Below are 57,671 nucleotides of genomic sequence, written 5' to 3' on the forward strand. Positions count from 1 at the left end.
GATTCGTCATCATCAAGCTAGGTCGGCTATATTACTCTAAATTTCTTTAAAGTCAACAGGTAATTTAGATATTTTCAAAACTTATTCTCAAACCCAAAAATTTAACCCTTAAGCCAAATCCTTGTTTCTCAACAAGTTTTTATCTACATCACCGCCGATGGATGTGCATTCTACAGCATTTCAGACCAGACACAACCCCATTTTTCAAATAATCTTAAATTATTAAATCAAGCGATTATTTTTTGAACTGAACAGTTACTTTTAATGCCTTTTCTTTATGTTTAAGAACTTTTTTTAAACAATTAAGTCCAGTAGAATATGTCTCTTGCTTCACATTTTTTGGCACTTTTGATTGAAAATACGGTTTGGTCGTAAAAAAGCTCGTTCTTTATTACTTGCTGCATTATTTGCTGCGAGCCCGCTTTGCTATGCCATTTCAACGCATAACTTCTATGAGCTGGCTTTATCTATATTAAGTTATAGTAAATGGTCGAACACCAGTCGCCCGACAATTTGCGTGATCGATAATCAAGATGCGGCAAATCAGTTTCAGGCCAATATTCGTCAGCTTGCTTATGAGTATCAAGTTCAGGCTGTGACGGCTAAAGATTTTCCCAAAACAGAATGTCATGTGGCCTATTTCACAATAACACCGCCTCAACAACAGCAAAACTTAATTCAGGCGTATCCGTCTCGTTCATTATTGTCGTTAAGTACCAATAATCCAGCCTGTGAAGTCGGTAGTATTTTCTGTTTATACAATAAGAAGACATTTTCTACTTTTAAGGTGAATTTGGATGCGTTGAGCTATTCCAAAGTACATATTGATCCTCGTGTTTTACTCTTAGCAAAGAATGCGGGGTAGACATAGTGATTTCAAACTTATATCAATCCACATCCTTACACGCATTATTCCGTAAATCACAATTTGCGATCTTTGCCATTACCTTTGTCATCTGCTCTTTTACTTTTGCCACCATTTCTATGTTCACTATGGAAACGTATGCAAAACAAAATTTGCAGCTATTAAGTCAAACCGTATTGGAGCGTGTGCAACCTGCGGTCGTGTTTAGAGATAAAGGGGCAATTGATCAAATCCTTGATGATTATACAAGTGAACATGCGATACGCAGCATTCATGTTTATGATCCTCAACAGAAATTGTTAGCCGAAAGTACCAAAAAAATTGCGCATACCTCAGTGATGCAGGATTTAATGGATCGATGGTTTTTACATGACCCAGTTAAATTGATTGTGATTCATCATAAAAAGAAAGTTGGGGAATTAGTACTCTATGGTAGTTCAGAGAATATTTTACATTTTCTAAAAACCATTATTATTGGTCTTGCAATTTCGATGTTTTTCATCGTGATTGCTTTACTTTGGTCAGTAAACATTACTTATCGCCAGATTATGCAAGCGATCAAACCATTAACGCATATCGCGCAATTGGTCAGTGATCAAAAAGCCTATAATTTGCGTTTTCCAAACAACCACATTCATGAATTTCAGAATTTAAATACCGTATTTAACGAACTGTTAGAAGAAATCCAAATTTGGCATACACATCTGCAAAAAGAAAATCGACAACTTTCATTCCAAGCACATCATGACCAATTGACGAGCTTGCCAAATCGTCATTATTTTTACCAAGAATTATTTAATATTTTTGAAAACCCACAATATCGTCATAGCTCAGCTTTGTTATTTATCGACAATAATAAGTTCAAAGTCATTAATGACGAATATGGACATTTAGCTGGCGATGCCGTTTTAAAAGAAATGGCAACTCGTTTAAGACTTTCTGTCCGCTATGAAGATTTCATTGCGCGTTTAGGCGGTGATGAGTTTGCCATCATCTTGCATTCAATTCACCATACAGATCATTTAAGGACAATTGCTGAAGGCGTGCTCGCAAGTTGCGAACAACCTTTAGAGTTTAACGGACAAACGATTCATTTCGGTTTTAGCTTAGGGGTTGCTTTTTCTCAGTTTGCAGAGAATCCAGAGGATTTGATTATGCAAGCCGATCAAGCCATGTATAAAGCTAAGAGTTTAAATCCACATTGGTTTCTTTATAAACCAGAAATTTAGGACATGTTATGCGCACTCACACCATTAAAATTTCATTTATTGCGTTACTCTGCCTAACATTGGCTGGCTGCTTGAGTTTTGGCCCGTTGAAGTATCGTCAGGTCAAAATGCTTAAGAAAGAAGGCTTCGTTCTAACAGATGAGGGCTGGACACTTGGTCTGCCTGAACGTTTGTTATTTGACTTTAATACATCAGAGATCAAACCTGAACATCAAAAAGAAATTGTTCGTTTGGCAACTCAATTGAACAAATATGACCTAGAGAAATTAAAAATCGTAGGCCATACCGATGATATCGGCAATCCAGAGTACAACCAAAAACTCTCTGAGGAACGTGCTCAAAGTGTTTCAACCATCTTTATTGCTCAGGGTTTCAAGCAAAATAATTTAACTGTGGTTGGTCGTGGTTCACATCAGCCATTTGTTCCAAATACCTCTGATGAAAACCGCGCCAGCAACCGCCGCGTTAATGTCATCATTATCCCATAAGCACATCGCTTCAATAAAAAACCGACTCAATGCAGTCGGTTTTTTATTTAAATTAATTCAATAATATCGATTGTCGGTGGAACTCGAAAACGAAACGGTACCCCGACCATTCCAGTACCTACCGTAACAAAAACATCCGCGTGTTCGTGTGTGTAGAAACCTTTCTTGTGTCCCAAAATAGAAACCCGTTTCATAATATAACTGGTAATCCATGGTAGCTCGATTTGTCCGCCATGCGTATGCCCTGAAAGCATCAACGGACGCGTTGGTAATTCAGGGACCATATCAACAGTGTCAGGGTTATGGGACAAAATCAACCAAGGCTTATCTTGTGGTAAATCTGGCATAAAACGCATATTCGCCTTCCCTGCCCATAAATCTCCAATGCCGATCAAACGAAACTCATCAAAATCAACAATTTTCCCTTCGATATCGATGACATCGTTTTGTTCCAGTGCTTTACTCAATAATGCCTGAATTGGAGGACCTGGATATTGTTCATCATGATTGCCAGGTACCGAATAAACGGGTGCCTGAATTTGCTTTAAAACCTCGAGCTCTTGTACCAAGCGGTTTTCAGGTTCGTAAGTCCAATCACCTGCAACTACAACTAAATCTGGTTGCGCTTGATTGAGCTTCTTCACAATGCTTTTTAATTGTCGTTCATGTCCTGAAAACAATCCAACATGCATATCTGCAACTAAGGCAACTTTAATTGGCTGGGTAAACTCACGTTTAGGGTCTAAACGATATTGATGGTATTTAACATGAACTTGATGGGGTTCTATAAAACGCGCATAGATGAGTACACTACTGAGTAACCCAATGAATGCAGCTTGATGCAAACTATAATATCCAGCCCAACCCGCAAAAATGCTAAAGAACCAAAGTGGCACTAATAAATAAGACAGATAAAACGCGAGTAAATGCACAAAGGCTTTAAAAGGATGAATGGTTTCGGTACGTGCTTGATGAACCCAAGCTTGAATAAAAGCCCAAAACGCCATAACAGCAAAAATAAGGTAAAAACCAATGATCATCGTATCTGAATTCGACATTACAGCCCTCTTTAACTTCACTTTAGGGACATACATCTCATCTTATATTTATCTTTTTCGATGAAATGGTATACTCGAGCCCAACTTTTAATCAGTAACGATTATGACGCAATTTTCTCATTTAAATAGCAAACATACAAAGATAAGTACAACCGCTTACAATAAAAATATGCTTGCGATTTATATCACGATTGCGCTTACAGCGACTGGTTGCAGTACTTTACCCAAACATAAAATTGAGCCTGTCATACAAACCACCTCACAAATTGACACCTCACAGACATCATTAGCACAGGTTATCAAACCCTTACAGGAACAGCACCCAGACTTAACAGGCTATCATGTTTTATATGAGCCTTTAGAAGCTCTAGCAGCCCGTCTGCGCCTCATCGATAAAGCCGAAAAAACCTTAGATTTACAATACTATATTTGGGATAACGACAAAGTTGGTGCTCTAGCACTACATGCATTAATTCGCGCTGCAGATCGTGGCGTTCGGGTCAGATTACTGATTGATGATAATAATGCCAAACATACTGAAGGCATTTTCTTCGCTTTGGCCCAGCATCCAAATATTGAAGTGAAACTCTTTAACCCTTACCGCTTTCGTAAGTATCGTGCCATTGATATGGTATTGGACTTAAAGCGCATTAACCGTCGCATGCACAATAAGAGTTTTATTGCCGATCATCAGGTGGCTTTGATTGGTGGCCGCAATATGACTAACCAATATTACAATGTCAGTGATACCTATCAATTTTCTGACGTAGATGTGATGCTTTTTGGCACTGCTGTGAATGATATTTCCAAATCATTTGATGACTACTGGAATCATGAATATGCTTATGATGTCAAAGAAGTAGTCAAAGAAAAATCTCATCGTTTGAGTTATGAAAGCTTAAAACAGCAGCTCGATGAGCACTATAAACGGATTACCGTACAAAACTATTTAGATTTAACCAGTCGTTCTCAAGCTGTTGATTCACTCATGAATCGTGACATTTCACTGGACTGGGTTAAAGCCGAAGTTGTCAAAGACTCACCAGACAAAATTAAAGCTAAAGCTAAGAAAGAAGAGCATCTGAACTTCCAGCTGATTAATCATTTAGAACAGCCTGAAAAGAATATCGATTTAATTTCTGCTTATTTTGTTCCCGAAAAGAAAGGCACAAAAATTTTAAGTGATTTGGCACAAGATGGCATCGAAGTCAGAGTATTGACCAACTCTTTTAAGGCCAATGACGTGGCCGTCGTGCATGCTTTTTATGGTAAATACCGCCAAGAACTGCTTGAAAATGGCGTACAACTTTATGAGTTTCTACCCGCTTTAGATAAAAGTGATCTGGATAAACATACCGAAGATTTGGCAAAAAAAGCCAAGGTCAATATCAAGGGGTTAAGCCGTTCGAGTCTACATGCCAAGCTCATGGCCTTAGATGAAAAACAGGTTTTTATTGGTTCGTTTAACTTTGATCCACGCTCAGCTTATCTGAATACCGAAATTGGGGTACTACTCAATAGCCCATCATTAGCGCAAGCAGTACATACCACCATGGATCATAACCTACGGACTTATGCATATCGATTGGTATTGGATGCCAACAAGAACATTAATTGGCAGCGAGAAACACCACAAGGTCCTTTGATCTATACCAAAGAACCGAAAATGAAATGGTGGCAAAGAGCTGGAATGAAAATGATTTCATGGTTACCAATTGAAGGGTTTATGTAGTTTCCAAGCTTTCTGGTAGCACGGATAGTACTTTTCGCTGCAAGCGCTCTAGACCTGCTCGCATTTGACGGTCCACTTCCTTGGTGAGTGTTTCTACCGTATGCCCTTCGACTGGAATAGCAGGTAATGTCATTAAATGCGCAGTCACTTGTGGCATTTCTAAAACCCGTTGCACATGTTCTGCAAAAGTCATTTCCCCAATAAAGGGTGCGACCAAATCCAGTTCACCTTGTTGGTTGACATAGCAAATCACACAAATCTGTACAGGTCGTTGCGCTTCGATTGCAGCACCGAGTAACCGTCCATGTACTTTTTTGACTTTGCTACCATCCGTTGTGGTTGCTTCAGGGAAGAACAGAACAGGAATATCTTGTTTTAAAAATTCAGTAATTTGCTCACGAATGCGAATCGAATCACCTGAACCACGCTTAATAAATAAAGTGCCACCGCCTTTTGCCAAGTTCCCTAAAATAGGCCACTTCTCCACTTCTGCCTTGGCCAAGAAAAAGATCCGTGCACCCGAGCCCAACACAGCCACATCTAACCAAGAAATATGATTACTCACCCATAGGGCAGGTTCACGCGGTATCGTCCCATGGACTTGGACTTCAATATTAAATACTTCACATAAGCGACGACAGAAATACTGTACATAGCGTGTGTTTACAGGATTATTTGGATCTTTATATAAACCATGTCGGTAAATGAGATAAAAGCCCTCACCGATCGTCTCTAGACCAGAGGCTAATTTTTTGCTGTATAAACTGAATTTCGAAAACAAACTTAAAGGTGTGTTATTTACTGTTGTTGCTTGTTGAGTCATAAATTATTAAAACCGTACGCATGTATGCACGAATGCATTGAATTCACCAGTTATATCATGACCATATCAGCTTGTAGAAGTTTCCTTGATAACAAAAAACGAATGTGAGCATAATTTTTTTCAATTTTAAAAGATTTATCAGATCAAATATTATAAATAAATCGAATTAATAGATTAAAAGGTGATGTGATGAACCCTCAAACCACGACATCTGAATCCCAAACAACCATTCCATATGGTTATGCTTTAAGAATGTTTTTGGGATGGTCGATTTTATACATGGGAACCTTAGTTGGATTTATAGAACTTTTACGTCGTAATGTCATATAAGTCGAGTAAGTCTTTGCCCTTTGCTTGAAGTTTATTCTAGAATAAGACTTTAAGTATAAGGATTACATAACAGCGTGGAAAATTTTGAGCAGCGTCAAAGTGGTGAACGGGCAATATTAGTCAGTGTGTCTGTTCAACTCCTCGATGATCTTGATGCTGAAGAGTTTCGATTGCTCGCTCAATCTGCTGGTGCTGAAATCCTTGAACATATTTCTGTGCAACGTAACAGACCTGACCCTAAGTTTTTTATTGGTTCAGGTAAAGTCGATGAGATTGCCGAGTTAGTCGAGAGTCTCGAAGCAGAATTGGTCATTTTTGATCATTCGCTATCACCTGCTCAAGAGCGAAATTTAGAACGTATCCTTAAATGCCGCGTCATTGACCGTACAGGCTTGATTCTGGACATTTTTGCCTTACGTGCCCGAACCCATGAAGGTAAATTGCAAGTTGAATTGGCTCAACTCAAACATTTATCAACTCGCTTAATTCGTGGTTTTACTGGCAATCTAGAACAACAAAAAGGTGGTATTGGCTTACGTGGCCCAGGTGAGTCACAACTGGAAACAGACCGTCGACTAATTCGAGTCCGCATTACTCAACTCAAAGATAAACTGGTTAAAGTACAACAGACCCGTTTACAAGGGCGAGCTGCAAGACAAAAAGCTGCCATTCCAACGATCTCTTTAGTCGGCTATACCAATGCAGGAAAATCGACTTTATTTAATATCCTCGCCAAAAGTGATGTATATGCTGCCGATCAACTGTTTGCAACTCTTGATCCAACCTTACGTCGTTTAGACTGGGATGGTGTCGGTACGGTTGTACTCGCAGATACCGTAGGCTTTGTTCGAAATTTACAACATGATCTGGTTGAATCCTTCAAAGCAACCTTGGAAGAAACCCTAGAGGCAACTTTGCTGCTACACGTTATTGATAGCAGTAGTCCGAATATGCCTGAACAGATTGAAGCCGTAGAGTCTGTACTCAAAGAAATCGGAGCCGATGCTCCTATTCTGCATGTCTATAATAAAATTGATCTCAGTGGTGATGCAGCCAAAATCATTTATAAAACATCTGATTTACCTGATCGAGTCTATGTTTCTGCCCATGCTGAGCAAGGGCTTGACCTCCTTAGCCAAGCGGTACAGCAATGTCTGATGGGACAATTACAACAGTTTGACTTAGTGCTCAAACCCGCTTACGGTAAACTGCGTACACAGCTTTATACCCTGAATGTGATTCAATCTGAACATTATGATGAGCAAGGCGATCTACATTTATCGGTACGTATTGCTCCACATAAATTAGAGCAACTCATTAAACAGGCACATTTGCCATTAGACGAAATTCTTGGAAAAAAAGCTTCCCAATTTCAGCGACCTTTGGAAGAATTTGAGATCGATCACCCAATACCTTAATTACGATCAGGCATCGTTCGAATAAACGAGAGTAAAAAGAAAATGAAACATATTGATTGGACAGCTTGGTTTGGCACGATTTTATTAATCATCGTCTATCGTGAAGGGGCTGTCGCAATCACAAAAGCTTTGGGGCACCCTGAACTGGGCAATCTTGTCGGTCTGATTGGCTTATTAGCAACACTGTTGATCTGGAGACGCTTTAGAAAAATCTCCAATCGTCTGATTGATACCAATAACAAAATTTTAAAAGAAAGCGCATTTGCCTTTCTACCCATTTGTGCGGGTTCATTAATTATGCTGGTACATATGGGTAAAGAAATTCCTGCATTTTTATTTATCTTAACCTTCAGTACATTATTACCATTATGGATTTATGCCAAAATGGCGAAGCGTTGGTTATAAGGAGCGGATCTATGTCGATGGTTATCTATGGCTTCATCATTACCCTTATCAGCTACCTTATTGCCAAACCGCTAAATCAAAAAATGCCTCAGGTTCCACTGATTGTCTTCGGCATGTTTATTGTCATTGCTTTCTTGGCCATTTTCGGCATTCCTTATCAACAATACATGGATAATGTAAATGGGGTTTTTAACCATCTACTCGGCTATGTGACCGTTGCCCTGGCCATTCCTTTAGCCGCAATGCGCTATGATGACCTCCCACTAAAGTCAATGATTGGCATTCTTTGCTTTGCCAGTATCAGTGCGGTTGCTTTACCAATGGGACTGGCATATTTACTACACATGTCTGAGCCAACAATTATGGCTTTTGCCACCCGCGCTGTGACCACCCCGATCGCCTTAAATATTGCAACGCTATTACATGCACCATTAATGATGGTGACACTGATTGTGATTTTATCTGGCGTGATTGGTGCTGCATTCTCCCCTTGGATTTTGAAACATATCCATGATGAACGTGCTTCGGGCCTTGCTTTAGGTTTGGCCGCGCATGCGATTGGTACCGCTCAGGCTTGGCAACGTGGGCCTGTAACTGGCCGCTATGCAGCCTTCGGTATGGCAGTAAATGGTGTATTTACAGCCATTTGGCTCCCAACCTTTATTCTATCTTTATCTTAATATTTGCCTCAAATATCACATAAAGATTGAACTAGTTGTCAGATATCCTCCATAATGTAAGCTTAAACGTTAAAAGGATTTTTAATGATGAGCAAACAATTATTAGGTGCGTTATTTTTATCTGCGGTGAGCAGTTTTACTTTTGCAGAGGATATTACGGGGCTCTGGCAAAGTATTGATGACAAGACGGGGGCGCCTAAAGCATTGGTTGAAATTCGCAAAGAAGCAAATGGGACTTATGCAGGCAAAGTAGTTAAAATCACGCCACGTACAGGCTATACACCAAAAGAAACTTGTGTAGATTGTCCAGCGCCATATACCAATAAACCAATTATCGGTTTAGACGTGGTTACAGGTTTAAAATATAGCGAAGGCTTAAACTATACCAATGGTCGTATTTTAGATCCGAATACTGGAAAAATTTACAGTATGAAAGCTAAATTAAGTGCAAACGGCAAACGTTTACATTTACGTGGCTATTTAGGGGTATCTGCATTGGGTCGTAATCAAATTTGGATCCGTGCAGAGTAAAAACGAATTATGTGTCTCTAGTACGCACCTCTCTTTGATCAATTTGATCTCGGTTCTATCCAAAAGCCTCTTCATCCAGTGAAGAGGCTTTTTTAATTTCGATACAAAATTTATTGAATTTTCAAATATTAAAAAATGTACAACTATAAAATAATGATTGAATATATTGTTAGATAGACTACATAATAAAAGATCAAAAATTAAACGGACTTCTAATAATGAGTAAACAATTATTCAGTGCCCTACTCTTTTCGACGATAAGCAGTTTTACTTTTGCCGAGGATATTACAGGGCTCTGGCAGAGTATTGATGATAAAACTGGGGCGCCTAAAGGCTTGGTTGAGATTCGCAAAGAAGTAAATGGAACATATACAGGTAAGATTGTAAAAATTACGCCACGTGCAGGCTATACCCCAAAGGAAATCTGTGTGGATTGCCCTGCGCCCTATACTAACAAGCCAATCGTCGGTTTAGATGTCGTGACGGGTTTAAAACATAGTGAAGGTTTGAATTACACCAATGGCCGTATTCTCGATCCAAACTCTGGCAAAATTTATAGTATGAAAGCCAAATTAAGCTCAAATGGTAAACGCTTACATTTACGCGGCTACCTAGGTATCTCTGCATTGGGCCGTAATCAAATCTGGATTCGTACTCAATAAAACTTAATGCTTCACTACTCCCTATCTCCCGCTATTTTAATCATATCTTTAAGAATCAAGCTTCTTTCTCCTTATAAAAATTGAAGAAGCTTTTCTCCCATCGTTATAAAAATTTGTTGAATTTTCAAATATTAAAAATATACAACCGTAAAATAATGATTGAATCTCTGATTAGAAATCCGAAATAATAAGCCAATAATGATTGTGGCAAGGATGCTTGAGCATGTGGACCAAACTGATTTCTGTTTTATTCTTAATTACACTGAGCCATGTTGCTTTTGCCCAAGACATTAGTGGTATTTGGCAAAGTGTTGATGATGTCACTGGCGCACCGAAAGGACAAGTCGAGATTAGCCAAGAGTCCGATGGCTCCTACACAGGAAAAATCATAAAAATTACTCCGCGCACAGGTTATACACCTAAAGAACTCTGCACAGGTTGCCCTGCACCTTATACCAATAAGCCAATTTTGGGTTTAAATGTCATCACTAAACTGAAACATAAAAAAGACCTGACCTACACCGGCGGAAAAATCCTTGATCCGAACAGTGGTCGTGTTTATAGCTTAACTGCAAAACTCAGTACCAATGGGCAACGTTTACATTTACGTGGTTATGTCGGCGTCTCAGTACTTGGCCGTAGCCAAATCTGGATTCGTGTCAATTAAGTGTTGATACCAAAATAAAAAGCCCTGTTATACAGGGCTTTTTATTGATCGAAGGATGTGAGGCTTAACGACCTTGCAACTTCGAATAATCTAACAAGACATTTGCAGCTTCATTGATGAAGGTTTCTTCTTCAGGCAATGGTGGGCGCAAATGTGCTTTCATTTTGGCACGAGCTTCAACCAGTGCATCAATAGATGCCTGATAACTTTCCCAGTTTGCATACGGTGCCAAACCTGTTGCAATACGGCGCTGATTCTCTGCATTCAAAGTTTGTTTCTCAAGATCAATCAACTCGGCACGACGTTGATTAATATCGAGTACCACTTTCTTCTGGTCAGAGGTTTTCTTTGCAATTGCTTTACGTGCTTCTAAGTATTTAAATTGAGAATCTGCAGCAACACGTTGCTCAGATGATTGAGTCAATTTAGCAACATACGGTTGCACTGAACCTTCACGTTTAAATGGTGCTGTTGGAATGGTATCCCACTTCAAGGCATTTTTCGCTTTACGCTCACCAAACTCTTCATTGTAAATATCAACCAACTTGATATCTGGGATCACACCTTTGTTTTGGGTACTACCACCAGTAATGCGATAGAACTTACGTTGCGTTAAAGTCGCCTGACCATAAGCAAGTGAATCTAATTGAACCTGTGCTGTCCCTTTACCTGTCGTAGTACTACCAATGATAATACCGCGCTCATAATCCTGAATCGCAGCAGAATAAATTTCACTTGCAGATGCAGATGCTAGGTTAACCAATACTGCCATTGGACCTGCATAGATTTGCTCACCACCATCAGTATCTTCAAACACATTTACATTACCGTTACCATCACGGATTTGCACCACGGGACCAGACTTAATCACCTGACCGAGCATACGCGCAACTTCTTCGAGAGAGCCACCTGGGTCATTACGCAAATCAACCAAGATACCTTCTACTTTTTGTGCCTTAAGTGAATCTAATGCTTTAGCTGTATCTTCAGAGACTGAACGATATTCAGTACCTGCACGACGTGAACGATAGTCAAAGTAGAAAGACGGAATTTCAAGCACACCAAACAGATGCTTTTTACCATCACGGGTAATTTCAACTGTACGTGAACGCACACCTGCATCTTCTTCTTGAATGATGTCACGGGTTAACGTCACATTACGTGCTTGACTCATTGATGCACCTGCACCCAATAAACGCACCACAACTTTGGTACCGCGTTTACCACGAATCAATCCAACAATTTCCGAGCTCGGCCAACCAATCACATCCACCATTTTCTCGCCATCTTGCGCGACACCAATGATGCGATCACCTGATTTTACCTGACCAGATTTACTTGCTGGCCCACCTTCGACGATGGTTTCAATCTTGGTGTAATCTTCATTACCGCGTTCAGGACGAATCGAAACCCCGATCCCTTCCAGCTGCAAAGTGGTTTGACGATTCAACTCCATCGCATCAATCGGTGGATAGTAGTTACTATGCGGATCATAGGTCGCCAACATTGCATTCAATGTTTTATCGAGTACATCATCACTTTTCACACGACCAATACGTTCTAGCTGACGGGTATAACGCTTGGTTAAGGTCTGAACTGGAGTTAAATCTTCAGGTCCCGTTAAATCCTGACCATTGGCAAGCGATGGATCTGCTTTTAAAGCTTTTTGCTTTGCCTGCTCTTCTTCTTTGCTAATCGTCAAATTGATCAACTGTGACACTAGCATTTGCTGCCAATGTTGTTGTTGCTCAGCCGTCGTTTTGAAATACGGTGCTTTTTCACGATCTGTATCGAGATAAACATCTTTTTGATTTAAGTTCTGCGGCTTTTTCAACTCAGCTAACATAAACTCATAAAATTGTTTCAAACGATCACGATATTGCCCATGGATCAAAAACGGTCCAGTTAAATTACCCGCTTTCAATGAGCTACCAAAATTCGAACCATATTTTTTTTGATATTCTTCAACTTCACCACTTAAAAATAATGAATGATCTGGATCAAGGCTATCCAAATACATATTCAAAATACGGTTTGAAGTTGCTGCGTCTAAGCGCATATTTAAATAATGTTGGCGATCAACCAATGTGGCTAACTGACGTGCGACCAATGCCTGCTCTTGTGATGGTTTGATTACCGTTGAAACGACAGGTGCTTCCGTCGCCGCAAATGCCTCATTCATGGTATGAGAGAAAAATAAACCACCAGTCGCAATCGCAACTGCACACGCTATCATTTGAAGTTTCATAAAATTTTGGTACTTCCTTGGATATGGCAATTATTACACGCTGATACTGTCAATATGAACACATTTCATTCGATACTTTACCAACTTGTAGAACTCATTGGTCGTCATAAATAAATGACCAATAAGCACTTATCATCAATATCATGTAGTTTTATCATATTCTGTACTGACAAAATGTAGCAAATCATTGCACAATTTAGCTATCGTTTTTTTCATCAAAATTTTCATCAAAATTCAAACGGAATCCTTATGATCGGCGCATTGATGCTGGATATTGCTGGCACAGAACTTACTCAAGAAGATATTGAACTATTACAAGCTCCGCAAGTCGGTGGCATGATTTTATTTGCGCGAAATATTGAATCTCCTCAACAAGTTCGTGCTTTAACCGACCATATGCGTCAAATCCGCCCAGAGATCCTTATTGCGGTGGATCAGGAAGGTGGCCGCGTACAACGTTTAAGACAAGGTTTTACCTTACTCCCAGCCATGGGACGTCTAGGCGAACATTACCTGAGCCATCCACAACAAGCGCTCGAACTGGCTGAGCAATGTGGCTGGTTAATGGCGATTGAAGTCCTCGCGGTTGGTATTGATTTTAGCTTTGCTCCTGTTTTAGACCTGAATGATGTCAGTGATGTGATCGGTGACCGCGGCTTTGCCAAAAATATGCAGGATATCGTTCCACTTGCCGATGCCTTTATGCGCGGTATGAAAAAAGCAGGTATGGCGACGACAGGTAAACATTTCCCTGGCCATGGTTCAGTCAAAGCTGACTCGCATGTTGCCGCTGCAATTGACAGCCGCTCGTATCAAGAAATCTATGACAAAGACATGCAGAGCTTTATCAAGTTAATGCCTCAACTAGATGCATTGATGCCAGCCCATGTGATCTATGATCAAGTCGATCCAAATCCAGCAGGCTTCTCACCTTTCTGGTTACAAGAAATCTTACGTAAACAACTTAAGTTTGACGGCGTACTCTTCTCAGATGACTTGAGTATGCAAGCTGCTTGTGTTGCAGGCGGTGCCGACGCACGTATTCAAGCCGCTTTAAATGCGGGTTGTGATATGGGCTTAGTCTGCAATGACCGAGCAGCTGCATGTACCGCATTAGATGGAATCCAAACACTAGCGTTACCAAATCAACAGCGTTTAGAGCGTATGCGCGGTAAAATTCCGAATATTCAGGTTAGTACCACATTGACTTTAGACGATGAAAACTGGCACAGCGTCAGAAAAGTCATTGAAGAGTTTAAGAATTCGTTCTAACTTTACTTAGATTTCTTCATCGTTTTATTAACATATGGGATCTTGCCGAGTGCTCATTTAATTGAAGGATTTTGCCTTCGGCTCGACTTACTTTTCAGGGATGAAAAGTAAGCAAAAATCCTTTGTTAGGCTGAGGGTACATCCTTGTAACCCCAGCCCAACAGCGGCATCCATGCCGCCCCACGATAGTAAATAACAAACCTAAAATCGGATTTGGTGGAAAAATCTCAATTCAAAAAAGAGATTAATTTTATATATCCCAATTAGGAAAAATAGAGTCTAGGACAGATGACACAACAACTTTCGAAACACCGCCACATTTCATTTACCGCACACTACACTGGCTACATCTGGTATCAAATGGGGATCTCACATCCGGCACTGGCAACAGCAAAAGGAAAAACGCTGGCAGCCTTAGTTCATCCAATTGAAAGCTGGGCAGAAAAATATGTCGGTGGCAGTATGCGCACCACGCTTAAACAACGCCACAGCATCTTGGATAACCACTTAAAAGAATTGATTGAACAACACCCTAATCTTCAAGTACTAGAAATTGCATGTGGCCTATCACCACGAGGCTGGTGGTTTAGACAACATTATCCAAATATCACTTACCGTGAATTGGATTTACCCGATATGGCAGCCACCAAACAAGCTGCACTACAACAAATTGAAAGCAATGTAGATGAAGTTCTGTCTGTCGACTTATTTACCGATGCCTTTGCTGCTGCATTTGAGGTATTTGATCCACAACGTCCATTGGTAATTATTAGTGAAGGACTCATCAATTACTTTGAAAAACCAATGTTACAGCAACTCATTCAAGCCATTGCCAACTACGGTCAAAACTTTAAAGAGCTGCATTATTTAACAGACATCTACCCAGAACCGACCCAAAACAAATTGGCAACCATTATCTGGAACAGCAGCCGTTTACTAAAATGGATGTCACGCAGTGCATTTAGTTTTCATTTTAAAAACCCAGCCGAGGTCGAAAATTTCTTCCAAGAGGCAGGCTTTAATCAAGTTGATGTTCTGCAGCCAAAGCAGTTTTTTGAACAGGCAACTTTAGAAAATACGCAGCAACACTTAGGTGATTTAGTCTGGGTCATTCAGGCAACCAACAAATAATCCTCAATAAAAAAGGGAAGTGGTTAATGACCACTTCCCTTTTCAAATCTCCGGTTCTCATCAAGCCTGTTTTTGACGCTCAATAAAACGCGTTAAACGATCAGCAACCTCAAAACTACCATGTTTAAACAAGATACGCAGTCCTTGCTCAGTTGCATCAAAGTTTAAACATTCAATTTTAAACTCACCTTCTTCATCAGCTAAATGTAGAGCTAAATCACGAGGATGTTGGCTAACAAAATCAAGCTGTTCAAGATCATTAAGTTTTAAATAAACGCCAAAGAAGGTGATATCGACAATTTTCACTGCCACTTCTGTCGCTAAATGACGATGAGTCAATTTAGTCTGTGGTTGTAAAACAGCAATACGTTCCTCACCCCGACGTTCAATTTTTTGCATTTGTTCACGCGTCATCGGGATAATACCATCCAGATTCTCGATAGATTCCCCTTTCAAGAATGAGGTAAACAAATTCATGGTTTCTTTACGGCGCTGCAATTGCGGCACATGATCTGCGTTTGCAATTAAAGCAAACTGCATATCTTGGCATTGCAAAGCAAAATCAGCATTTTCGTGTGGCAAAGTAAAGCTATCGTACTGTCCAGCAGCCACCAAAGTTTTACATTGTGGTACTGGCACGTCGCTTAAACGCAATAAGCGGTTGCAGTTAATTTCATAACGTTCACGTTCAGTTGCACTAAATTCTGCCATTTGTCTGAAGAATAAACGCTTTGCTGTTGGCGACATGCGAGTTTTATCAAGCTTGGCATGATTCACTAAATATAGGATCACCGCTTGACCAAACTCATCCATGCGATCTTCGCGCATTAAATGCAATGATTCTTCCAGCAGCATCCGCCAGCTTTTACGCGTCTTCTGCATCACACCCATCAATACCATACGGTCAATCAATTCGGGGCGTTGGTGTGCAAATGACGATGCGACCACCGAACCTAATGACATCCCCATCATTGAAACTTTTTCAAGTCCAACAATATCGAGCCATTGACCAAGCATTTTAGATAATTCAGGCAGTTCCAGGATTCCAGCAGATTCACCTGTATCAACATTACGAATCTGTTGATTCGCCCCCATTGACGGTAAGTCAATGAGAATAACGGGACCACTCTCAAAGAGTTGCTCAACACAATACTTATAAGAGTTAAAATTTTGAAATGCGCCCCCGACAATTACAATCGGCGTGTTGTAGATCGTTTTCGGATCTGCAATTGCCATATATTCAATTTTCCAACCATCGATCCACGTGGTACGCGCTGGCTGTTTAAAACTGTTTTTATTGTAAATGTCGAAAAAACCAAAGCCTGTGTAGGTATGATTTATATCCGAGTCCATTTGGATAATGGAATTCATGTCCTTCCTCCATCCTTGTTTATTTTTTTGTTGCAAGCATCTCATTTTCAGCGAATTCAACTTGCAAGTTAACAAATTTATAAAATTTGTATTACATTTATCCTATACTTTTTCATTCTATACATATGCACGTTTTATACGCAATCATTTCCTTAACCACTTATCTTGTTTAGAGCACTAATCTTTTGCAAAATATGTAATCTTGGCTTTATATTCAATATCTTCATCACACTAAAATAAAAACTTTTGTGCCAATTAACGCTTCATAATTTTTTGAATTGTCAGTTCAGCCTATTCATTGTTCAGCATTTGACTGTTACTATCTTTATAAATACATGCAAATATCAAAATGCTATGCAAGACTCTATTCAAGATTACATGCAACACGTTGGTACTCAAGCGCGTCAAGCGTCTCGTGTTTTAACGAGTGCGTCGACCCATTTGAAAAACCACGCATTGTCTGCAATTTATACGGCTTTAGAAAATAATCAAGCACAAATTTTAGCAGCCAATCAAATCGATATGGACAGTGGTCGCCAACGTCAACTCGACAGCGCTTTACTCGATCGTTTAGAACTTACTCCTGCTCGTTTTAAAGGTATGCTGCAAGGTCTGAAAGATGTGATTGCCTTGGTTGATCCGATTGGAGAGATTACCGATCTTGCCTACCGTCCGTCGGGGATTCAACTTGGAAAAATGCGCGTGCCTTTAGGCGTGATTGGCATGATCTATGAATCAAGACCCAATGTGACCCTTGAAGCAGCGTCATTGGCTTTAAAATCTGGCAACGCAATTATTTTACGTGGTGGATCAGAAGCACTTGAATCTAATAAAGCCATCGCAACCGCGATCCAGCATGGTCTACAAATTTCAGGCTTGCCTGAACATGCAGTACAAGTGATTGATACTCCTGATCGTGCTGCAGTGGGTCACCTGATTACCATGACTGAATTCGTGGATGTGATTGTACCGCGCGGTGGTAAAAGCTTGATCGAACGAATCAGCAATGAAGCACGTATTCCAGTCATTAAACATCTAGATGGCAACTGCCATGTATTTGTTGAAGCACAAGCGGATTTGCAAAAAGCTTTACCGATTGCACTCAATTCCAAAACGCATCGCTATGGTGTGTGTAATGCTATGGAAACGTTATTGGTCGATGAAGCGATTGCTGAGGAATTCTTGCCACGCATTGCCGAACTTTATGCTGAAAAACAGGTTGAATTGCGCGGTTGCGCGGAAACTCAACGTATTTTAGGTGTATCCGTGAAAACGGCGACAGAGGAAGATTGGTATACCGAATATCTCGGTCCAATTCTTGCGATTAAAGTGGTCACTGGTATGGATGAAGCAATTGAACATATCAATAAGTATGGTTCACACCATACCGATGCCATTATTACTGAAAACTTTAGTCTAGCCCGTGAGTTCTTGGCGCGTGTGGATTCAAGTTCGGTGATGATCAATGCTTCAACCCGCTTTGCTGATGGCTTTGAATATGGTTTAGGTGCAGAAATCGGTATTTCAACTGATAAAATCCATGCCCGTGGTCCAGTTGGCCTTGAGGGCCTAACCTCACAAAAATGGATCGTTTTTGGTGACGGTCAAATCCGCCAATAACAAAATCGAGCATTCGGACACAGAAACACGATAAAGGCCATTCATTTGATCTTTATCGTGTTTTTATATATTTACATACAAAAAACAATGACAAAATCAACAGATCAATCAAAACAACTGCTTATTTCCTAACTATACTGAATAGGTTGATTTATAAACGGGTTGTATAGGCTAAAGTCTATCTTCGCCAAGATGACATCCCATGTTAAAACATTGCGCTTGATTCCACTGCCTCATGCGTTGCAGCAAGATCAAAGTGTTCATCATAAAATTTAAAATCTGTTAGGTGTTCAAACGTGGCTATATCTGTATTAGTAATTAACTGTGGTTCATCATCAATCAAGTACGCGCTTATCTCGGAACGTCGCGAAGACCGTATTTATGGTTTGGCAGAGAATCTAGGGGCAGCCGACGCCCGTATTAAAGGGATCACACTGGGTGGCGAACCACTGGAACTTTCGATTCCGTATGCAGATCACGCCAAAGCACTTGAAACCTTGCTGGCACGTTTAGCCAATTATAACCCGCAGGCGATTGGACACCGTGTCGTTCACGGCGGCGACATCACCAAAGCAGAATTACTCACACCAGAGTTGGTTGAACGTATTGAAGCCGCCACCCCTCTCGCCCCTCTACACAATCCAGCACATTTGATTGGAATTGAAGCCACGCTACGTTTATTCCCACAATTACCACAAGTTGCTGTATTCGATACTGCCTTCCACCAAACCATGCCTGAACGCGCCTACCGTTATGCCTTGCCACAATATTTATATACCGAACATCAAGTGCGTCGCTATGGTTTCCACGGAACCAGCCATGCTTATGTGACTGAACGCGCCAGCGAATTGGCAGGCCATAAAAATGAAGGCGGCTGGCTCAGTGCACATTTAGGCAATGGCAGTTCAACCTGTGCAGTATGGAATGGGCATAGCGTCGATACATCAATGGGCATGACCCCACTTGAAGGTGTGGTGATGGGAACCCGTAGCGGTGATGTAGATCCAAGCTTACATTTATTCCTTGCCAGCAACCTTGGTTGGGATATCCAAAAAATTGACAGCATGTTGAATAAAGAAAGTGGCTTACTCGGCTTGTCTGGTTTATCCAATGATATGCGTACCTTAGTTGAAGCCTCTGAAAATGGTCACGAAGGTGCAACGCTAGCCATTGAGGTGTTCTGTTATCGCTTAGCCAAATCTTTATCGGCTTTAAGTTGCGGTTTACCGCGTTTGGATGGTTTAGTATTTACAGGTGGTATTGGTGAAAACTCGGCTTATGTCCGTGAAAAGACTTTAGGCTATCTGGCTCATTTCGGTTTTCAATTTAGTAAAGAGAAAAATAATGCATTGCCGCGTGGCACAGAAGGTCGTATCGACAATGGTGCAGGACCACAAATTTGGGTGATTCCAACCGATGAAGAAGGTCGTATTGCCAAAGAAACACGCCAAGTACTTGAACACACGATTTAATCAAAATATTAGACAATTTTAAGGTCATTATGAATACAATTTTACTCATCCCCACAGGTGAAGGTGTTGGTTTAACTTCAGCCTGCTTAGGTATGATCTACGCGCTAGATTGTAAAGGGATTAATGCGGGTTTCTTAAAACCCTACTCTCAAATTGCAGACACCACGGTTGACCGTACCACGACACTCTATCGCCATTTATTTCAGCATAAATCTGCCGAGCCAATCACCTATGAAAGACTAACTCAACTGATTGCTTTGGGTGAAACAGATGAGTTACTTGAGGAGGCTGTTGCGCTACACCGCCAAATTTCAGCTGATCATGATGTGATTATCGTTGAAGGTTTGGTTCCGAATGGACAAGATCATTTTGTCAGTGAAATCAACGCCGCACTCGCTCAAGCACTGGATGCGCAAGTGGTTTTGGTCAGCACCGCAGATTTAGCTGATCCACGTAAAACAGCGGAAAGAGTCGATGCGCACTTACGTCAATTCGGCGGCGCAGCTTCAGCACGCACGACAGGCGTGTTGTTTATGCGGACCAAAGGCTTGCCAGAGGGCACAGCCGAAATTCCAGTCACACTTGATCCAAGTCTACGCCTAGACCAGCATATCGATGCTTTTGCCTTAGAGTTACAACGTTATAACCGCTTTATGGGAACCGATGAACTCCCGATTATTGGATTAGTACCATTCAGCAACACCCTCAGTGTGCCACGTAGTTTAGATATCGCTTCGATCATCAAGGGTACATGGTTGCATCAAGGTGAAGCCAAACAGCGTCGTATTCTGCATACCAGTTTAATTGCATCCAATATCGAATCAGAATTGCATAAATTTGTTGCGGGCGAATTGATTATTAGCGCATCACAACGCACCGATGCGATCTTGGCAGCGAGCCTTGCCAGCAGCAATGGTACACCGCTGGCGGGTCTGGTTTTAACCGAACAAGCTGCGCCTGCAAGCAATGTACTCGAGTTTTGCCAAAGTGCGATTAAGCAAGGGCTCCCTATCTTACACACACCTTTAGATACCTTAGAAACGGCACAACTACTGCATCGCTTTGGAAATGAAATTCCAATTGATGATACTGAACGTGCAGAGCAAGTCACTCGTTTCGTCTCAAGTCATTTAGATAGCCATTGGTTGGATCAACATACCCAGAACAACTTGCATCCTCGCTTATCACCTTCAGCGTTCCGTTACGAGTTGGTACAAAAATCCATTGCTGCGAAAAAACGTATTGTCCTGCCTGAGGGTGATGAGCCACGCACGGTACAAGCGGCTGTGATCTGTCAAACCCGTGGCATTGCACAGTGTATTCTATTGGCGAAGCCTGAATCGGTTGCCGAAGTGGCTAAAGCACGTGGTATTCAGTTACCCGATGATTTACAGATCATTGATCCGGATACCATCCGTGACCAATATATCGAACCGATGGTGGAGCTGCGTAAAGGTAAGCTTGATGCACTACAAGCCAAAGCACAGCTGCAAGATACCGTGGTACTCGGCACCATGATGTTGGCGCTCGATCAAGTGGATGGTTTGGTGTCTGGTGCGATTCATACCACTGCCAATACCGTGCGCCCTGCATTTCAGTTGATTAAAACTGCACCGAACTATTCACTGGTATCATCGATCTTCTTTATGTTGTTGCCTGATGAAGTCTATGTCTATGGTGACTGTGCCATCAATCCAGACCCAAATGCTGAACAACTTGCCGAGATTGCAATTCAGTCTGCGGACTCTGCCAAAGCCTTTGGTCTTGATCCGCGTATCGCAATGATCAGTTATTCCACAGGAACTTCGGGCACAGGTGCAGATGTTGAGAAAGTGGCTGAGGCGACCAAAATCGCACAGCAACGCCGTCCAGATTTATTGATTGATGGTCCATTACAATACGATGCTGCTTCGGTTGAAAGCGTCGGTCGCCAAAAAGCACCGAACTCGCAAGTGGCGGGACGCGCCAATGTATTTATTTTCCCTGATCTGAACACAGGTAATACCACCTATAAAGCGGTGCAACGTGCTGCCAATGTGGTGAGTGTCGGGCCAATGCTACAAGGTCTAAATAAACCTGTGAATGACTTGTCTCGTGGTGCTTTGGTGGATGACATTGTATTTACCATTGCCTTGACTGCGATTCAGGCAGCTCAATCAATGTAAGAATAAAAAAACTGATGTAGCACGTTTTGCTACATCAGTTTTTAAAATAATTTCTAATCCGTGCCCAACCACGATCCTTCTCTCGTTTTAATATAATAAAATTACGAACACTATAATATCCAGAACTCGGTTCCCAATGTAAACGCTTTAAAGCATCTACGCCTTGTATCCAGTCTTGATTTTCAGCCAATGCTTCAAACGTTTGCTCACCCTTAAAATCACAAAAAAATACTCTATACCAAGTAAGATCATGACTTGGCTTGTACTGCAAAATTGCTTGTTCAACTGAAGAAAAAAAGTCTGCAGGCAGTGCTGGTGAATAATTGAGATCACTACGCTGTCCAATATTTCCAATATAAGCTGTATACGTTTTTCCTGCTATTTGCCATTGCTCGATAGTGATCTCAGTGCGATCATTCTGTTGCCAGAAAGCGGCAAGAAAAACATGTAATGAATTGACAGAAAAATTCTGCAGCGCATTCAGCACCCCCTCATTTCCCACCCCTATACCAGCAAAACTCTCAGTGATGATTCGCTTATCTTCTAACATCACTTCAACATCTAGACGACCATGTGTTTCACGTTCCAACCAATTGGCCCGTATCGCTGGGAGCTGCCCATGAGGTACAATCCACTCGTCAAACATTTGAACTGGGACATCATGTTTTTCTAACAAATCAATCATTATTTGGGTGACTGATTGATTATCCATAAAGCTTATTCCATATTTTTTATTCACTATATCAGCTTCATATAACAACTAAATCAAATTTCATACTCAGGCTTGTTTTGAAACCCCAATTCTTTTTAACTGCGGCCCTTTCACAAAGAAAATTGCATTGCCACATAGAATTAAGACTACCCCAATCACCGCATTCATTTGCCAGTGATAGCCTTCCCATACAGTCGAAATCACCAGTGCGACCAAAGGAAATAACAAAGTACTATAGGCTGCCTTGCCCGCACCAATCCGTCCGACTAGATAGAAATAGGCGGTGAAACCAATCACTGAACCAAAGATCGCGAGATACAGTAAAGCACTGATTGCACTGAATTGCATACTTGGAAAAAACTGATCCTGTCTAAACCATGAAATCAATGCCATCAGCAGTGAGCCATACAACATCCCGTAGGCATTGGTGGTAAAAATATCCAAGCCATGTTTTTGATGGCGCGTACTGATCATATTCCCCAAAGAGAAACCATAGGTGCCTAGGATACATAGCCCGATACCGATCAAGGTATTGCGATTTAGAGTGGTGCCCACCACGTCATGCCAGAACAGAGCAATAATCCCGAGTACACCTAATAACGCCGCAGGATAAAACCGCGAAGAAACCTGCTGAGAGAAAAATAATCGGGCATTTATGGTATTAAAAATCACCGCCATGGAAAAAATTACGGCCTCTAAACCGCTACTGATATATTGCACGGCATAATAAAAACAGACAAAGTTAAAGCCAAAAATACAGCAGGCCTGCAACATACAAAACAGATGATCTTTACCGGCTAGTTTCTGCAACTTGCGGCTCAAAGCGACAAAAACAAATAACACCATTGCAGAAATAAAAAAACGCCAGAACACAGCAACACTGGCTGATATTCCACTTTGTTGTTGCAGACTAATCGCAATCCATGTTGTGCCCCAGATCACCACCACCAAAGCATATAACAGCGCATTCATATCATTAGAACCAAACTCAATTACCTCGATGACTATTTTGCTGCTTTTGCGGTCATGATTACTTGCACCATCTTGCGATGATTATCATGGATTTGCGTTTTTCTAGGAAATTTTTGACCAGATGACAAAACTGGCTGAAAGTTCTACACTAAACTGGATCATATTTGGCACTGCGTATAGAAGATGAAATATCAGATTCTAGATCAATTACAGCAATATAAAGCGCAATTGCTCGACTCGGTAGAACTGGGTTCGGGCATGCAGTTGGCCATGTGGCAAAATAACCAAGACCGTGTCAGTGTCTGCAGCAATCACCACACCTTGAGTATGTATATTCAGGGCGGTTATGAAAGCTATCAAAAAACCCAACAGGGCTGGCACAATGGCGGTGGCCCTGACCGTATGTGCCTGATGCCACAAGATTTCGAGTCGACTTGGGACCTACGTGATCCACTCACCTTCGTACATCTTTACTATACTGAACAGCACTTACAACGTGTGGCAGAACAAGTCTGGGATCGCGAACCGAGTCAAATCATTTTAAACCCACAAATTTTTGTGGCTGACCCACAAATTTCGATGATTTATCGGCACTTTTTACTCAATGGTGCATGGCAAAATCGTGAAAACCATTTGCAGATGAGTACCGCAACAACATTATTACTCAATCATCTGATCAAAAATTACAGTCATGCACAATGGCAAGCACCTGAAGTCAAAGGTGGCCTTTCCCCTTATGTGCTTAAGCAGTTACTAGAATGGATTGATCAACATCTCCATTTGAGTTTGACCTTGTCCGATCTGGCGCAACAAGCGCAACTCAGCGAGTATCATTTTGCGCATATGTTTAAACAATCGATGCAGATGCCACCGCATCAATATGTGATGCAACGCCGTCTTGAGCGTGCCCATCAAGCACTTGAACAGACCACAGCGAATCTGACAGAGATCGCTGTGCAATATGGATTTAGTTCAAGCAGCCATTTTAGCCATCGCTTTAAGAAACAGTTTGGCTATAGCCCATCTCAACTGAGAAAAAACTAAAATCCACAGCGCATCTTTTGTTGATGCAATTTAGATCAAAGGCTTACTTTAGACCTTTAGCCAAATCTAAGCTAAAACTCCCACATTCATTCCTTTTTGTCATATAATTTAGCCCGCCAGCTAATCGCCCGCTCAAGAGAAATTTGATATGACAACGATCATCAAACAAGATGACTTGATTACATCAATCAAGGATGCCCTGCAGTTTATTTCTTACTATCACCCACAAGACTTCATCCAAGCGATGAGCCGTGCTTATGATCGTGAAGAAAACAAAGCTGCAAAAGATGCTATTGCCCAAATCCTTATCAACTCACGTATGTGTGCTGAAGGTCACCGACCAATCTGTCAGGATACAGGGATTGTTAACGTTTTCCTTGAAGTCGGCTTAGATGTTAAATTTGATTTAACCATGAGCTTGGATGATGCTGTAAATGAAGGTGTACGCCAAGGTTACCTAGAGAACTCAAACGTACTCCGTGCTTCTGTTTTAGCAGATCCAGCTTTTGGTCGTAAAAATACCAAAGATAATACGCCTGCCGTGATTCACTACAAACTCGTTCCTGGTAATAAAGTTGATATTACCGTTGCAGCGAAGGGTGGCGGTTCAGAAAATAAATCTAAACTTGCGATGTTAAACCCATCTGATTCAATCGTGGATTGGGTACTTAAAACTGTTCCAACTATGGGTGCAGGTTGGTGTCCACCAGGTATGCTCGGTATTGGTATCGGTGGTACTGCAGAAAAAGCCATGATGCTTGCAAAAGAAGCACTTATGGAAGAAATCAACATGGACGAATTACTTCGTCGTGGCCCACAAAGCAAAATGGAAGAACTCCGTATCGAGATCTTCGAGAAAGTAAATGCATTGGGTATTGGCGCACAAGGTCTTGGTGGTTTAACCACAGTTCTTGATATTAAAATCAAGGATTACCCATGCCACGCAGCAGGTAAACCAGTCGGTATGATTCCGAACTGTGCTGCGACTCGTCACGCACACTTCCAGTTAGATGGTACTGGTGTTGCACATATTCAAGCACCAAAACTTGAAGACTACCCTGCTGTAACATGGGATTCGTCTCAATCGAAACGTGTCAACCTTGATACCATTACTCAAGAAGAAATGAATGCTTGGAAGCCAGGCGATACATTATTATTGAACGGTACGATTTATACAGGTCGTGATGCTGCACATAAGCGCATGGTTGACATGTTAAATAATGGTGAAGAACTTCCAGTGGATCTAAAAGGTAAATTCATTTACTACGTAGGTCCAGTCGATCCAGTTGGCGATGAAGTGGTTGGTCCTGCTGGCCCAACAACAGCAACCCGTATGGATAAGTTCACTCGTCAAGTTTTAGAAGCAACTGGCTTATTCGGCATGATTGGTAAAGCGGATCGTGGTCCTGCTGCAATTGAAGCGATCAAAGACAATCAAGCAACTTATTTGATGGCTGTTGGTGGTGCTGCTTACCTCGTGTCTAAAGCAGTTCGTGAAGCTGAAGTCGTTGCTTTTGCAGACTTAGGTATGGAAGCAATCTACAAATTCGTAGTTGAAGATATGCCTGTTTCTGTTGCAGTTGATGTGAATGGTACTTCGATCCATGCAACAGCACCAAAAATCTGGCAAGCGAAAATCGGTAAGATTCCAGTAGTTGATGCTGCTGCGTCATAAATAATACTCATACAATAATCATAGCCGAATCATCGTATTCGGCTATTTTTTTGCCTGCGGCTTCTGCTAAATTATAAAAAAGACGAGAACAATAAGGCGGTCTATAGATGAATAAATACATGTTCAACATGGTGATTGGACTTTGCCTTCTCGTTGGCATGCAAAATACCTTTGCATCCCCAGCCCAGAGTAAATCCGTCAAAGAGCTGATCAAACTGAGCGAGCTCGAAAATGTTTTAAACACCTCACTTGATGAAATGCAGCCGACACTCGATCTCGAAGCGGAAAATATTTTATTAAGAGTCTTAGGAAAAGAAGAACTGACCACAACACAAGAACATCTTGCTGTATTGGAACTGAGCCAATTGCTGAAAGATACCAGTTCAAAAGTCTTTGCTCGTCCCGAAACTATTCGGGCAATCGAGAAGATTTATGCAGACACCTTGAGCGAAGAAGAAATACAAGCCTATTTGAAATTTTTAAAAACACCGGAAGGTAAATCCATTAATCAAAAAACATTGCAAATCAGTACTCATGTTTTCCAATATATGAATAACTTAAGCCAAAAAACCTTAAATGATCCAGAGCAGAGCTCGCAATTAAAAGAGCAGTTCCTCACCATCATCAAACCTTTAATTCAGGATGAGTAACTGCTCAAGTAAACCTACCACGTCAATGGATTCCACAGCTTAAATGGCTTAACCAAATGCACTTCTGACTTTTCATCATACTTTGCTGGTTTTAATTCTTGAGGTTTTGAACGAACCTTACCCGATGCATCTTGAGCGACAAAGTTATAGCTAGAAGATTTTAACCGTGTGAATGCGATTTCCTGATGCGCCACCTTGTCAGGTGTAATCATAAATGGGCCTGTATGCTCACTACGTGAAATCTTATTTTCTTCATCGTATTTAATAAAATAAGTTTGTGCAGCATCTACTGTAAAATCGAGATATTTCGGCTTTTGGAAATGTAATCCTGCCAAAGGACGACTCACGCTTAAGCGATAAGTTCCCGCAGGTAGTTCCACCCAGTAATAATGATTATGTAATAAGCTCGGAATACGATGACCATTGATAAATAAATTGGCCGCAGCAATTTCCTGACGGTTCCAACGTGTATCTGGACGATATAAATAAACCACCGCAGCTTGTTCATTTTGCGGTTTGATTGGGGCGTAATATTGGCCTAACTTTTGATTAACCCAACCACCAACGGAGAAGCCACCCACATGATATTGATCAAATAGGCCTGGTTCTTTTTCAGTATTGACAGCTGGTAAAGTTGCAGTCAGCGCGGTTGGTTTTTCTTCAACTGTCTTATGACTTTGACAGCCAGCCAACACCCCTGCACAACATAATGACAATATTAAATAACGCATGACATCCCTCAAGGCGTTTTCTTGGATTTATTTTTAACAGCGCAAAACTATGCACATTTTTTCAATTTTTTAAGATTAACACCTCAACGCCTAATTGCAAATAAAAAAAGCATGAAAAGCCAAGCCTTTCATGCTTTTTTAGATGAATGAGAATTAGGCTGATTTAGAATCAATCACCTTCAAATCCTTCTTTTCAGTTGCTTCTGGCGTACCCACTTGTGGTAAACGCTCTGCTTTGAATGTTGGCTTAGCCGTGCCATTAATGACAGCTTCATTCAAAATAACGGTACCAACATCCGTACGACTTGGTAAGTCATACATCGTTTCAAGTAATACGTTTTCCAGAATAGAACGTAAACCACGCGCACCAGTATTACGTTCAAGTGCTTTCTTCGCCACAGCACGTAACGCAGACTCATCAAAGACAAGGTCTACATTTTCCATGGTGAAAAGATATTGGTATTGACGTGTTAATGCATTTTTAGGCTCTGTCAGAATCTGCATCAATGCTTCTTCATCCAGTTCTTCCAAAGTTGCAATCACTGGCAAACGACCAATAAATTCAGGAATCAAACCGAATTTAACCAGATCAGTAGCTTCCACCTGACGGAACAATTCAGAGACTTTTTTACTATCATCTTTATTCTTCACATCAGCGGTAAAACCAATCCCACCTTTCTCTTGGCGCTGTTGTACGATTTTTTCCAAGCCAGAGAATGCACCACCACAGATAAACAGGATGTTAGCTGTATCAATCTGGATGAATTCTTGCTGTGGGTGCTTACGACCACCTTGTGGTGGAATAGACGCAACCGTACCTTCAATCATTTTTAACAATGCTTGTTGTACGCCCTCACCAGACACATCACGGGTAATTGAAGGATTTTCAGATTTACGGGTAATCTTATCAATCTCATCAATATAGATAATGCCTTTTTGCGCTTTTTCTACATCGTAATCCGCTTTCTGCAATAACTTCTGCACGATGTTTTCAACATCTTCCCCCACATAACCTGCTTCGGTTAAAGTGGTTGCATCTGCCATCGCAAATGGAACATCAAGCAAACGCGCAAGTGTTTGTGCAAGCAATGTTTTACCTGAACCTGTCGGTCCAATCAGCAAAATATTACTTTTTGCGATTTCAATCTCTTGATGCCCATGCGTCGATTGGCCTACTTTTAAACGCTTATAATGGTTATAGACCGCAACAGATAAGGTTTTCTTCGCAACATCTTGTCCAATCACATATTGGTCCAAGGCAGCACGTATTTCGTGTGGTTTTGGCAAGGCTTTAGTTGCCCAATCACCTGCTTCAACTTGTTGACTGGTTTGAACGAGATCTAAGCAGACATCTACACACTCATTACAAATATATGCGTCCTCACCAGCAATCAATTTTCCAACTTCAGATTGCGTCTTACCACAAAATGAACAATGTTTTTGTCCTTGAGGATGTTCGGACATATTTACTCCACAACTTAAATCTTAAACTTAGGTCCTAAAAAATCAGGGACGTTTGCTTAGCACTTCATCGACTAAACCATATTCTTTGGCTGCTTGTGCCGTCATGAAATTATCACGATCAGTATCACGTGCAACGGTCTCATAATCTTGACCACTATGTTCAGCCATTAAGCGATTTAAACGCTCTTTAATGAACAGAATTTCACGTGCGTGAATTTCAATATCAGAAGCCTGACCACGGAAACCACCAAGTGGTTGGTGGATCATCACACGAGCATTTTCAAGACAGTAACGTTTGCCTTTTGCACCCGCATTCAATAAGAATGCACCCATTGATGCTGCTTGTCCCATACAGTAGGTCACAACATCTGGTTTGATAAACTGCATGGTGTCATAAATCGCCATACCCGCAGTTACTGAACCGCCTGGTGAATTGATATAAAGGTGAATATCTTTTTCTGGATTTTCTGCTTCAAGAAATAACATCTGCGCAACGATTAAGTTCGCCATGTTATCTTCAACTTCACCCGTTAAGAAAATAACACGCTCACGTAATAGACGTGAAAAAATATCGAATGAACGTTCACCGCGAGATGATTGTTCAACGACAACAGGAACTAAAGCATTTTCAATTGTTGGAACATACATACGTTTACTTATTCCTAAATTATTGTGACTCGATCTATGCCAACAATATGAGGGATAATCAATGAAATTGCAAAAGGTTCAATCTGAAATATTCGATTATTTAGACTAAAATCTGGCAATTTTTCGACAAATTAACACTTTGCTAACAGAGGGTTTGCAGACTTTACATCGATACTTTAAGCAAGGGAGATTTTCTGATGATGCACAGCATGGTTTATGGAATTTCACACCTATGCTTAAAGCTCTGCAAGCCAAAGTCTTACTGTTTTAAATCATAATGAAATATAAAATTCTAAACCCTAAAGAAAAAGGCGCATTAAGCGCCTTTTTCTTGAATCAACTTTTTAAAAGATTAGCCACGGCGAGCTTGTTGTTCTTTCAATAAGTCTTCATAGCTGATCGCAACATCTTTTACTTTAGCTGCAGCTAAGATGTGATCAACAACTTGGTCTTCTAACACAACAGCTTCGATTTGAGCACGTTGTTGTTGGTCATTTTTGAAGTATTCAACAACTTCTGTTGGGTCTTCATAAGAAGAAGCCATGTCATCGATGTAAGCATTAACACGTGCTTGGTCAACTTCAAGTTTAGCGTCAGCCAATACTTTGCTTACCAATACGCCAAGCTTAACTGATTTTTCAGCTTGTTCTTTGAATAATTCATCAGGAAGCATGCTGCTGTCAAATGCGCCTGCACCTTGAGCACCAAACTGTTGAGTGAACTGTTGGATCATTTGTTGACGTTGACGGTCAATTTCTTGAGCAACCATTGAAGCAGGAACTTCAATTTCGTTTGCAGCAACAAGCGCATCAAATGCAGCTTGTTTAACTTGGTTACGAAGACCGTTGCGAACTTCACGTTCCATATTCTTACGAACGTCAGCTTTTAACTTGTCTAAGCCTTCTTCTTCAGTTAAACCAAAGATTTTTAAGAATTCAGCATCGATTTCTGGAAGTTTTGCTTTTTCAACTTGCTTCACAGTGATTTTGAATTGAGCAGCTTTACCCGCCAAGTTTTCAGCTTGGTAATCTTCTGGGAAAGTCACGTCAATCACTTTCTCTTCGCCAGCTTTCATACCAACGATACCGTCTTCGAAGCCAGGAATCATACGACCTGAACCAAGTACTAGTTTAAAGTCTTCAGCAGCACCGCCTTCAAACTTCTCACCATCAACAGTACCTTCGAAGTCGAAAGTTACTTGCATGTCTTTCTTCGCCATACCTTTAGTTACAGCCCAAGTTTGACGTTGTTTTTGCAAGTTTTCGATCATGACATCAACGTCTTTGTCGTTGATTTCTGATGCTTTACGTTCAACTTCCAAGTCAGCAAAAGCTTTCACTTCTACTTCTGGGTAAACTTCAACAGTCGCTTCAAAAACTAAAGCATCATCTTTGTTTTCAACTTTTTCAATGTTCGGCATACCGACCGCATTGATTTTTTCTTGTTGAATTGCTTCAAATACTGTGTCGCGAATGATGTCATTCACAACTTCTTGATAAATGCCCGCACCATATTCACGGCGAACAACATTCAAAGGCACTTTACCTGGACGGAAGCCGTTGATCTTCACAGTTTTGGCAGTGCGTTGTAAGCGAGCTTCAAACTGCTCGTTAACACGGCTCGTCGGTACAGAAACATTTAAACGACGGGCAACGCCCGAAACCGCTTCAGTCGTTACTTGCATGGCTTCCTCGATATTAGTTAGTAATAACAATTTTTAAAGTGCCACATTATATGACAACTTTCTGGATATACAAAATCGGATGCTAAAAAAGCAAATATATTTCTTATTTTAGCCAAAATCATAGTTTTCTTAAATGAATCTTAAAAGAAACGTTATTTTTTGTTGTTAGTGATAAGTATTATCACTATACTTTGCATTCTTTTTGAACATTTGTTCTATTTTTCTCGTCCAGCTTTGGAACTCTAGTTATGAGTAAATTTAATTTGAATCCCCTTTCATTCGCATTACTTGGGGTAATGACCACATCCGCTTTCGCAGATACAACGACAGCCTCTGAAAATACCAACACACACCAACTTGCAACCATTGTGGTATCGGCAGCTGGTTTTGAACAAGATATTAAAAATGCACCCGCTTCAATTAGCGTTGTCACAAAAGAAGATATTGAAAAGAAAAATGCAACCAGTATTGCCGATCTACTTGCAGATGTGCCTGGTATCGATATCAGAGATGGTATTGGGAAAACATCGGGTTTAAATATTAAGATGCGTGGCCTAGGGAGTGAATATAGCCTCATTCTAATTGATGGTCGTCGTCAAACCACCTCATCAGATGTCACCCCAAATGGTTTTGGTGAGTCTGCGAATGGTTTCTTACCCCCATTAGCTTCAATCGAACGAATTGAAGTGATTCGTGGACCAATGGCAACACGTTATGGCTCAGAAGCCATGGGTGGTGTAATTAATATTATTACCAAGAAAATTAGTAATGAATGGAATGGCAATGTCACCGTTAGTGGCAATGTCATGGAACATGGCGGAGAAGCCGACTCATGGAAAACCAGCGTCGTGCTCAATGGTCCGATTATTCAGGATAAACTAGGCGTACAGTTACGTGGTTCTTATTTAGATCGTCAAAAATCTGAACGCATTCCTGGCACTTCTGGCCGTGATCCACGCCCAAGTGAAGCAGACATCTATGATGTAGGTGGTAAATTATCATTTAAATTAAATGACCAAAATAATTTCTGGGTCGATGGTTTTCACTCTAGCCAAACCTATAAGAATGATGATAATCGTTTAGGCACACTTGATACGCCAACACGTGCCAACGGTTATAAAGATGAATTAGAGTTTAAGCGTGATCAAATTGCGATAGGTCATAACGGTGATTATAGCTTTGGCCAATGGAACTCATATGTTAGTCAAACAAAAACTGAAACAGTTGGGCGTACCATTCCCCGCAATACATTCCCAGGTAATGCTTCAGCAGGTCAGGATCGTACTTTAAAAAATACGGATTTTGTCGCCGACTCACATGTGGTGATGCCAATTGCAGATCATAAACTCACCGTTGGTGCTGAATATAAAGAAGCAAAAATTGCAGATGATATTGCAGGTATTGGCGCAACATTTAAAAAAGACTCTTTCTCTATCTATGCAGAAGATGAATGGCGCATCCTAGATAATCTCGGCTTTACGCTTGGAGGCCGTTATGAAGACCATTCTGGTTTTGGTGGCCAATTTAGCCCACGTGCGTACTTAGTCTGGAATGCAAATGAAGAACTTACATTTAAAGGTGGAGTGAGCACAGGTTATAAGGCTCCTTCTGCAAAAGACCTTCACAATGGTGTTATTAGCGTAGGAAATCAAGGAGGTACATTTAATGTTGGTTCTCCTAATTTAAAACCTGAAGAATCAACTAACTATGAGCTAGGTTTCAACTATAACAATGGCAATCTAGACTTGAATACCACCACATTTTTTACCAAAATTAAAAATCGAATTACTGAAGGTTCAGCCTTACAAAACTGCTTCTCCACAAATAATCCTAACCAGCCAGGATGTGTGAGTTATGGCTCACATATCACTCAGGATGCTTTTTCACAAAAAATCAATGCAGATGAGGCCGAAACCAAAGGTGTAGAACTCAGCTTGAAATATAGCATTATTCCTGAATGGGATATTAAAGCTGTATACACCTATATGGAAACCGAAATTACCAAAGGTAAAAATAAAGGTTCATATCTAAGTAATGTCCCTAAAAATGCATTTAATATGACCTCAACTTGGCATATTAACGATGCATTTGATCTATGGTTACAGCATGAATATAAGTCAGAGCGTAAACGCTACGACATCGCACAAACTACAGGTGATGATGCTCTTATTTACAATGCGACTAACAATAAGTTGAAGGGTTATAACTTATTCAACCTAGGTACCAGCTATAGTGTCAATGATCAATTGCGCTTTAATGGTGCGGTAAACAACCTACTCGATAAAGATTTCACCAGCAATGGTTCTTATATTGATGCCAATGGAAACCCAGCCTCTTATTATGACTATATGATGATTGGTTCTGGAATGTCAGGCACTTACCTTGCAGGTCGTAATTTCTGGTTATCTGTCTCTTATGACTTCTAAGCAATAACCTGCCACTATGATGTTAAAAACCCTGCAAATGCAGGGTTTTTTGATTTATTAAAGTCTGCAATGAATTCCTCCTTATCCACACCTAGCACCAAAACATTCATATAAAGCTCATCCGAACCCTACTCTATGCCCCTTATGTTCAGATATTTGACCCTCTAAGACCAACCCTTAAATTAAATAAAAATTCAAATAAATACTTTTATATCAACACATTAAATATAACCATCACTACATTATCATTTTGCACAACTATTCATCATTAATACCAATTCGAGAAAATATCTTTAAATTTCAAAACAATAAACATATACAGCTCTTTACACAGAAGCTAAAGCTATTGATAACGATAATAATTATCAATAGACTTCGCACATATTGTTACATAGATTAACAATTAATCTACTTTTACTCCTTTTTCTGTAAAAGTTTCATCAGGTTGAAAGTTCTGTCATTCACCACTTCAATTTCAGGGGTTCTCTCAATGGCAAAAATCAAAAGTCGTAAACATTTTCGTACCACACCTTTAGTTGCGCTTGCAGCAAGTCTTCCTCTAGCGGCACATGCTGCCCCTAAAGAAGAAAGTGTGGCAAAACTTCCAACAATTGAAGTAAATGCAGAAAATACCTATAAAGTAGATACTGTTAGCTCTCCAAAATATACACAACCCCTACTCGATACACCTCAAACTGTACAAGTCATCAAAAAAGAACTGTTACAGGAACAAGGTGCTGCATCATTAATGGAAGCACTGCGTAACACCCCAGGCATCACACTACAAATGGGTGAGAATGGTAATACCAGCGCAGGTGATACTTTCCAGATGCGTGGTTTCTCGACCCAAACCTCTACCTACGTCGATGGTATTCGTGATCTCGGTGCCGTCAGCCGTGATGTATTTAACTTAGAACAAATTGAAGTTGTAAAAGGCCCTTCTGGTTCTGAAGCTGGTCGCGGTGCAGCATCGGGTTATATCAACTTAGTCACCAAGTTACCTAAGGCTGAAAGTAGTCGTGAAGTTTCAGCACGTTACAATACTGCTGAAAATGCACGCTTAACTGCAGACATCAATCAAGCAATTAATGAAAGCACAGCAGTTCGTTTAAATGTAATGGGACAAGACGGCGGTGTTGAAGGCCGCGATGTTTTAGAAAATAATGGCTGGGCAATTGCTCCCTCGATTGCTTTCGGTCTCAATACAGACACACGTTTCTACCTATATTCTCAGCATGTTCGCCAAAATAATATCCCTGATGGTGGTATTCCTACAGTTGGGATGAAAGGCTTCTACAATGCTGATGCCGATTTAAATAAGGCAAAAGAAGTTGATCGTTCGAATTACTATGGCAGTGTCAATGACTATGAAGATATTGACGCTGATATGGTGACTGCAAAAGTTGAAAGTGATTTTGGCGATAAAATTAAATTTACCAATACTTCTCGTTACGGTAAGTCACAAATGAATCGTGCATTAACAGGTATTAATGCCTTAAACAAGAATGGATCAAACAATCCAGATGCATGGACGATTTCCCGTTCACATCAAGGTGTCGATCAAGAAAATAAAATTCTTGCCAATACCTCATCACTCAATGTGAATTTTAAAACTGGCGAAGTAGAACATGATCTGGTTGCAGGCTTAGAATTCTTACAAGAACAGCAAATTTCTCGTACATTATCAACCCAAGCACCAGGACAAATTCCTGCCCCATCAACAAAACCGGCAAATCTATATAATCCAAATCATTATGATGTTATGCCTAAACTCGTTTATACGGGTGCATACACTGATGGTGAAACCAATACAGCCGCAGCTTATTTATTTGACACCATTAAATTATTGAATAACCGTTTACAATTTAATGGTGGGGTCCGTGTAGATTACTATCACACAGACTATGAAGCACTGACAGTTGCAACCAACTCTTCAACTGGTGTTGTAACAAAAACACCAACAGATTTAAAAGCACATGACACTTTAGTCAGCTGGAAATTGGGCAGCTTATGTAAGCCAACTGAAAACAGCAGTGTCTATGCATCTTATGCAAAATCACTCACACCTCCAGGTAGTGCAAACTTTGGGCTTTCAGATACAGGCATTAATAGTTCAGCTGCCAAGCCCCAAGAAACCAACCACTATGAAGTGGGTGCAAAATGGGATGTGTTGAAAAATAAACTGGCATTAAACGCTGCCGTTTATCGCACAGAAAATGAAAACCAATTTACCACTGACCCAATTACCAAAGAATCTGTTCAAGAAGGTAAAACACGAGTTGAAGGTGTTGAACTTGGTGTTGTGGGACAAATTACCGATGCGTGGAATATTTCTGCGGGTGTTGCCCACATGAAAACCAAGCAAAAAAACCAACAGAGCTTTGGTACGACTGGAGAAAAAACCGTAACAGATTCTGTTCGTTGGTCACCTGATTGGACTGCAACATTATGGACAACTTATGACATCGCTGGCTTTAAAGTAGGCTTAGGTGCACGCTATGTAGATGAACAAAAACGTGTCATTACCGACAGCACTGCGCCAGCCAATATGCCAAAAGTTCCATCGTATGTTGTATTTGATGCAATGGCAGGTTATAGCTTCAATAAAAATGCGTCACTTAACCTGAATGTATATAACTTAGCAGATAAAGACTACATCAGCGCATTGAACAATGGTGGTAGCCGTTTTGTGCTCGGTCAACCTCGTTCAGCAGCATTAACATTCAACTATAAGTTCTAAATTATTCAATCAAAATTGAAGATTGAATAGATGAACTCGGCCTGTCAGAAAAGGTATACTTTTTCGACAGGCTGTACTTTTTTGAAGGGTTTTAAATATGATGTTGCACATTCCTGAGCTACTCAGTAAACAACAAGTGTTAGAACTACGCCAACAAATGCAGCCAGCCTCAGCATGGATCAATGGTGCTCAAAGCGCAGGTGCACAAGCTCAGAAAACTAAAAATAATTTACAGATCGATATCCATAGTGAAATCTATCAATCCATAAGTCAGTCTGTTCTAAATGCTTTACAACACAACTTACTGTTACGTTCAGCCGCCCTGCCTCAACATATTTTATCGCCAATGTTTAATTGCTATCAAAATCTGGGCAATTATGGCAATCATGTCGACAGCGCTGTTCAGGCTTCTTCAAAAACAGGACAAATGATTCGCACCGATGTTTCTATTACGGTTTTTTTATCCGAACCCGATGAATACGAAGGTGGAGAACTGATTGTTGAAGATACCTATGGCAGCCACGAGGTTAAGCTAGATGCGGGTGATGCGATTTTATATCCGTCCACAAGTCTGCATCGCGTTGAACCCGTCACTCAAGGCAGTCGAATTGCCGCTTTCACTTGGATTCAAAGCATGGTCAAAGATGACTGGCAACGTACCATGCTGTTTAATTTAGATATGACTATTCTAAAACTAAGACAGCAGCTTGGTGATACTGAGGAAGTGGTTGATTTGACCAGTCACTATCACAACTTATTAAGACAATGGGGGATTTTCTAATGTCACCTCTTCCGCCATTGACCATCATCCCTGCTCATTTACAAACCGTGGCGGATTACGAGCAACAAGCTTCACAACATTTGGCAGAGGCAACTTGGCATTATTTACAAGGCGGTGCGATGCATGAACTAAGCGTGCAAGAAAATCAGCTCCAGTTTCAAGATATTCATCTTATTCCACGACATTTAAATGACTTTTCTCAGGGCAATACTCGGCTCAATTTATTTGGGATGGACTACCCTCATCCAATTTTTCTTGCTCCCATTGGGCATCAGGCACTTTTCCATCCTCAAGCGGAGCAAGCCACAGCACTTGCCGCTGAGTTAATGCAGAGTAACTTTGTCCTCAGTACATTAAGCAACACACATATGGAAGCTTTGAATAAAGAGAATCCGTACAAATGGTTTCAACTTTATTGGCAAGCTAACCGAGAAAAATCATTGGCTTTAATTCAGCTTGCAGAACAACACAATTATAAAGCGATCGTGATCACCATCGACGCGCCACATACAGGTATCCGAGATCGAGAGCGTAAAATCTTCTTTCAACTTCCCAATGAAATGCCACATCCACATGCATCAGTTGATTTAGAAATTGGTAATTTGGCTGCTGACGAGCACCCTATTTTTCAAGGTCTAATGAAAATAGCACCAAAATGGGAGGATATTGAGTGGTTGATTAGAAATACAAAACTGCCAGTGATCCTTAAAGGTGTATTGCATCCCGCGGATGCCAAGAAAGCGGTCGAATATGGTGTTTCAGGTCTGATCGTTTCCAATCATGGTGGCCGCGTACTGGATACCACTATTCCTCCATTAATTGCGCTACAAAAAATCAGAGCCGTTGTTCCAGTCAGTTATCCCCTACTGTTAGATGGCGGAATTCGTCGTGGTTCAGATATATTTAAAGCAATAGCACTGGGCGCATCCATCGTACTGATCGGCCGTCCTTATATTTATGGCTTGGCAACGGCTGGTGCCTTAGGTGTTGCCCATGTACTTAAAATCTTAAAGGAAGAATTTGAGGTCACCATGGCCTTAATGGGAACAACAACTTTACAAGAGATTAACCATGACTTTATTAATCAATAATCCGCTTTACTGCGTCTCGTTACCTTAACAAACTGATATTCAAAACACTTTCAGGCTTTTGAAGATAAATCATATAAATAAAACTTTAGTAAAATGAAAAAAATCATAACATCAGAATTAAGCGTCAATATTTAAACCACAATCGTTTTTTTAGATTAAATAAAAAAATCAACAAATTAACAACATTTTTGAACAATTAAGGACGAAAAATTATTTAAGTTTCCATTGTAACAATTAGAAACAATTGAAAAAACCAATCCAAAACAAATGAATATAGAAATGACAATGATTATCCTTTGCATAAATTTTTACATACTTAGGCGTGCTCATGTCTTTTATTAAATCACGGAAGAAACTCGTTTCTTCTGCAATTGCTTCTTCACTTTCAGTAATTGCAGTACCAGCGATTGCTCAAGATCAGGCAGTTCAGCTTCCAACAATTCATGCTCAAGCTGAAAAAGAACAAAGTCTCAAAGTAGATAAATCTGCAAACAGCAAATTTGTTGCCCCACTTCTGGACACACCAAAATCTGTTTCTGTGATTTCAAAACAATTAATTGAAGACACCAAAGTTACAACGTTAAGTGACGCTTTGCGTACTGTTCCTGGTATTACGTTAGGTGCTGGTGAAGGTGGCAACCCAAACGGTGACCGCCCTTTCATTCGTGGCTATAGTTCTGAAAGTTCAATGTATGTAGATGGTATTCGTAATGCCAATTCACAAAATCGTGAAATGTTTGCAGTTGAACAAGTTGAAGTATCAAAAGGCTCTTCATCATCTTTAGGTGGTGGCGGTTCAGTAGGCGGTAACGTTAACCTTATTTCTAAAGTTGCTAAAAAGGGTGACTCCCTAGAAGGATCTGTACAAGGTGGTACAGATGATTACCAACGTATTACCCTTGATGGTAATAAAGATTTCGGTAATGGTGTTGCTGCTCGTGTTGTTGTTATGGGACACCATAATAATAAAGCGGGACAAGGTGATGATGGCGCTGAATACAAACGCGCAGGTATTGCCCCAAGCATTACTTTTGGCTTAGATACTGCGACTCGCGCAACCTTAAGCTATTACTACTTAAAAACAGATGATACGCCTGATGCAGGTATTCCTTATAACAATCCAAACAATTATGCCGCAGGCTCAGGGAAGCCAATTGATGTTAAAAAAGGCATTTATTACGGTTGGAAAGATCGCGATTTCCAAAGACAGGAAAACCAAGTTGGAACAATCAAGTTAGAACATGATTTGACTGATAACATTACGATTAGCAACACTGCTGTCTATAATAAATCTAAAAATGACTATATCTGGACTCAACCAGATGATAGCCAAGGTAACTTTATTGACCCCGCAACTGGCAAGTTAAAAGAGACAGGTATCTGGCGTCGTGCAAATACACGTATTACAGACACTGATACTTTTACAGACCAACTCGCATTAACAGGTAAATTGAATACAGGTATCTTGAAACATAGCTTTAATGTGGGTGCTGAATACAGTAAAGCTGAATCAGATAAAGGTAGCTATACCATTACTGATTCAAACACCAGTGCAATTGGCGGTGCAGTAGCGAACGGAGCATGTAGCTTAGGTTTAAGTGCTTCAAATGGCTGGTGTACATCTACCACTAACCCAAATTCAAATGACCGTTTCTTAGGAACAGTGACTGCAAACAAAGCTGTTACAACGACTACATCTGAGACGACATCTGTCTACTTACTCGATAATATCGAAATCACACCACAATGGTTACTTGATTTAGGTGTACGTTGGGATAAGTTTGATACTGAATTAAAAACCAACGCAACAGGCGTTAAACTAGAAAACAATACTGACTTCTTCAGCTATCAAGCAGGTTTAACCTTTAAACCAACTGAAAATAGCAGTATTTATGCAAGCTTTGCGACTTCTGCAAACCCTGTAGGTATTGATGCTGGAGATGGTTCTGAAACTGCTGTAAATGCCAATAATAAAGATCTAGATCCAGAAAAAGCACGTACTTTTGAAATTGGTACCAAGTGGGATTTATTCAACAATAAACTCAATGCAACAGCAGCCATTTTCCGTACAGAAAAGCAAAATACGCGTATCCAACTTGATCCAACCACTTATACCAATGGTGGCGACAGTAAAGTTGACGGTATCGAACTTGGCTTAAACGGTTATATCACTGATAAATGGGCTGTTAGCGCTGGCTATACCTATTTAGATAGCGAAAATACCAATCCTGGTCCAAGCTGTAACCGTTCTGGTGTGTGTACACCTGAAAATGCTGCAAAAGGTAAACAATTACCGAACGTTCCAAAGAACTCAGCAACTTTATGGACAACCTATAAAGTATTGCCGCAAGTTACGATTGGTGCTGGTGCTGTTGCAATGGATAAAGTCTATGGTAATGCAACCAACACTAAATGGGTTCCAGGTTATGTACGCTACGATGCAATGGCAAAGTATGACGTGAATAAAAACGTGAACTTACAGCTTAATGTCAATAACCTGTCTGATACTCGCTACTTCACTAAAGCTTATGCATCTCATTATGCATCTGAAGCTGAGGGCCGCAGTGCAGTACTCTCTGTAAACTTCAAATACTAATCTTCTTAATAAAACCCATAATATATTTATGGATTTTATTTCAAAAATAGCCTCATAATGAGGCTATTTTTTATCATTTATTGTTTTCACAAAGGTAAGTGTCGTGATCCATCATATTCCCAATGTATTAAGCCAAGAACAAGTACGGTACTTTCGTGAAGAAATGGAAAAAATAGAATGGACCAATGGCAAAGTCACCGCAGGTACACTTTCTGCTACAGTCAAAAATAATCAACAACTACCAGAAGATCACCCTTTAACACACCATCTTAGCAATATTATTTTAGAGGAGTTGGGCAAGCACCCCTTGTTTCTATCTGCTGCCCTACCTATCGATATTATTCCGCCACTCTTTAATCGCTATGAAAATCAGGAAGCTTTCGGTTTCCATGTGGATAATTCAATTCGTCGAATTCGTGGGACCAAAGAGCGTTTACGCACTGATTTATCCTGCACTTTGTTCCTGTCAGAACCCGATGAATATGAAGGTGGTGAACTGGTGATTGAAGATACTTATGGCTATCACGAAGTCAAATTACCAGCGGGTGATATGGTCCTCTACCCATCCTCAAGCCTACATGAAGTAACAGCAATCACTAGCGGATGCCGAACAGCGTCATTCTTTTGGGTACAAAGCATGGTGCGTGATGATGCTGAACGTAATATGTTATTTACACTGGATCAGACGATCCAAAATTTGCGTGTACAGCTTGGTGACACTCATCAAGAAGTGATTAAAATGACCAATCTTTACCACAACCTCATGCGAAAGTGGGCTGAGCTATAATTCGGATACTTTTCAAAGCTTAGAGATAAAAATAACTTTTTTATCTCTAATTGATAAAATTTCGGGAAATTTTTCCTATTAAAATTTAAATAGTGCAAAAAACAGGGAAATATTTCCCATTCATTCCAATTAAAATGTTTTATAGACCTTTGCAGTCGTCTGTATTTTCGCCTAGACTGAATATCGTTAGATGATTAATATAACTGCAAAATTAAATACCCAATATGAATGGTAGATGATGAAAACAAATCGCGGCTTTACCCACCCGTCTCATACAACACATCTTGCTGCACTTCTCCTGATGCTGCGCCTCGCGCGCGTATAAATTTTTCGCCTACATTTTTAGGCGCTCGATCCCCGAATTCGCTTTAAATTAATTCTTATAGACACCATATATATTTGTAGCACGTTGCCTTTTATTTGACTCAGCAACCATGCTACGACAAGGAGTTTTCTCATGATGTTGGCTGACCCAAGCAAAAAATACCGCCGTATGTACCAGCGAGTGGATTTACCAGATCGTCAATGGCCGAATAATGAAATCAATCAAGCACCGATTTGGATGAGTACTGACCTTCGTGATGGGAACCAAGCGATTTTTGAACCGATGGATATGGATCAAAAATTAAAAATGTTCCACATGTTGGTTAAAATCGGCTTTAAGCACATCGAAATTGGCTTTCCATCAGCTTCTCAAATTGACTTTGATTTTACTCGTAAATTGATTGAAGAAAATTTGATTCCCGACGATGTCTATATCGAAGTGTTGGTGCAAGCACGTGATCACTTGATTGAACGTACTTTTGAAGCATTGGTTGATGCAAAGCGTGCCATTGTGCATATCTATAATTCAAATTCACCAACCTTCCGCCAGAAAGTCTTAAACGTCGATGCCAATGGTTCAAAGCAACTTGCCATTAATGCGGCAAGCAAAGTCAAAGAATATGCAGCGCAATACCCTGCTACAGACTGGATTTTCCAGTACAGCCCAGAATGTTTCTCTGCAACTGAATTAGAAGTAGCCAAAGATGTTTGTGATGCTGTGACTGAAATTTGGGAAGCTTCGCCAACCAATAAAGTCATCTTGAACTTGCCTGCAACAGTGGAAGTATCGACACCGAATGTCTATGCCGATCAAATCGAATGGATGCACCGCAATTTAGCACGTCGTGATGGCGTGATTATCTCAGTACATTGTCACAATGATCGTGGTTGTGGTATCGCAGCATCTGAATTGGCGATTATGGCAGGTGCTGATCGTGTAGAAGGTTGTGTATTTGGTAATGGTGAACGTACGGGTAATGTGGACGTTGCTGCGATTGCATTGAACATGTATACCCAAGGTGTTGCACCAAACTTAGACTTCTCAAATATCAATGAAATCATTGCAACAGTTGAAGAATGTACAGGTTTACCTATTCATCCTCGTCATCCATATGCAGGTGATTTAGTCTTTACTGCATTCTCTGGTTCACACCAAGATGCGATTAAAAAAGGCTTTGAATTCCAGAAAAACGAAGAAATCTGGGATATGCCATATTTACCAATCGATCCAAAGGACTTGGGCCGTGACTACGATGCAGTAATTCGTGTCAACAGCCAATCAGGTAAAGGCGGTATTGCGTACTTATTGGAATCGAATTACAACGTTGCCTTGCCACGCCGTGTTCAAATCGAATTCAGTCAGATCGTACAGCAGCATACCGATGAAAATGGTACAGAAATCAGTGCACATGAAATCTGGACCTTATTCGAAAATACCTATGTGGATGTGAAGAACAGCCATTATCAAACCAAACATTATCAATTGTCAGATATCAATGGTACACAAATCATTGAATTAGACGTTGAAATTGACGGTGAAATTCAGCGTCTCCGCGGAGAAGGTAATGGCCCGATCTCAGCCATGTTGAATGCCTTGCAGTTACCAATTGATGTGGTGAACTATGAAGAGCGCAGTATCAGTTCAGGTGCCAATGCCAAAGCACTTGCCTTGATTGAGCTTCAAGTGAAAGGCACAGGTAAGAGCGCATTTGGTGCGGGTGTACATGACAACATTGTAACTTCATCAATCGAAGCCATCATTGCATGTACCAACCGTTTAATTCAACAAGGGGTATTAACCACCGATCAAGTGGCTGCTGCAGCTGTTTAGATAGGTGAAATATCACATAATCGTCAGTAAAGCTGAGTTGTAATATCAGAAAAAATGACTTTTGAAAGGATACCTGAATTGGTATCCTTTTATTATTAATGATTTATTATAGGGCGAATCATTCCAGTGTCTTTTCCATCGGATTCAGTGGGTTTAGTCACACCACAAAAGTTTCAATTTGAACAACCTTTAGAACTTGAATGTGGCCGCGTATTGCCACGTTTCGATTTAATGGTTGAAACCTATGGAACCCTCAATGCAGATCAATCCAATGCCATTCTGATTTGCCATGCGCTGTCAGGACATCACCATGCTGCAGGCTATCATCATGAAGATGATAAGAAGGCAGGCTGGTGGGACAGCTGTATTGGCCCTGGAAAAGCGATTGATACCAATCACTTCTTTGTTGTTTCCTTAAATAATATCGGTGGATGCAGTGGTTCAACTGGTCCCACCTCACCAAATCCTGAAAATGAAAATCGCCCTTACGGTCCTGACTTCCCATTAGTCACAGTGCGTGACTGGGTCAAAACTCAAGCAATGCTGTCTGACCGTTTAGGCGTTAAAGTTTGGTATTCTGTGATTGGCGGCTCTCTGGGCGGTATGCAAGCTCTACAATGGTCTTTGGATTATCCAGACCGATTACAAAAATGCGCCATCATCGCCAGCGCACCCAAATTATCAGCCCAAAATATTGCCTTTAACGAAGTGGCACGCCAATCGATTCTATCTGATCCTGATTTCCATCATGGTCGCTATCTGGAAAATGACAGTTATCCAAAACGTGGTTTGATTTTGGCGCGTATGGTGGGTCATATCACCTACTTGTCTGAAGAAGCCATGAAACAGAAATTTGGTCGCGATTTAAAATCGGGCAAATTTATGTATGGTTTTGATGTCGAATTCCAAGTGGAAAGCTATTTGCGTTACCAAGGCGAACAATTTAGCCGCAATTTCGATGCAAATACTTACTTGATTATGACCAAGGCCTTGGATTATTTTGACCCTTCGCGTGAATATGAACATTCTTTGACGAAGGCAATGAGTCAACCGAAGTGCCAATTTTTGGTAATTTCATTTACCACAGACTGGCGTTTTAGTCCAAGCCGCTCTCAAGAGCTGGTCGATGCTTTGATTGATAATCATAAGCCTGTCAGCTACTTAGATATTGATGCTGAACAAGGTCATGACTCGTTCTTATTCCCTATTCCACTGTATGTAAAAACGCTACGCGCATTTTTAGGTGGAGAACAACAGTTGCAATCGACATCGCAGGAGCAGCACTAATGCGTATAGATCAACGACTCGCCGAAAAATGGATTAACCCGAACTCTAGCGTGCTAGACTTAGGCTGTGGTGATGGTGAATTGCTGGCTCATATGAGCAAACAGCACAATATTCGTGCCTATGGTCTAGAAATTGATCAAGAAAAGATTGCAATTGCCATCAGTCGGGGGTTAAATATTATCCAACAGGACTTAAACCTCGGTTTAAGCCGTTTTGCCGACCAGTCTTTTGACTCTGTGGTTATGGCACAAGCTTTGCAAGCTGTAGATGCACCTGATGTATTACTTCGTGATATGGTGCGTGTCGGCAAACAGGCCATTATTACTTTTCCAAATTTTGCATATTGGAAGACACGTTCTTTTCTTGCATTGAAAGGGAAAATGCCTGTTTCGGAAGCTTTACCGTATATGTGGTATAACACCCCGAATATTCATTTATGTACTTTCCGTGACTTTGAAGCCTTATGTGCTGAGAATCGGATTAAAATTATTAATCGACTTGCCGTTAATGGTGACCAACAAGGTAGTGTGCTCAGTAAGCATATGCCGAACCTATTTGGTGAAGTCGCAATTTATCGAGTGAGCGCTCTATGAAAAAGACATTAATCAGCACATTTTTATTTGGTCTGATCAGTATACAAGCGCACGCTGACTATGTTGCTCAACCTCAATCGGTTGCAACGCAGGCAGCGCGATACTCAGTGATGGGTATCAATGAGTTACAAAGCGCAGCAAAATCTGGTCAAGCTGGGGCACAGTTTTACTTAGCAACCCGTTACCAGTTTGGTAAAGATGTTGCTAAAGATGAAAAACAAGCATTTTCTTTATTCAAAGCAGCAGCAGATCAAGGTTTATCTGCAGCACAATTGAATGTTGGTCGTATGTATGCCGATGGCATGGGCGTTAAGAAAGACGAAGTTTTAGCACGTAAATATTTCGAGAAAGCGGCGAGCAACGGTGACAACCGTGCCAGCTTTAATCTTGCAATGATGGAAGAGCAGAAGAAAAACTTTGTTGGCGCTTACCAGTGGTATGAGCTTTCAACCCGTGATGGCATGCTCGACACCAAAGTGATCAGTCTTTCTGAAGGGAAGAAAACAGCGTTGGCTGCAAACTTAACTCAAGATCAGATTCGTACTGCACGTGACCGTGCTGATAAATGGATTCAAGCGCAATAATCTTATTTAAATCTATTGAGTGATAATAAAAAACCGACTTGTAAGAGTCGGTTTTTTATTATATTGATAACATTCATATTTAATTAAGTTTATTCAATGAGCGATATAGAAAAGGCGATATTCAAAGCAAAACTAGAATTGGAAACAATAACACCAGAAGAAATCCAAAGGTGGGCAATTGAGACATTAGAAAAAAATTCATCGAATGATTTAGCTTTAGAAATATGCTTTCTATCAACACCAGAACAAATTACAACTTATTTTAACCAATTATCCCGAAGTCTATTTAATACAGATTTAACAAAGGAATCAGTCAATAACCTATTAAAAGATTATATTGAAAAACATCTAGAGTTAGTTAAAAGCCAAGAGCTTCTATTTCCTTTTCTTCAGAAGCTCTTGGCTTTATCTAAGGCTGTAGAGAATGAGGATCTTTTTGAGTTATTAAATTACTATGATGACCAGTTCTACTTAAGTTTTGAAGGATATACGCCTTCTGAACCAGATACTGTATTTAAAGATTTCATAAACGATTTAAAAGATTTCTTATCTAGACAGAGTTAAAGATATGGAAAAAAGCAATTCCTCTTAACTTTTAGAATACGATAATTCAGCACTACCTAATTCAATAAAAACCCCCTAAAATTCCACTCAATCTAAACTGATCTGAAAACTGATATGTCTACCCAACCATGGCTCAACCAAGGCAGCCTTGTCCTTGCAAGTAATAACAAAGGCAAAGTGGTCGAATTTGAACATCTGTTTCAACAACTTGATCTTCCTATCGAGATTATCCCTCAAGGCAAACTCGATATTGAAGATGCAATTGAAGATGGTCTCAGCTTTGTTGAAAATGCCATTATCAAAGCACGTCATGCGTCTAAGCTTTCAGGTAAACCAGCACTCGCAGATGACTCAGGACTATGTGTCCCAATTTTAGGTGGTGCACCAGGCATCTACTCGGCCCGCTATGCGGGTGAGCATGGTCATGATGCTGCCAACAACCAAAAACTGCTGGCCGATCTTGCGCCTTTGCGTAAAGACGGTGAAGCCATTGAAGGGATGTTTGTGTGTGTACTCGCACTGGTCACGCATGCAGAAGATCCACTCCCACAAATTTTCCAAGGCATCTGGAAAGGTGAGATTTTAGAAGCAGCTCGTGGTGAAAATGGTTTCGGTTATGACCCTTTATTCTGGCTACCTGAACTCAATGTTTCGAGTGCTGAACTGAGCAAAGCTGAGAAAAATAAAATTAGCCATCGCGGTCAAGCCATGCAGCTGTTTAAAGCCAGTCTGGTTTAAAACCCTAAAGTGCCCTCCTACACGAGGGCATTTTTTATATGCAACAATAGACCATAGATCACAATCACCACACAGCTCACGATGGTTCCCGCAGCAATATAGCGAGCTGAAACGCCTGTACCTTGATAATGAGTTTCCAACGCAACAATATTAGCGGCAGGCGGCAGACAAAATAAAAAGAACAACACAGGGAGCAATGATTCAATCTGCGGAATCGCAATAAAATAATAGGTCGATGTACAGATCACCACACCACACAAGAGCTTGAACATTAAGGTTCGCGTACTCAGCCACAGATCAGCCATATATACACGGGTATGTCTCAGCCACATTCCTAAAATACACATGCCCGCAAAACTCATCCCAAATTTAGCAATCTCATACACTCCTTCTACCAGCGCATTGTCCTGCAAATCATGTCCTCCCAACAGCCATAAAACCAAGGCTGCGAACAAGGCCAATACAGGGGGTGATTTCAGTACTTTTTGCAATGTTGCAAGGTAATCCGTCGGCCCTTCTGAAACCGCAGCAACTGCCCAAATATTGCCAAACAGTGAACCTCCAATATACAGTGCGATCATGGCACCACTGACCTGCTCCCCAAATAAGGCGATGGCAAATGGAAAACCCAGCCAGCCAATGTTGCTATAACTCACACAGAGTGCTTGTAAGCGATCCTTTGAGAAGTGGAAAAAACAGTAAAATAGAAGAATCGATGTAATGAAACTAAATCCCATCAGTGCAAAGCTACCCGCCTGATAAAACACCATGTTGTAGATGATCACCACAGGAATAAATAAGCGCGCCAATAAGGAAGATAAGATTTTCTTTGCCTGTTCCGCGACTTTGAATTGAGCAAGCAGCAGCCCAAAAACAAAGGCACTTATGGGGAGAATAAAGGTCATGTCAATCTGTTTTTATCATGTCTTAATATGCCGCTTATGCTAGCACTATTTACCATTGGGTAAATGTGTTGTCTTAAAACTGCAATATAAGTGTCACATCTTTGTCATGCCAAACTGTTGAGATATATCCAAAGTTTTATAGGAATAGAATGATGGCTGGTTTATCAATTTGGCATGTACTGATTTTTGCAATTGTGGTAATTCTACTTTTCGGTACATCGAAGCTTAAAAACCTCGGTAAAGATGTTGGTGGTGCAGTCAAAGACTTCAAAAAATCAATGAAAGAAGAAGAAGCGGCGACACCTTTAAATGAACCTCGCACCATTGATGCTCAAGTTAAAAATACTGAAAGCTCAGTAAAAAGCTAAGCGAGCACGACTATGCTGAATTTGGGAATGACCGAAATCTTTTGCTTTGCCGTGATTGCATTGCTGGTGCTCGGTCCTGATAAATTACCAGAAGCTGCTCGGTTCGTGGCGAAATGGTATGGCAAAATAAAAAAGTTTATCAACAATATTCAGAATGAAATCGATCGCGAACTCCGCCTTTCCGAGTTTCGCGAAGAAATGCAAAAAGAAATTGATAAAATCACTGAACTTGAACGCAGGATGCAACAACAGTTAGATGCGCTTAAAAGCACACAAACATCATCCGATGCTGAGCCAGTACAAGTAGAGACGAATCAATCAACGACGACTTACAGCTTTTGGTCCCAACAAGCAGTCGTTCCATTCAGTCTTGAATATCAAAAGCAATTACCTTTCAACCTTGAGCTGGATAGACCGCCTCAAAAGTTTGATACAGAATTAAAGATTGCCGTATGAGCCAATTACCATCGACTTCCGTCAGTACTGAAGAAACCCTGCAACAAATGCCTGTGATGCAGCATTTGATTGTACTCCGCCAATATCTTTTCAAGATTGTTGGGGTGACGATTCTTCTTTTCTTCTGCTTACTGCCGTTTAGAAATACAACCTATCAGTGGCTTTCTGAACCATTAAGACAGCAACTGCCAGCTAGCTCGACCATGATTGCGACCGATGTTACTGCAACATTCATGGCACCATTTAAGCTGAACTTGTTTGTTGCTTTTATGCTGGCAATGCCCTACATCATTTATCAGATCTGGTCATTTATCAAACCCGCACTTTACGAAAAAGAACGCCATTTAGCCATTCCTCTCCTGTTAGGAAGTATCGTGCTATTTTATCTAGGTGTGGCATTTGCCTATTTCATTACTTTGCCTGCAATTTTGCATTTCTTTATTAGCGTATCCCCTGAAACAGTTGCGCCAATGACTGATATCAACAGCTATTTAAGCTTCTGTTTAAAACTGTTTTTGGTCTTTGGTTTTACTTTTGAAATTCCAATTATTACTTTAGTTCTCATCTTAATTGGTCTGGTGAGCACACAAAGTCTGGTTGAAAAACGTCGCTTCATCGTTGTGGGATGCTTTTTTGTTGCTATGTTTGTAACCCCTCCAGATGCTCTTTCTATGATCATGCTGGCTGTACCGATGTGGATGTTATTCGAACTCGGTTTATTGCTTGGAAAAATACTCGAAAAAAGAAAAGTCGAAAACTAAAAAACGGAGATAAAATCCCTGAAAATATTTCGGGGATTCTTTTATTTTGCCCTATATTTTTCAATAATTTATAAAAATAAAATTGTCTTCAAACTGCCTTCAAACTGTCAAAAAAATGTCATGTCCTATTCATAGAATCGATCAGGATTTATTTACCATATATTATAGATACGGATTTATTATGACAGCCAATACCAATCAGCCAAGTCGTCGTGATATTTTAAAATGGTTCGCTGGCGTTCCATTTTTACCATTGGGGGCAATGGGTACAGCAGCAGCTCTAACAGGTTGCAATGATGACAATGATAACAACAGCATCGTTACACCAACGCCAAAACCAATTAACTTCAAAAATGCAACCTTTACAGGTATGCCAGCACCTGCAACTGTAGCAGCAATGGCAACAACGGCCTGTTCATCAAGACTTTCTATTAACTGGGATGACGGCAGCAAAACTGACTATCAACTCGCTTATAAGCCATTTTTCTTAACAGGCACAAAAGTACCAGATGGCAAAGGTGGTCAAATCATTGCTGGTGGTTATTTTGATATCAATAATAAACCGATTATTGATAAATCAGTTGAAGGGAAAGAACGCCAATATTTCTCTGACTGCCCAGATGGTAGTTCACTAATTAGCTTTAAAGAAGCAACAGGTAAAGACTTTACTGATGCAGATAAAAAAGCGCTAGGTGTAACAGGTAATCCTGTTTTCCATGTGGTTCAATTTGAGTATCTTTCAAAAGACCAAAATGGTGGAGACACTTACGGTAAGTTGTCTTCTCCAATTGCAGTATTAACTTTAGATCAAGACCCAAAAACGGGTCATTTATCGCTGATTAAATACCATAATGTTGATACATCTAGTGCACATGGTCTTTGGATCACTTGTGGCGCAAGTCTTTCGCCATGGGGAACTCACCTTTCAAGTGAAGAGTATGAGCCAGATGCATTCGATCAAAAACTTGGTCAGTCATTATCAACATTGAAAGCTTTTAGTAAAAACATCTATGGCAATGAAGCGACAGCAAATCCATATAACTATGGTCATTTGCCTGAAATTATTGTCAAAGCTGATGGTACAGGTACTGTCAAAAAGCATTACTGTTTAGGTCGTATTTCACATGAACTGGTACAGGTATTCCCAGATAATCGCACAGTATTAATGGGTGATGACTATACCAATGGCGGTTTATTCATGTTCGTCGCAGATAAAGAAAAAGACTTATCTGCAGGTACCTTGTATGTTGCAAAATATACGACTCCATTAACCGATTTAACAATTGGTAAAATTTCTTGGATTAGACTGGGTCATGCAACCAGTGCTGAGATTGAAAATCTTATTAAGAGTGGTATCAAAGGAACGGATATTTTTGAGTCAGTATTACAAATTGCAAAATACCCAAGTGATGCAACTCCTGAAGAGAAAAAAGCAATCGATACAACTAGCCCAACAGCGGAACAAAAACTATTGGCAGATGCTGCAAAAGCCCGTATAAAACCTCAGCAAGCAGAACAAAAATTAACTTTAGAGGCACAAGGGTTTAAATTTACTTATTTGAGTAAAACAGGCGTTTACTTGAAGTTAAAAGACAATAGCGATAAAACCAAATTAGCAGCGGCTTTCCTCGAAACTCACCGTTATGCAGCTTATGTTGGTGCATCAATGGCATTAACCAAAAATGAAGGTACGACCGTTAATATCGCTGACAAGCGTGCATATTCAGCATTGGCGAACATTGTAGACTCAATGGTTGAAGGTGGTAGCGGCTACTTGGCTGAGCACAATGTAAAGTTCCCGAAATTGACTGCTGGCGGTATCTTGGAACACAAGTTAACGGGTGGGCAAAAAGACAGTACCAACACTGCCATTAATAGTGATTGGGTGCCAAGCGAATCAAACCTATTGCTTAAAGGTAAAGATATTAGCTTTGATAGCTTAGGTAATACCGCTGATCCAGAACAAATTGCAAGCCCAGATAACTTGAAGTTCTCTGAGAAGTTACGCACCTTGTTCATTGGTGAGGATTCAGGTAACCATCTAAATAATTTCTTATGGGCATATAACGTTGATACTAAACAGTTAATCCGTATTTTATCGACACCGGCTGGTGCAGAATCAACAGGTTTACATGCTGTTGATGAAGTGAATGGCTGGACATATATCATGAGCAACTTCCAGCATCCTGGTGATGAATGGTATCGTTTCTACAAAGACAATGCCGATGGTTCTCGTAGTGGTCTGAGCACCACTTTACTGGCGCAACTTGATGAAGCCATTAATAAAAACTACAGCAACAAATTCGCTGCTGCAGTTGGCTATATCACTGCTGACCCAATTGCGCCATCTGTTGTGAAAAAAGCTTAAATCTCAGCACCATTTTAAAAAGCAAATGCCGACATCATGTCGGCATTTGCCTATCTAAATCAATCATAATTCAACCATTCAGCTAGTACTCGTGCTTATATAAAAATAATAGAAAAGCGGGATCATTTTATTCAAAGATTGAAATCATAGCGGTCACCGAACAGATCAATTTCTATGATAAAAAAAACCCCTTTAAAAAAGGAGCTCGATTCAATCAATCCAACTTTATGCAATTAATCACCAAAATCTGAATAATCTTTACTGCTGAATTTACTATATTTTTTCCATGGTTCTGCAATATTGACCTGTTGGATATTGGCTTTCATGATGTCATAGCGCAAACCATCTAAGCTACGAATATCAACGCGTTTGGCAATATTGTTACGGTTATCCCATTCCACACGAATCTTATTCTTCTTATTTTGGCTTTCATATAGGGTACTGTTGGTATCCTTTTTAATGATCTTCATCCCTTTTAAGGTTTTAGGATCAAGTAACGAATAGACACATGACCAACAGTTGCTTAAGCCCAGCATATCCACATCCGCATCTTGCAAATGTACGACGGTTTTATCTTCGACCAAAACCAAATTCAGTTTGGGTTGTTTTTTCTGATCAATAAAATAATGTTGAGCAGCTTCCGCTAGATCTAGATGTTTATGTCCACCCTTTTCGTCACCATGCTGATGCTGTCTCGGCAACACACGTTCAATCCAGATATTCTGAGAATCACGATACATACGCTCCTGAAACACACTGGTACGTGTCACACCATCATTGCCAATGGTCTGAGTCTCTCGTGTAATACTGGCACTCAATAACGGTGCAGCATGCAAAGACGTCATTCCCAAACTGAGCAATACCGAACTCATCACTAGACGCATGTTATTTCCCGCATAAAAAAACCTCAGTCATAATGACTGAGGTTTTTTGCAATATGATGAAAATATTGAATAAAGCGCTTATTTAAATCCGAATGCTTCTTTCAATTTGCTAAACACCCAAGCATTTTCACGTGTACCTTTAAACACTTGAGAACCTGCACCCTCAGCAAATAAGAGGACATCACCACCACCATGTGTTTCAGAACCTGGGCTACCGAGTTTAACGCCGACTTGTTGCAAATAATCATCTGCCGCCGCTTCATCATCAGTAATATCAATACGTGACGTTGGACGTGGTCCACCACCATTACCAAACACCAACGTGGTTGAGGTTTTGCCCTTCGCATCTAAGTTAGGTGCATGCTTTTTGCCATCGGCCAACACACGCGTGCGCGTATCTGTCGCTTTGGCTTCTTGATAGCTATAACTTAAACCCAAGATACCAGGATTCGCAGTCGTTGTTTTTCCAGTACGTGCTGTATAACCATTAAAGGTCATGGTATGGTCATGGTCAGCCGTAACAACGATTAAAGTATTTTTTAATTCAGGGTCAGTTTTCTTGATTTTATCTAAGGCCTTCTTGATCGCATTATCAAATGCAATGGTATCGTGTAGCGCACGTTTGGCATTGGTTCCATGTAGAGCATGGTCAATACGCCCACCTTCAACCATCAAGAAAAAGCCTTTACCTGCGGTATCTTGTGCCTGTAATAAATCAATCGATTTTTCAGTCATTTCAGCCAAACTTGGCTGATTTGGTGCTGTTCGTGCTCGGTCTAAATCATATTCTAGATGTGAAGTTGCAGAATAAAGACCAATATACTTTTTATTCAATGGCGCTGCATCCATTTCTGCTTTGGTCGCACCAACAGTGTAGTTTTTGGCTTTTAATTCATTCAGTAGGTTACGCCCATCAATACGCCCCTTCTTGTTATCTGCTGCATTATAAGGGGTGAAATGGTTACGTCCGCCACCCATTAATACATCAACGCCATCTAACAGTTTAGTGTTATAACCTGCTCCGCCAGGAATGATCTGACGTGCAATCTCAAACTGTGCATTACGATTACACACATGAGAGAAGGTCGCAGCAGGTGTTGCATGGGTCAACTCTGTAGTGGTAATTGCGCCAACTTTTTTACCATTGGCTTTAGCGAGTTCAAGTATTGTCTCCGCAGGACTCCCTGCAGTGACACTCGAACCTGGTGTTGGGCAATTATTAATGGCATTGGATATCGTGTTTTTTCCATCTGTCCACGTACCTGGTTCAACCGCGACCGTTCCCGGTGTCATTCCAATCACTTCATTACGGGTTTTCTTGCCCGTCATATAAGCCGCCATTGACGGCGCGCTATCGGTGGTTTGACCATCTTCTGAATACGTTTTGATGCGTACGGTACGGCGTAAAGTGTCCATGGTTAATTTACCAGATTCACCATAACCATAAATACGGCTTGCCGTGACGGTGGTTGGCCCCATACCATCGCCTAAAAAGAAAATGATATTCTTGGCTTCACCCGCCGCCTGTACACCCGTACTTGCCGCAACTAATGCAACAGTTAAAACAGAAGCTTTCATACCGAACTGACCTAATTTAAATTGTTTTAACATCATCGTTCTCCAGTCTGTTGTTATTTATCTAGGCCAATGGCTTTACGAACTAAGTTAAATACTTCGATATTTTCGAGGCTGCCATGGAAGTTGTCTGAGCCGACACCAATTGCACCAAGGAAGACATCGGTACCGCCATGTGTTTCACTATCCGCAAAACCAGTCTGTACCACGGCTTCCTGTTGGAAATCATCTGCCGCAGTACCTGTACACCAACCCTCTTTATCAATGTCTGTCCCACGGCTATCGGTATATTTATCTGCAGGACCTGCGACTGGATTACAGCTATCGTTATCCTTTAAAGCACCACGTGCTTCAAGACGGTTATTATCTAGACGCTTTTTACCAGTACCAAAGCCAATAATTGGATACGGTGTTCCATTTTCATCAGTCGCATAGCCAGCTTTGTTATAGTTTTTAACCAAGCCTAGTACACTGGTCTCTGCACCTTTTACATATTTACCCGTACGTTTCGCATAACCATTCAAGACCATAGTATGGTCATGGTCAGCAGTCACCACGATCAGAGTATTCTTAAGCTCTGGATCTGTTTTTTTGACTTTATCAATCGCTGCTTTAATCGCATTATCAAAAGCAACCGTGTCTTGTAAGGCACGTTTTGCATTGGTGTCATGCAAGGCATGGTCAATACGTCCGCCTTCAACCATCAAGAAGAAGCTTTTGTTTTTCGCTTGTAAGACATCAATTGCCTTGGTCGTCATATCAGCAAGGCTTGGCTCATCAATTTTTTTATTGGTACGATCGAGGTCATAGTTCATATGGCTGGCATTGAATAAGCCCAATAATTTTTTGGTCTTGGTTGGATCAATTTTGGTCAGGTCACTCCCCGTTGCAACAAAGCTATAACCTTGATCTTGCATTTCTTTGACCAAATCACGACCATCAGCACGTTTACCACCCGATACAGTCGTAGGTTTAAACTGACGTAGGCCACCACCTAAAACCACATCCACACCATCATTTAATTTAGTGTTATACGCACCCCATCCAGTACCCTTCCCTGCAGGAACCAATTGCGCTGCAATATCATTTTCAGCATCACGATGACAAACATGTGCATAGGTCGTAGCTGGTGTTGCATGAGTAATACGCGTTGTAGTCACCAGTCCTGTACCCATACCTTGTGCTTTGGCAAGTTCAAGTAAGGTTTCTGCTGGTTTTTTGCCTTTATTCTCTGCGACATCATCACAGGTACTGGTCCCATCTGCTTTTGGTGGAGATGCGATTGTTCCTGTCTGCATGGAAATGACTTCATTCTTCATTTTCACGCCCGTCATATAGGCAGCCATAGAAGGTGCACTATCAGTCACCTGACCATCTTCTGAAAAGGTACGAACAAACGCTGTTTCTGGGAGAGTATCAATGGTCAAATCACCATCTTCACCAACAGAATAAATACGCGATGCGGTTAAGGTGGTAATCCCCATACCATCGCCTAAAAAGAAAATTACATTTTTTGCAGCTGGTGTTTTTGGTACTTCTGCTTTGTCATCATTATCATTATCGTTACAGGCTACCATCCCACCCGATAAGACTGCTATCAAACTGACCGCCAATAGCTTTTTGGAAAAGCTCATCTTTGATAAGAACATAAAATATCCCCAGATTTATTGTTTGGACGTAATTTCGTTGCATAGACCATAACAATGCTGGGTGACCCTTTTATGTCACCTTAATGACAATATTATTTCATCTTGTTGTTTTATATATAAATTATGTTATAACATATCAATTTAATCCGCTAATGTAATTTGAAGATCGACAACTTTTCCCTGCTGCTCACCTTGTTGGGATTTTTCTAGCCAATGCCACTGTGCTTGCATCAATCTTAAAAAATTAGAGCATCGCGTTCCATAAATTGGACTTTGAATAAAGGTGGATGACAATAAAGCTTCCATGTCTGGATTAATGCCCGTATCAGGTAACAGGTCTGGAATGACTTTTCGTTCATCTTCCAAAATGTCCCAAGCAGCGGCATCGATTGCTGATTCAGCAATTTGTGGTTGCTGCAACATCGGTAAAAATTCTTGGGTAAAGCGTTTACGCAAATGTCTGGTTTTCTCCCAGTCCTCTGACATTAATCCATTTGAGACCACATAAACGCCATTGGCAAGGACCTGCGGAGCTTCACCTCGGTTACTCATATAAACCGCTTGTTCTGTATCACCGACAAATAAATTAAAGCCCGCATAATCCTGTTGCTGTTGT

At 40.7% G+C, this 57,671-nt stretch carries 50 protein-coding genes (1 of these 50 running past the window's edge); 35 read left to right on the top strand and 15 right to left on the bottom strand.

The features are described from left to right. The first annotated feature begins 352 nt into the window (after positions 1-352). The 3 genes from GBI66_RS16345 to GBI66_RS16355 are packed head-to-tail and all read left to right on the top strand — an operon-like array spanning position 353 to position 2,582. A complete protein-coding gene (locus tag GBI66_RS16345) occupies positions 353-865 on the top strand; it encodes a YfiR family protein (protein ID WP_151716821.1) in 513 nt (170 codons plus the stop codon). Positions 866-870: 5 nt separating this feature from the next. Continuing rightward, the gene (locus GBI66_RS16350; RefSeq protein ID WP_005208944.1) at positions 871-2,094 is read left to right on the top strand and encodes a diguanylate cyclase domain-containing protein; all 1,224 of its coding nucleotides are present in this window, start codon (positions 871-873) and stop codon (positions 2,092-2,094) included. Positions 2,095-2,102: 8 nt separating this feature from the next. Then, entirely contained in the window at positions 2,103-2,582 is a 480-nt protein-coding gene (locus GBI66_RS16355; protein ID WP_005185028.1) for an OmpA family protein, read from the top strand. Between the two features lie 47 nt (positions 2,583-2,629). Here the strand turns inward: GBI66_RS16355 and GBI66_RS16360 are convergent, their stop codons facing one another. Then, the gene (locus GBI66_RS16360) at positions 2,630-3,640 is read right to left on the bottom strand and encodes a metallophosphoesterase (RefSeq protein ID WP_005185029.1); all 1,011 of its coding nucleotides are present in this window, start codon (positions 3,638-3,640) and stop codon (positions 2,630-2,632) included. Positions 3,641-3,809: 169 nt separating this feature from the next. Between GBI66_RS16360 and GBI66_RS16365 the strand changes: the two genes are divergently transcribed. Further along, positions 3,810-5,372 (top strand): phospholipase D family protein, encoded by a 1,563-nt coding sequence (locus GBI66_RS16365; protein WP_228128293.1) that lies wholly within the window; start codon positions 3,810-3,812, stop codon positions 5,370-5,372. Here GBI66_RS16365 and GBI66_RS16370 read toward each other — a convergent pair. After that, positions 5,365-6,195, bottom strand: a complete 831-nt coding sequence (locus GBI66_RS16370) for a 1-acyl-sn-glycerol-3-phosphate acyltransferase (protein ID WP_005208950.1) — start codon at positions 6,193-6,195, stop codon at positions 5,365-5,367. The two genes, GBI66_RS16365 and GBI66_RS16370, sit on opposite strands and share 8 nt — an antisense overlap. 189 nt (positions 6,196-6,384) lie before the next feature. Between GBI66_RS16370 and GBI66_RS19500 the strand changes: the two genes are divergently transcribed. The 7 genes from GBI66_RS19500 to GBI66_RS16400 all read left to right on the top strand — a co-directional run bounded on the left by GBI66_RS19500 (position 6,385) and on the right by GBI66_RS16400 (position 10,888). Continuing rightward, positions 6,385-6,525 (top strand): hypothetical protein, encoded by a 141-nt coding sequence (locus tag GBI66_RS19500; RefSeq protein WP_005146968.1) that lies wholly within the window; start codon positions 6,385-6,387, stop codon positions 6,523-6,525. A gap of 74 nt (positions 6,526-6,599) precedes the next feature. Then, positions 6,600-7,943: a ribosome rescue GTPase HflX gene (gene hflX, locus GBI66_RS16375; protein WP_005208954.1), complete on the top strand. Its 1,344-nt coding sequence runs from the start codon at positions 6,600-6,602 to the stop codon at positions 7,941-7,943. Between the two features lie 42 nt (positions 7,944-7,985). After that, the gene (locus tag GBI66_RS16380; RefSeq protein ID WP_005185035.1) at positions 7,986-8,348 is read left to right on the top strand and encodes a hypothetical protein; all 363 of its coding nucleotides are present in this window, start codon (positions 7,986-7,988) and stop codon (positions 8,346-8,348) included. Between the two features lie 11 nt (positions 8,349-8,359). Then, a complete protein-coding gene (locus GBI66_RS16385; RefSeq protein ID WP_005185036.1) occupies positions 8,360-9,028 on the top strand; it encodes an LrgB family protein in 669 nt (222 codons plus the stop codon). 87 nt (positions 9,029-9,115) lie between these two features. Further along, positions 9,116-9,559 (top strand): DUF2147 domain-containing protein, encoded by a 444-nt coding sequence (locus GBI66_RS16390; RefSeq protein ID WP_032864326.1) that lies wholly within the window; start codon positions 9,116-9,118, stop codon positions 9,557-9,559. A 215-nt stretch (positions 9,560-9,774) separates the two neighbouring features. Further along, positions 9,775-10,221 (top strand): DUF2147 domain-containing protein, encoded by a 447-nt coding sequence (locus GBI66_RS16395; RefSeq protein WP_151716822.1) that lies wholly within the window; start codon positions 9,775-9,777, stop codon positions 10,219-10,221. A 223-nt stretch (positions 10,222-10,444) separates the two neighbouring features. Continuing rightward, positions 10,445-10,888 carry a DUF2147 domain-containing protein gene (locus GBI66_RS16400; protein ID WP_005185041.1) on the top strand — a complete coding sequence of 148 codons (444 nt, stop codon included), beginning with the start codon at positions 10,445-10,447 and terminating at the stop codon, positions 10,886-10,888. Positions 10,889-10,952: 64 nt separating this feature from the next. Here the strand turns inward: GBI66_RS16400 and GBI66_RS16405 are convergent, their stop codons facing one another. Beyond that, complete coding sequence (locus GBI66_RS16405; protein WP_151716823.1) at positions 10,953-13,136, bottom strand: carboxy terminal-processing peptidase; 2,184 nt, start codon at positions 13,134-13,136, stop codon at positions 10,953-10,955. 249 nt (positions 13,137-13,385) lie between these two features. Here GBI66_RS16405 and nagZ point away from each other — a divergent pair, with 249 nt between their 5' ends. Both nagZ and GBI66_RS16415 read left to right on the top strand, forming a co-directional pair. Then, the gene (nagZ, locus tag GBI66_RS16410; protein WP_151716824.1) at positions 13,386-14,408 is read left to right on the top strand and encodes a beta-N-acetylhexosaminidase; all 1,023 of its coding nucleotides are present in this window, start codon (positions 13,386-13,388) and stop codon (positions 14,406-14,408) included. A 288-nt stretch (positions 14,409-14,696) separates the two neighbouring features. Next, positions 14,697-15,539 (top strand): class I SAM-dependent methyltransferase, encoded by an 843-nt coding sequence (locus GBI66_RS16415; protein WP_151716825.1) that lies wholly within the window; start codon positions 14,697-14,699, stop codon positions 15,537-15,539. Between the two features lie 60 nt (positions 15,540-15,599). Here the strand turns inward: GBI66_RS16415 and GBI66_RS16420 are convergent, their stop codons facing one another. Continuing rightward, on the bottom strand, positions 15,600-16,910 hold the full coding sequence (locus GBI66_RS16420; protein ID WP_151716826.1) for an alpha/beta fold hydrolase: 1,311 nt from the start codon (positions 16,908-16,910) through the stop codon (positions 15,600-15,602). A 354-nt stretch (positions 16,911-17,264) separates the two neighbouring features. On the opposite strand from GBI66_RS16420, the gene GBI66_RS16425 reads away from it, so the two are divergent. The 3 genes from GBI66_RS16425 to pta all read left to right on the top strand — a co-directional run bounded on the left by GBI66_RS16425 (position 17,265) and on the right by pta (position 22,167). After that, complete coding sequence (locus tag GBI66_RS16425; protein WP_151716827.1) at positions 17,265-18,530, top strand: glutamate-5-semialdehyde dehydrogenase; 1,266 nt, start codon at positions 17,265-17,267, stop codon at positions 18,528-18,530. 296 nt (positions 18,531-18,826) lie between these two features. Further along, positions 18,827-20,002: an acetate/propionate family kinase gene (locus GBI66_RS16430; protein ID WP_005185056.1), complete on the top strand. Its 1,176-nt coding sequence runs from the start codon at positions 18,827-18,829 to the stop codon at positions 20,000-20,002. 29 nt (positions 20,003-20,031) lie between these two features. Next, positions 20,032-22,167 (top strand): phosphate acetyltransferase, encoded by a 2,136-nt coding sequence (pta, locus tag GBI66_RS16435; RefSeq protein WP_151716828.1) that lies wholly within the window; start codon positions 20,032-20,034, stop codon positions 22,165-22,167. Between the two features lie 34 nt (positions 22,168-22,201). On the opposite strand, the gene GBI66_RS16440 is transcribed toward pta, so the two are convergent. Together GBI66_RS16440 and GBI66_RS16445 are read right to left on the bottom strand one after the other, a co-directional pair. After that, the gene (locus GBI66_RS16440; RefSeq protein ID WP_151716829.1) at positions 22,202-22,879 is read right to left on the bottom strand and encodes a DUF6348 family protein; all 678 of its coding nucleotides are present in this window, start codon (positions 22,877-22,879) and stop codon (positions 22,202-22,204) included. Between the two features lie 66 nt (positions 22,880-22,945). Beyond that, a complete protein-coding gene (locus GBI66_RS16445) occupies positions 22,946-23,851 on the bottom strand; it encodes a DMT family transporter (protein ID WP_151716830.1) in 906 nt (301 codons plus the stop codon). A gap of 183 nt (positions 23,852-24,034) precedes the next feature. Between GBI66_RS16445 and GBI66_RS16450 the strand changes: the two genes are divergently transcribed. The 3 genes from GBI66_RS16450 to GBI66_RS16460 all read left to right on the top strand — a co-directional run bounded on the left by GBI66_RS16450 (position 24,035) and on the right by GBI66_RS16460 (position 27,220). Then, on the top strand, positions 24,035-24,895 hold the full coding sequence (locus GBI66_RS16450) for a helix-turn-helix domain-containing protein (RefSeq protein ID WP_151716831.1): 861 nt from the start codon (positions 24,035-24,037) through the stop codon (positions 24,893-24,895). A 148-nt stretch (positions 24,896-25,043) separates the two neighbouring features. Continuing rightward, entirely contained in the window at positions 25,044-26,570 is a 1,527-nt protein-coding gene (locus GBI66_RS16455) for a fumarate hydratase (protein WP_004657827.1), read from the top strand. A gap of 107 nt (positions 26,571-26,677) precedes the next feature. Beyond that, positions 26,678-27,220, top strand: coding sequence for a DUF2059 domain-containing protein (locus GBI66_RS16460; protein WP_005185072.1), 543 nt, complete (start codon positions 26,678-26,680; stop codon positions 27,218-27,220). Between the two features lie 14 nt (positions 27,221-27,234). On the opposite strand, the gene GBI66_RS16465 is transcribed toward GBI66_RS16460, so the two are convergent. The 4 genes from GBI66_RS16465 to tig form a co-directional block, all read right to left on the bottom strand. Beyond that, positions 27,235-27,951, bottom strand: a complete 717-nt coding sequence (locus tag GBI66_RS16465) for a DUF2846 domain-containing protein (protein ID WP_005185073.1) — start codon at positions 27,949-27,951, stop codon at positions 27,235-27,237. 153 nt (positions 27,952-28,104) lie between these two features. Then, positions 28,105-29,415 (bottom strand): ATP-dependent Clp protease ATP-binding subunit ClpX, encoded by a 1,311-nt coding sequence (clpX, locus tag GBI66_RS16470; protein WP_005185075.1) that lies wholly within the window; start codon positions 29,413-29,415, stop codon positions 28,105-28,107. Positions 29,416-29,457: 42 nt separating this feature from the next. Then, positions 29,458-30,063 (bottom strand): ATP-dependent Clp endopeptidase proteolytic subunit ClpP, encoded by a 606-nt coding sequence (gene clpP, locus GBI66_RS16475; protein ID WP_004775790.1) that lies wholly within the window; start codon positions 30,061-30,063, stop codon positions 29,458-29,460. Positions 30,064-30,415: 352 nt separating this feature from the next. Then, positions 30,416-31,747: a trigger factor gene (gene tig, locus GBI66_RS16480; RefSeq protein WP_005318089.1), complete on the bottom strand. Its 1,332-nt coding sequence runs from the start codon at positions 31,745-31,747 to the stop codon at positions 30,416-30,418. 248 nt (positions 31,748-31,995) lie between these two features. On the opposite strand from tig, the gene GBI66_RS16485 reads away from it, so the two are divergent. From GBI66_RS16485 to rdgB, 12 genes are all read left to right on the top strand, one after another. Next, positions 31,996-34,173 (top strand): TonB-dependent receptor domain-containing protein, encoded by a 2,178-nt coding sequence (locus tag GBI66_RS16485; protein WP_151716832.1) that lies wholly within the window; start codon positions 31,996-31,998, stop codon positions 34,171-34,173. A 490-nt stretch (positions 34,174-34,663) separates the two neighbouring features. Next, positions 34,664-36,913 (top strand): catecholate siderophore receptor Fiu, encoded by a 2,250-nt coding sequence (locus GBI66_RS16490; protein WP_151716833.1) that lies wholly within the window; start codon positions 34,664-34,666, stop codon positions 36,911-36,913. Positions 36,914-37,010: 97 nt separating this feature from the next. Beyond that, positions 37,011-37,694, top strand: a complete 684-nt coding sequence (locus tag GBI66_RS16495; protein WP_151716834.1) for a Fe2+-dependent dioxygenase — start codon at positions 37,011-37,013, stop codon at positions 37,692-37,694. Further along, positions 37,694-38,785 (top strand): alpha-hydroxy acid oxidase, encoded by a 1,092-nt coding sequence (locus tag GBI66_RS16500; protein WP_171494330.1) that lies wholly within the window; start codon positions 37,694-37,696, stop codon positions 38,783-38,785. Before GBI66_RS16495 ends, GBI66_RS16500 begins: the two co-directional genes overlap by 1 nt. 328 nt (positions 38,786-39,113) lie before the next feature. Then, on the top strand, positions 39,114-41,381 hold the full coding sequence (locus tag GBI66_RS16505) for a TonB-dependent siderophore receptor (protein ID WP_151716836.1): 2,268 nt from the start codon (positions 39,114-39,116) through the stop codon (positions 41,379-41,381). A gap of 103 nt (positions 41,382-41,484) precedes the next feature. Beyond that, the gene (locus GBI66_RS16510; RefSeq protein WP_151716837.1) at positions 41,485-42,168 is read left to right on the top strand and encodes a Fe2+-dependent dioxygenase; all 684 of its coding nucleotides are present in this window, start codon (positions 41,485-41,487) and stop codon (positions 42,166-42,168) included. Between the two features lie 457 nt (positions 42,169-42,625). Then, positions 42,626-44,323 (top strand): 2-isopropylmalate synthase, encoded by a 1,698-nt coding sequence (gene leuA, locus GBI66_RS16515; protein ID WP_151716838.1) that lies wholly within the window; start codon positions 42,626-42,628, stop codon positions 44,321-44,323. 126 nt (positions 44,324-44,449) lie between these two features. Then, the gene (locus tag GBI66_RS16520) at positions 44,450-45,610 is read left to right on the top strand and encodes a homoserine O-acetyltransferase (protein ID WP_004804212.1); all 1,161 of its coding nucleotides are present in this window, start codon (positions 44,450-44,452) and stop codon (positions 45,608-45,610) included. Further along, positions 45,610-46,203 carry a methionine biosynthesis protein MetW gene (gene metW / locus GBI66_RS16525; protein WP_004804210.1) on the top strand — a complete coding sequence of 198 codons (594 nt, stop codon included), beginning with the start codon at positions 45,610-45,612 and terminating at the stop codon, positions 46,201-46,203. The genes GBI66_RS16520 and metW overlap by 1 nt, the downstream gene beginning before the upstream one ends. Next, positions 46,200-46,787, top strand: a complete 588-nt coding sequence (locus tag GBI66_RS16530; RefSeq protein WP_005185094.1) for a tetratricopeptide repeat protein — start codon at positions 46,200-46,202, stop codon at positions 46,785-46,787. Before metW ends, GBI66_RS16530 begins: the two co-directional genes overlap by 4 nt. A 96-nt stretch (positions 46,788-46,883) precedes the next feature. Continuing rightward, positions 46,884-47,351, top strand: coding sequence for a hypothetical protein (locus GBI66_RS16535; protein WP_151716839.1), 468 nt, complete (start codon positions 46,884-46,886; stop codon positions 47,349-47,351). 114 nt (positions 47,352-47,465) lie between these two features. Then, positions 47,466-48,089, top strand: coding sequence for an RdgB/HAM1 family non-canonical purine NTP pyrophosphatase (rdgB, locus tag GBI66_RS16540; RefSeq protein WP_151716840.1), 624 nt, complete (start codon positions 47,466-47,468; stop codon positions 48,087-48,089). Between the two features lie 17 nt (positions 48,090-48,106). Here the strand turns inward: rdgB and GBI66_RS16545 are convergent, their stop codons facing one another. Next, the gene (locus GBI66_RS16545; RefSeq protein WP_151716841.1) at positions 48,107-48,994 is read right to left on the bottom strand and encodes an AEC family transporter; all 888 of its coding nucleotides are present in this window, start codon (positions 48,992-48,994) and stop codon (positions 48,107-48,109) included. 152 nt (positions 48,995-49,146) lie between these two features. Here GBI66_RS16545 and tatA point away from each other — a divergent pair, with 152 nt between their 5' ends. The 4 genes from tatA (at position 49,147) to GBI66_RS16565 (ending at position 52,947) form a co-directional block, all read left to right on the top strand. Beyond that, a complete protein-coding gene (tatA, locus tag GBI66_RS16550) occupies positions 49,147-49,362 on the top strand; it encodes a Sec-independent protein translocase subunit TatA (RefSeq protein WP_004678519.1) in 216 nt (71 codons plus the stop codon). Positions 49,363-49,374: 12 nt separating this feature from the next. Further along, the gene (gene tatB / locus GBI66_RS16555) at positions 49,375-49,818 is read left to right on the top strand and encodes a Sec-independent protein translocase protein TatB (protein ID WP_151716842.1); all 444 of its coding nucleotides are present in this window, start codon (positions 49,375-49,377) and stop codon (positions 49,816-49,818) included. Next, positions 49,815-50,579: a twin-arginine translocase subunit TatC gene (gene tatC / locus GBI66_RS16560; RefSeq protein WP_005259755.1), complete on the top strand. Its 765-nt coding sequence runs from the start codon at positions 49,815-49,817 to the stop codon at positions 50,577-50,579. The genes tatB and tatC overlap by 4 nt, the downstream gene beginning before the upstream one ends. Positions 50,580-50,760: 181 nt before the next feature. Beyond that, complete coding sequence (locus tag GBI66_RS16565; RefSeq protein ID WP_151716843.1) at positions 50,761-52,947, top strand: PhoX family phosphatase; 2,187 nt, start codon at positions 50,761-50,763, stop codon at positions 52,945-52,947. Between the two features lie 233 nt (positions 52,948-53,180). On the opposite strand, the gene GBI66_RS16570 is transcribed toward GBI66_RS16565, so the two are convergent. The 4 genes from GBI66_RS16570 to GBI66_RS16585 form a co-directional block, all read right to left on the bottom strand. Beyond that, complete coding sequence (locus GBI66_RS16570) at positions 53,181-53,831, bottom strand: hypothetical protein (RefSeq protein ID WP_151716844.1); 651 nt, start codon at positions 53,829-53,831, stop codon at positions 53,181-53,183. A gap of 78 nt (positions 53,832-53,909) precedes the next feature. Continuing rightward, a complete protein-coding gene (locus GBI66_RS16575) occupies positions 53,910-55,442 on the bottom strand; it encodes an alkaline phosphatase (RefSeq protein ID WP_151716853.1) in 1,533 nt (510 codons plus the stop codon). A 20-nt stretch (positions 55,443-55,462) separates the two neighbouring features. Then, complete coding sequence (locus GBI66_RS16580; RefSeq protein ID WP_151716845.1) at positions 55,463-57,055, bottom strand: alkaline phosphatase; 1,593 nt, start codon at positions 57,053-57,055, stop codon at positions 55,463-55,465. 141 nt (positions 57,056-57,196) lie between these two features. Further along, a protein-coding gene (locus GBI66_RS16585; protein ID WP_151716846.1) for an NRDE family protein crosses the window boundary here: on the bottom strand, positions 57,197-57,671 show its 3' portion. 308 nt of this gene lie beyond the right edge of the window; only the last 475 of its 783 coding nucleotides appear in the window; its start codon lies beyond the right edge, outside the window — the gene reads right to left on this strand; the stop codon is at positions 57,197-57,199.

The organism is Acinetobacter sp. TUM15071 (assembly GCF_008980925.1).
In the GTDB taxonomy this organism is placed as follows: Bacteria; Pseudomonadota; Gammaproteobacteria; order Pseudomonadales; family Moraxellaceae; genus Acinetobacter; species Acinetobacter dispersus.

What these genes read in the sequence shown, in the direction of transcription:
- GBI66_RS16355 (WP_005185028.1), top strand. Translation starts at nt 2,103, where the DNA reads ATGCGCACTCACACCATTAAAATTTCATTTATTGCGTTACTCTGCCTA.
- GBI66_RS16360 (WP_005185029.1), bottom strand. Translation starts at nt 3,640, where the DNA reads ATGTCGAATTCAGATACGATGATCATTGGTTTTTACCTTATTTTTGCT.
- GBI66_RS16365 (WP_228128293.1), top strand. Translation starts at nt 3,810, where the DNA reads ATGCTTGCGATTTATATCACGATTGCGCTTACAGCGACTGGTTGCAGT.
- GBI66_RS16370 (WP_005208950.1), bottom strand. Translation starts at nt 6,195, where the DNA reads ATGACTCAACAAGCAACAACAGTAAATAACACACCTTTAAGTTTGTTT.
- GBI66_RS19500 (WP_005146968.1), top strand. Translation starts at nt 6,385, where the DNA reads ATGAACCCTCAAACCACGACATCTGAATCCCAAACAACCATTCCATAT.
- GBI66_RS16380 (WP_005185035.1), top strand. Translation starts at nt 7,986, where the DNA reads ATGAAACATATTGATTGGACAGCTTGGTTTGGCACGATTTTATTAATC.
- GBI66_RS16385 (WP_005185036.1), top strand. Translation starts at nt 8,360, where the DNA reads ATGTCGATGGTTATCTATGGCTTCATCATTACCCTTATCAGCTACCTT.
- GBI66_RS16390 (WP_032864326.1), top strand. Translation starts at nt 9,116, where the DNA reads ATGAGCAAACAATTATTAGGTGCGTTATTTTTATCTGCGGTGAGCAGT.
- GBI66_RS16400 (WP_005185041.1), top strand. Translation starts at nt 10,445, where the DNA reads ATGTGGACCAAACTGATTTCTGTTTTATTCTTAATTACACTGAGCCAT.
- GBI66_RS16405 (WP_151716823.1), bottom strand. Translation starts at nt 13,136, where the DNA reads ATGAAACTTCAAATGATAGCGTGTGCAGTTGCGATTGCGACTGGTGGT.
- nagZ (WP_151716824.1), top strand. Translation starts at nt 13,386, where the DNA reads ATGATCGGCGCATTGATGCTGGATATTGCTGGCACAGAACTTACTCAA.
- GBI66_RS16415 (WP_151716825.1), top strand. Translation starts at nt 14,697, where the DNA reads ATGACACAACAACTTTCGAAACACCGCCACATTTCATTTACCGCACAC.
- GBI66_RS16420 (WP_151716826.1), bottom strand. Translation starts at nt 16,910, where the DNA reads ATGAATTCCATTATCCAAATGGACTCGGATATAAATCATACCTACACA.
- GBI66_RS16425 (WP_151716827.1), top strand. Translation starts at nt 17,265, where the DNA reads ATGCAAGACTCTATTCAAGATTACATGCAACACGTTGGTACTCAAGCG.
- pta (WP_151716828.1), top strand. Translation starts at nt 20,032, where the DNA reads ATGAATACAATTTTACTCATCCCCACAGGTGAAGGTGTTGGTTTAACT.
- GBI66_RS16440 (WP_151716829.1), bottom strand. Translation starts at nt 22,879, where the DNA reads ATGGATAATCAATCAGTCACCCAAATAATGATTGATTTGTTAGAAAAA.
- GBI66_RS16445 (WP_151716830.1), bottom strand. Translation starts at nt 23,851, where the DNA reads ATGAATGCGCTGTTATATGCTTTGGTGGTGGTGATCTGGGGCACAACA.
- GBI66_RS16450 (WP_151716831.1), top strand. Translation starts at nt 24,035, where the DNA reads ATGAAATATCAGATTCTAGATCAATTACAGCAATATAAAGCGCAATTG.
- GBI66_RS16455 (WP_004657827.1), top strand. Translation starts at nt 25,044, where the DNA reads ATGACAACGATCATCAAACAAGATGACTTGATTACATCAATCAAGGAT.
- GBI66_RS16460 (WP_005185072.1), top strand. Translation starts at nt 26,678, where the DNA reads ATGAATAAATACATGTTCAACATGGTGATTGGACTTTGCCTTCTCGTT.
- GBI66_RS16465 (WP_005185073.1), bottom strand. Translation starts at nt 27,951, where the DNA reads ATGCGTTATTTAATATTGTCATTATGTTGTGCAGGGGTGTTGGCTGGC.
- clpX (WP_005185075.1), bottom strand. Translation starts at nt 29,415, where the DNA reads ATGTCCGAACATCCTCAAGGACAAAAACATTGTTCATTTTGTGGTAAG.
- clpP (WP_004775790.1), bottom strand. Translation starts at nt 30,063, where the DNA reads ATGTATGTTCCAACAATTGAAAATGCTTTAGTTCCTGTTGTCGTTGAA.
- tig (WP_005318089.1), bottom strand. Translation starts at nt 31,747, where the DNA reads ATGCAAGTAACGACTGAAGCGGTTTCGGGCGTTGCCCGTCGTTTAAAT.
- GBI66_RS16485 (WP_151716832.1), top strand. Translation starts at nt 31,996, where the DNA reads ATGAGTAAATTTAATTTGAATCCCCTTTCATTCGCATTACTTGGGGTA.
- GBI66_RS16490 (WP_151716833.1), top strand. Translation starts at nt 34,664, where the DNA reads ATGGCAAAAATCAAAAGTCGTAAACATTTTCGTACCACACCTTTAGTT.
- GBI66_RS16495 (WP_151716834.1), top strand. Translation starts at nt 37,011, where the DNA reads ATGATGTTGCACATTCCTGAGCTACTCAGTAAACAACAAGTGTTAGAA.
- GBI66_RS16500 (WP_171494330.1), top strand. Translation starts at nt 37,694, where the DNA reads ATGTCACCTCTTCCGCCATTGACCATCATCCCTGCTCATTTACAAACC.
- GBI66_RS16505 (WP_151716836.1), top strand. Translation starts at nt 39,114, where the DNA reads ATGTCTTTTATTAAATCACGGAAGAAACTCGTTTCTTCTGCAATTGCT.
- leuA (WP_151716838.1), top strand. Translation starts at nt 42,626, where the DNA reads ATGATGTTGGCTGACCCAAGCAAAAAATACCGCCGTATGTACCAGCGA.
- metW (WP_004804210.1), top strand. Translation starts at nt 45,610, where the DNA reads ATGCGTATAGATCAACGACTCGCCGAAAAATGGATTAACCCGAACTCT.
- GBI66_RS16530 (WP_005185094.1), top strand. Translation starts at nt 46,200, where the DNA reads ATGAAAAAGACATTAATCAGCACATTTTTATTTGGTCTGATCAGTATA.
- GBI66_RS16535 (WP_151716839.1), top strand. Translation starts at nt 46,884, where the DNA reads ATGAGCGATATAGAAAAGGCGATATTCAAAGCAAAACTAGAATTGGAA.
- rdgB (WP_151716840.1), top strand. Translation starts at nt 47,466, where the DNA reads ATGTCTACCCAACCATGGCTCAACCAAGGCAGCCTTGTCCTTGCAAGT.
- GBI66_RS16545 (WP_151716841.1), bottom strand. Translation starts at nt 48,994, where the DNA reads ATGACCTTTATTCTCCCCATAAGTGCCTTTGTTTTTGGGCTGCTGCTT.
- tatA (WP_004678519.1), top strand. Translation starts at nt 49,147, where the DNA reads ATGGCTGGTTTATCAATTTGGCATGTACTGATTTTTGCAATTGTGGTA.
- tatB (WP_151716842.1), top strand. Translation starts at nt 49,375, where the DNA reads ATGCTGAATTTGGGAATGACCGAAATCTTTTGCTTTGCCGTGATTGCA.
- tatC (WP_005259755.1), top strand. Translation starts at nt 49,815, where the DNA reads ATGAGCCAATTACCATCGACTTCCGTCAGTACTGAAGAAACCCTGCAA.
- GBI66_RS16565 (WP_151716843.1), top strand. Translation starts at nt 50,761, where the DNA reads ATGACAGCCAATACCAATCAGCCAAGTCGTCGTGATATTTTAAAATGG.
- GBI66_RS16570 (WP_151716844.1), bottom strand. Translation starts at nt 53,831, where the DNA reads ATGCGTCTAGTGATGAGTTCGGTATTGCTCAGTTTGGGAATGACGTCT.
- GBI66_RS16575 (WP_151716853.1), bottom strand. Translation starts at nt 55,442, where the DNA reads ATGTTAAAACAATTTAAATTAGGTCAGTTCGGTATGAAAGCTTCTGTT.
- GBI66_RS16580 (WP_151716845.1), bottom strand. Translation starts at nt 57,055, where the DNA reads ATGTTCTTATCAAAGATGAGCTTTTCCAAAAAGCTATTGGCGGTCAGT.